The sequence below is a fragment of the Pseudomonas sp. yb_5 genome (assembly GCF_043103865.1).
GTDB lineage: Bacteria > Pseudomonadota > Gammaproteobacteria > Pseudomonadales > Pseudomonadaceae > Aquipseudomonas > Aquipseudomonas putida_Y.
In genome coordinates this window covers 1-56,887 of sequence record NZ_JBICKE010000052.1, presented here as the reverse complement: position 1 = coordinate 56,887, position 56,887 = coordinate 1, and the positions used below count along the sequence as shown (strand labels likewise).

The following is a 56,887-nucleotide window of genomic DNA, read 5'->3' as shown; positions in this document are numbered from 1 at the left end:
GTTGCAGCTGCAAGGCCCGATCCTCGAGCTGGGCCGTACCTGCGTGGCCCCCGACTACCGCAACGGCGGCACCATCGCCGTGCTCTGGGGCGAACTGGCCGAGGTGCTCAACGAGGGCCGCTACAGCTATCTGATGGGCTGCGCCAGTATCCCCATGCAGGACGGCGGCGTGCAGGCCCATGCAGTGATGCAGCGCCTGCGTGAGCGTTACCTGTGCACCGAACACCTGCGTGCCGAGCCGAAAAACCCGCTGCCGAAACTGGCCTTGCCCAATAACGTCATTGCCGAAATGCCACCGCTGCTCAAGGCCTACATGCGCCTGGGGGCGAAAATTTGTGGCGAGCCATGCTGGGATGAAGATTTCCAGGTGGCCGACGTGTTCATCCTGCTCAAACGCGACGAGCTGTGCCCACGCTACGCCCGCCACTTCAAGGCGGCGGTCTGATGCCGAAGTTGCGGGTACTGGCCCGCCTCATCCGACTGCTGCTGGTGCTGGCGCAGGGCATGCTGATGGCCAGCATTATCGCCTTGGGTGAGCGCCTGGGCTTCAAGGCGCCGATCGAACGGCGCCAGCGCTGGACCTGTCTGTTCATGAAACGCCTGGTCGCCGCCCTGCCCTTCGACGTGAAGATAGTTGGCGAACTTCCACAGCGGCCGATGCTGTGGGTCAGCAATCATGTTTCCTGGACCGACATTCCCCTGCTTGGCATGCTCACGCCGCTGTCTTTCCTGTCCAAGGCCGAAGTGCGTCACTGGCCGGTGGCCGGCTGGCTGGCGGAAAAGGCCGGCACGCTGTTCATTCGCCGTGGTGGTGGCGACAGTCAGCGCCTGCGCGAACAGATCGCCGGGCAACTGGGGCTGGCTCGTCCGCTGTTGATCTTCCCCGAAGGCACCACTACCAGCGGCCGCACGTTGCGCACCTTTCATGGCCGCCTGCTGGCAGGTGCCATCGACCGTGGCGTGGCGGTGCAGCCAGTCGCTGTTCAGTACCTGCGTGATGGCCAGATCGACCCGGTAGCGCCGTTCATTGGTGAGGACGACCTGGTGTCCCACCTTATGCGCCTGTTCGCCCTGCCGCGGGGCGAGGTGTGCATCCACCTGCTGCAGCCAATAGGTAGCGTGGGCAAGGAACGTGCAGTGCTGGCGTTGCAGGCACAGCAGGCGATTCACCTGACGCTGTTCGGGGTTGAAGACGTAAAGATGGCGCCACGTCGGCAGGCGCGGGCTGCCTGAATGCTTGCACGGCCTGTTCTGGCCCTTTCGCGGGTGAACCCGCTCCTACACCGATCGCATTCCCCGTAGGAGCGGGTTTACCCGCGAAGAGGCCAGTATCACCCACACACCTCTAACGGTCAGACATCCGCCCTACCGCCGCAAACGCCTGCAACTGCGGGTAAAACTCGCGAAAATCCGCCAGCAGCGGCTCATACAGCCGCTCCAGTTCCACCATCACCCCAACCATCCCCTCTGGCCGCGACAAACGTCGGGCAATACCGTTGAACACCTGCTCCAGAGTGGCAAAATCGCCATACGCCCCGAGCCAGTCATCCGCTGCCATGAACGGCGCAATCCGCGCCAACCGCCCAGGCAGCTCGGGCTCTGCCAGCAGTACCCGATAAAACGCGCCAGTGAACTGCTCCAGCGGCTGCTCGGCGTAATGGCTCCAATGCCGTGCCAGGCAATGGTCGAAAAACACATCCAGGACGATGCCGGCAAAGCGCCGCCGCTCGCGCGGAAAACGTGCCAGAGCCGCCAGCACCAACGGGTGCTGGTCAGTGTAACTGTCGATATGCCGGTGCAGCCGGATGGCCGCCTCCAGCGCGGGCGGAAAGCGCCCTTCCAACGAGCCTTTGACAAAGTCGCCGTAAAGGCTGCCAAGCAATTGTTGCGGCGCCGGGCCGCCCAGGTGCAAGTGTGCGAGGTAGTTCATGAGCGCAGTCTAGCACCGCCGCCCGACATATCGTTATAACGCGATATATCGATTCGTGCTCAGCTCAGAACGCCTTCGTATTTGTATATCGAAATACAGCGAATTATATTTCGTCCTATCGCGATATACCGCTACAGCGAACCTCAAACCATGCCACTCGATCTCGACGAAATCATAAAAGCACTGGCCCACCCGGTCAGGCGAGAAATTCTCAGCTGGCTGAAAGACCCGGCAACCCAGTTCCCAGACCAGTACCACAGCACCGAAAACGGTGTGTGTGCCGGGCAAATCGACCAACGCTGCGGCCTGTCGCAGTCGACCGTCTCTGCCCACCTGGCCACGTTGCAGCGCGCCGGGCTTATCAGCAGCCAGAAGATCGGCCAATGGCACTTCTTCAAACGCGACGAAGCCACCATCCAGGCGTTTCTCGAACAACTGCGCCAAGCACTTTGACAAGGCAGGTAACCGCTATGACCACGCTTTTCGATCCGATCAAACTGGGCGACCTGCAACTGCCCAACCGTATCATCATGGCCCCGCTGACCCGCTGCCGCGCCGATGAAGGCCGCGTGCCCAATGCGCTGATGGCCGAATACTACGTACAACGTGCCAGCGCCGGGCTGATCCTCAGCGAGGCGACTTCGGTCAGCCCCATGGGCGTCGGCTACCCAGATACCCCCGGCATCTGGAACGATGAACAGGTACGTGGCTGGAACAACGTGACAAAGGCCGTGCATGCCGCGGGCGGTCGCATCTTCCTGCAACTGTGGCACGTGGGTCGTATCTCCCACCCCAGCTATCTGAATGGCGAACTGCCTGTGGCCCCCAGCGCGATCCAGCCCAAGGGCCATGTGAGCCTGGTGCGCCCACTGAGTGACTACCCTACCCCGCGGGCGCTGGAAACCGAAGAAATCAACGACATCGTCGAGGCCTACCGCAGTGGTGCCGAAAATGCCAAGGCTGCCGGTTTCGATGGTGTGGAGATCCATGGCGCCAACGGTTACCTGCTCGACCAGTTCCTGCAAAGCAGCACCAACCAGCGCACCGACCGTTACGGTGGCTCGCTGGAAAACCGCGCGCGCCTGTTGCTGGAGGTGACCGATGCGGCCATTGAAGTGTGGGGCGCGCAGCGCGTAGGTGTGCACCTGGCACCGCGTACCGACGCCCACGACATGGGCGACGCCGACCGCGCCGAGACCTTCACCTATGTGGCCCGAGAGCTGGGCAAACGCGGCATCGCCTTCATCTGCTCGCGGGAGCGGGAAGCCGACGACAGCATCGGGCCGCTGATCAAAGAGGCATTCGGTGGCCTGTACATCGTCAACGAGCGGTTCGACAAGGCCAGTGCCAATGCGGCCCTGGCCAGTGGCAAAGCGGATGCCGTGGCGTTTGGAGTGCCGTTCATCGCCAACCCCGACCTGCCGGCACGGCTGGCAGCGGATGCGCCGTTGAACGAGGCACACCCCGAAACCTTCTATGGCAAGGGGCCGGTGGGTTACATCGATTATCCGCGGTTGTGATCGAGGGCCATTCGCGGGCACGCCCGCTCCCACCGGTACAGCGAAAAGCTTGAAAGCTGTTCTTGATCCTGTGGGAGCGATCGTGCCCGCGAACAAGGCTCAGCTGATGTCACGGACGGGCGTTGATCTGTTGCTGCAGGTTCTGAATCTGGCTCTGCAGCGTATTCAGGTTACGCGTCATCTGCGCACGGAAGGCATCGAACTCCTTCACCGAAGCACCACTGGAGGACGCCGCAGCCGGGCGGTTGTCGATCTGGCTCTTGAGCACGACCATGTCCTGCTCCAGGCTCTGGATAGCCGCACTCGGGTTGCCCTGCTTCTTCAACGCTGCCACCTCGCCACCCAAACTCTTGAGCTGGCCGTCCAGCTTGCCGCCATCCACCTGCGCAGCCTTCAGCGCGGCAACCTGCTCGTTCAGGCTCTTCAACTGGGCATCAAGCTTGCCACCATCGACCTGGCCCGAACGCAGCGCCGCCAGCTCACCATTCACCAGCTTCAACTGCGCCTGCAACTGGCTTTGCAGCTCGGTCACGGCCTTCTGCTGTTCTCGGGTATCGGCCAGCACCTGCTCCAGACGCTTGCCCAGGTCGCCGGTCTGTCCGGCAACACCCTTCTGCAACTGGCGCAGCTGCAGCTTCAATGCCTCAGTGCTGGTAGTGGCGCCTGACTCGCTGGCCGCCACTTTGCCACTGATCGCCTGAAGTCGCCCAGCCGCCTCCTCACTGATGCGGGCAAAGCTTTCCTGGGTCGCCACCAGTTGCTGCTCCATCAGCGAGATCTGCTGGAAGCTCCACCAGCCCAGGCCCGCCAACGCGATGAACGAGGCACCGATCAAAGCCCACAACGGCGCCGTGCTGGCCCCGCGGGTGGCTTTCTGGCGGCTGCGCATCACATGCGCCGGTATCAGTTCGTCATCATCAACGGTGCCCGCACGCAAGGCAGGCACGTCATCGAAGTCATCGTGAGCATGGTTACGCATGTAGAGATTCAACCGCGGTAGTCACAAAGAGGCACGAGTATAAACCGCCAACGGGGTGCATTGATGACCATTATCAGCCGGGCGGCAAATGCTTCCACCAGCCACAGAATTCATCCACCGCCGTCCACAGGCTGACCTTGGGCTCATAGCCCAGGTACTGCCGGGCACGGCTGATATCCAGGGTGAAATCACGGCTCATCACCTGCATTCCAAGGCGCGACAAGGTCGGTTGCGGACGCCCTGGCCATAACATGCAGGCCGCCTCGTTCAGCGCGGCCAGGCTGTAGGCAAGGCCATAGGAACGGTAGCGGGTCACCTGGGGAAGCTGCATCTGGCGCATCACGTAGTTGACCACGTCCCACAGCGGCAGTGGCTGGCCGTTGCTTATGTTGTAAGCCTGGCCCAGCGCCCGGTCATCAGCGAACAATGCACTCAGCAGCGCCTCGTTGAGGTTGTGGACACTGGTGAAATCGACCTTGTTCAGGCCATTACCGATGATCGCCACACGCCCTTTGCGCTGCATCTGCATCAGCCGCGGGAAGATACTGGCATCGCCAGCGCCGGTGACGAAGCGCGGACGCAGCGCCAGCACTTCCAGGCCGAACTCCTGGGCACCGAACACTTTCTGCTCGGCCAGGTACTTGGTTTGCCCATAGTGATCGTGGAAGCGACGCGGCACCTGGTCTTCACGGATGTCCAGACGCGAACGGCCATTGAAATAGATCGACGGCGAAGACAGATGCACCAGGCGCCGCACATGCTCCTTCAGGCAGCCCTCGACCACGTTCTCGGTCACCACCACGTTGCCCTGGTAGAAATCCTGATAGCGCCCCCAGTTCCCCACCGCGCCAGCGCAGTGCACCACGGCTTCGACACCCTGGCACAAACGCCGGGCCAGCTCGGCGTCACCCAGGTCGCCCGGGATGAACTGTGCGCCACGCTTGACCAGGTGCTCGACCCCTTCGGCACGGCGGCCGCTGACGCGCACGTCCAGGCCTTGCTCCAGGGCGAAACGCGCAAAGCGCCCGCCAATGAAGCCACTCGCGCCGGTGACCAGAATTCGCATGTAACACTCCGTCTTGCCAGATTTCAGATGCAACTGACGCCAGCCATGGCTACAAGGGCACCAGCCAATGTTGTGCGGTGTGCCGCAGGTGGTCGGTCAATTGCGCGAGCAATTGCCCGCCATTGCGCCAATGATGCCAGTACAGCGGTACATCGATGGGGGTATCGCGACAGATTTCCACCAATTGCCCACTGGCCAGTTGCTCCCGGGCCTGCAGTTCGGGCACCAGGCCCCACCCCAACCCAGCCTCGGTCATGCGCAGGAAGCCTTCGGATGAAGGGCACAGGTGGTGCAGGAAACCACCCTCTATGCCCAGCGATGCCAGGTAGCGATGCTGCAGAAAATCGTCCGGGCCGTACACGATCGCCGGGGTACGGGCCAAGCGGCTGGCGACAAAACCTTGGGGGAAGTGCCGCGCCATGAACACGGGACTGGCCAGCGCCCGGTAGCGCATGGCCCCCAGGGGCAAACTGCGTGCGCCGGCTACCGGCCGCTCACTCCCACACAGGCAGGCTGCCACTTCGCCGGCACGCATGCGTTTAAGGCCCACTTCCTGGTCCTCAACCACCAGGTCGGTCAGCACGTTCTGTTGTGCGCAGAAGTTGCCCACCGCGCCGGCCCACCAGGTGGCCAGGCTATCGGCGTTGAGGGCGATGCGCAGGCGCTCCGGCATGCCCTCTTCGTCCAGCGCCGGTACCTGGCGCTGCAGGTCGCGCTCGAGCAGGCGCACCTGCTGCACATGGTTGAGTAGCTGGCGGCCGACTTCGGTCGTGCCGGGCGGCGTGGCACGCACCAGTACCGGCTGGCCGACCCGCGCCTCAAGCAACTTGATGCGCTGGGAAATGGCCGACTGCGACAAGCCCAGTACCTGCGCTGCACGCTCGAAACCGCCTTGTTCGATCACTGCCGCAAGGGCAGCCAGCAGCTTGTAGTCGAACATCGATTTTCCTAATGGGTGATCAGCTTTATTTGTTTTTCTTATACAGCGCCGAACATCACAATGGCCAGCATCTTCCGTGACCCTTTTTGGAGAGCCCTGCCATGTGGCAAAGCTATCTCAATGGCATGCTGGTGGCCTTCGGCCTGATCATGGCCATCGGCGCCCAGAACGCCTTCGTCCTCGCCCAGAGCCTGCGTCGTGAGCATCATCTGCCGGTGGCAGCACTGTGCATCGTCTGTGATGCCATCCTCGTGGCCGCCGGGGTATTCGGCCTGGCCACCGTGCTGGCACATAATCCGACCTTGCTGGCGATTGCCCGCTGGGGCGGCGCGGTGTTCCTGATCTGGTACGGCGCCAAGGCGCTGCGTAGCGCCTGCTCCAAGCAGAGCCTGCAGCACCAGCAAGGCCAGGGCGTTCGCTCACGTCGCGCCGTGCTGCTCAGCGCCCTGGCGGTGACCCTGCTGAACCCGCACGTGTACCTCGACACGGTGTTGCTGATCGGCTCGCTGGGCGCCCAACAGTCCGCCCCTGGCGCCTACGTGGCCGGGGCGGCCAGCGCTTCGCTGCTGTGGTTCTCGACCCTGGCCATTGGCGCGGCGTGGCTGGCACCGTGGCTGGCGCGGCCGGCGACCTGGCGCATGCTCGACCTGATGGTGGCAGTGATGATGTTTGCGGTGGCTGCGCAACTGATCTTCAACTGACCTCGGGGCTTGGCGCGGCATATTCATCGACTGCAAGATCGAGCGACACTCGGTCTCACAGGCAACACCCGCGCAACGGCGAGCCGCCGGTCGGCTCAGCCCAACCCCTCCGGAACCTCTATTCCCTATGTTTGTTGCGTGGTTATGCGCCGGGCCCGGTGCTATGATCCAGCGCTTGCGTCGCAAAGAGTACAGACTCGCCGACGCTTATCGGGCCGCCCGTGATCGGCCTTGCGCAAACCGCAAACAGACCTGAATCAGGAGATCCACCATGGCTTTTGAATTGCCGCCGCTGCCGTACGCCCATGATGCCCTGCAGCCGCACATCTCCAAGGAAACCCTGGAGTATCACCACGACAAGCACCACAACACCTATGTCGTGAACCTGAACAACCTGGTCCCAGGCACCGAATTCGAAGGCAAGACCCTGGAAGAGATCGTCAAGAGCTCTTCGGGCGGCATCTTCAACAACGCCGCTCAAGTCTGGAACCACACCTTCTACTGGAACTGCCTGTCGCCAAACGGCGGCGGCCAGCCGACCGGTGCCCTGGCTGACGCCATCAACGCCGCTTTCGGTTCCTTCGACAAGTTCAAGGAAGAGTTCACCAAGACTTCGGTTGGCACCTTCGGTTCCGGCTGGGGCTGGCTGGTGAAGAAAGCTGACGGTTCCCTGGCCCTGGCCAGCACCATCGGCGCCGGCTGCCCACTGACCAGCGGCGACACCCCGCTGCTGACCTGCGACGTCTGGGAACACGCCTACTACATCGACTACCGCAACCTGCGTCCGAAGTACGTCGAGGCGTTCTGGAACCTGGTCAACTGGGCCTTCGTTGCCGAGCAGTTCGAAGGCAAGACCTTCAAGGCCTGAGTCCCTCAGCCTGAGCAAGAAACCCGGCCACGTGCCGTAATGCTGTCAGTCCAGCATTGCCGCCCACGCCGGGCTTCCTCAAAAAACCGATGCCAGTCTTCTGGCATCGGTTTTTTTTCAAGGGATCTGGAACGGGCCAGCGCACAGGGCTTTCATGAAGCGTACTGACCAAGCCAGCCAAGGCTATCTGCGGTAGCGCCCTTAGGCCGGTACTCACACCCGACCCACCCCGCATACCCGCGCTGCTCCAGCGTCGCAAACAACCCTGCAATGTCCATCTGCCCCGTCCCCGGCTGATGCCGCCCAGGACAGTCGGCCACTTGCACATGCACCGTACGCTCAAAGAACTGTGCCAGCACATCGGCCGCATTTCCGGTCAACAACTGTGCATGGTAAAGATCAAGGATCAGCCCGAGACTCGCATGCGCCTCCAGCACCTGCTGTGCCTTGCTGAAGTCGGACATGTAGTACCCTGGCATTTCCTGCGTGCAGATCACTTCGATCAATGGCCGCAGCCCCTGGTCCTCGAAAAATTTCACGGCGTAGTCCAGGTTGCTCGCGTACACCTTGCCGGCGCCATCCTCGTGGGTTATCCCGGACATCAGGTGCACATCCGTACATGCCAGTGTGCGGGCATAGCTGGCTGCCTGGCGCAGCCCGTCACGAAACTCAGGCTCCTTGCCCGCCACCGCAGCAATGCCCTTGGAAACGCCAGCCGGTGCGGCAAACTGGATCAATGGCAACGCATACTTCGCCAGTTGATCAGCCAACAAACTCGCATCCAACTCATAGGGCGAGGGGAATTCCACCGCGCGAAATCCGGCGGCAGCAGCGGCTTCGATACGCTGCAGAAAAGGCAGTTCGTTGAACTGGAAGCCAAGGTGAGCATTGAATTTGAGCATGTGTAACGATCCATCCCGGGAAGAAAACATTCGTCGTTCCAAAGCCTGAGCCGCGGCTCCGGCGCTGCGCTGGCGGCAACTGCGCCAGCTCGCTGCGTGCAGATACTCAGGACCTTCGTGTGTGGTATTTTCCTGCCCCAGTCCGACCCAAATCTGCCGGATCGACTGAAGTCAATCATTCGGAATACAGCCTGTGATCAAGAAAGATCTCGCCCTGCAATTGGCCCCTCGCGTCATCGAGATGATCCGCGCCCGGTCGATGAAGGCCGGCGAGCCATTGCGCGAGCAGACCTTCGCCCAAGCCTTCGGTGTCTCCCGCTCCCCCATCCGCAGGGTATTCGCCCTGCTCGCCGAGTGGAACATCGCGGTGCAGGAGCCCAATCGCGGCTATTTTCTGAAACAGGACGCCGGGCAGATCCAGGAAGCCACCGTACCGCCCGCCTGCGACCCCTTCGAAGACTTCTACCTGCGTGTGGTGGACGACATCCTCAACGGGGAAATCCCTGCCGAATTCTTTGAAGCCCAGCTACTGCGACGCTACTCTGTGCCTCGCGGGCAACTGCTCAAGGTCCTCAACCGGCTGGCAAGCGAAGCCATGGTGGAGCGCAAGCCCGGGCAAGGCTGGAGCCTCAACGAATTCGTGCACAACGCCCAGACCCACATCCAGAGCTACCGCTTCCGCATGGCCATCGAGCCGGCCGCACTGCGTGAGCCGGGCTACAACGTGAACCAGGCCGCCTTTGCCAAAGCCAGGGCGCAACAGCAGGCCATGCTCGACGGCGAGATTCACACGCTGTCACGTGCCCAACTGTTTGAAATCGGCGCCCAGTTTCACGAAATGATCGTGCAATGCTCGGGCAACCTCTTCTTCATCGATGCCATACGCCGGCAAAACCAGCTCAGACGCTTCATGAGCTACAAAGCCAACGTCGACCGCAGTCGCCTGATGACGCAATGCCTGGAGCACCTGCACCTGCTCGACCTGATAGAGTCCGGTCGGCGTGAAGAGGCCGCACGGTTTCTCTGGAAACATCTGGACGAAGTCGGCCGCCTCAAAACCGGCCAGGATGCCTTGCAGGAAAGCCAGCAGGCATAACCCTTCTCCTACCTTCCTCCAATCCCGCGCGTGAATCAGGCGTGGCAGCTTAGCCATTGCCTCCTTTTCATACAAGATACAAAATAGCCTGAAAAATCGGCGCCCCGAGTAAATCTTTCGCCGCTTATTGTATTTCGTTGCAATGATGAGCAATATTTACACCGCTCGGACGCACTGTGGCACCGAATCACACAGGAATGGATGCAATGGAACAAGGAACGTTGGCTAAAGGGACGGGGGTCTCGAGCCTTCTGTTCGGGGTGTACACGATTCTGCTGGCCCTGCTTGGCCTGACACTGGCCTATCAGGGAGGCGCGCTGGTCAATGCCGGTGGCTCGCCTTACTACGCGATGATGGGCACCGCATTGTTGCTGGCCGCCGCACTCATGGGCCTGAAGAAGGCGGTCGGAATCTACCTCTATGGCGCAGCATCCCTGGCCACCTACGGTTGGGCGATCTGGGAGTCGGGGTACAACGGCTGGGCCTATATTCCACGCCTCGCCTGGCTGGTACTGCTCAGTGTGATCTTTCTGGCTTTCTGGCCACTGGTCCGCCGCGACTTCACCAAAATCAACAAGGCACTGTATTTCAGCATCATGGGCGTGCTGCCGCTGCTGATGGCGGCCACCATCCTGGCACCGCTGTTTTTCCCGAACACCGTTCATCTGGCCGACTCGCCGGCTATCACCGCGCATTCACAGCAACCGTTCAGCCGCAGCACGGTGGCATCACCAGACGCCAACGTCGCCGCGTCTCACGACAAGACCAACTGGACCGCCTATGCTGGCTCGAACCTCGGCAACCACTATTCCGCTGCAGCGCAGATTACTCCAGCTAACGTTTCCGGCCTGGTCAAGGCGTGGGGTGGTCATCACAGGTGGCCGGGTGCTGGACTCGGATGTGCGCCCGGCACCGTCAGGCGTGTTTCGCGCTTACGATGCAGTCAGCGGCCAACAAAAGTGGGCCTGGGATCTTGGCCGTCCCGATAGCACTGCCCCAGTCGGACATATTCCTGACCGAGCCTTCTGAACCTGAACAATGGCCGGTCAGCAACGCTCATTGCAAATAACCTTCCCCCTGCCTGCAACGGCCCGCTAGCGCGTCCATTCACAGTGTCTGCCTGATGGCGGATGCTGTGCTCGTCTGCTGGCGTAAACCGGTGGTTGCTTACCCTCACAGGAACCCATCCACTTCTTCGGCCGCGTGCACATCCAGGTCCGCTCCACAGGCCCTCTGTTCGAGGAATGTGCCATGCCTGTGGGGGCGGGCTATCCGCGAAGCAGCCAGCACGTTTTCACCTGCGCCCCACCCGCAAAACGCTTGCTCAGGCCGCATACCACGCTAACATCAAACCTCTGGAAGATTGACACAGCGCATTCAAGTTGCGGGGTCAGGCAACCGATACACTGCTAATGGTCGGCGGTAGTGTATCGTCATCGTTGATGGCAAAATGATGCCATGCGCATGGATTAAGGAAACCCCATTGAAGCTGGAATTGCGGAACAGCTTGTCGGTCAAGTTGCTCAGGGTCGTGCTGCTGTCGGCGTTGGCGGTTGGCGTCGTGCTCAGCTGTGCGCAAATCATCTACGACACCTACAAGACCCGCCAAGCCGTGAACAATGATGCCCAGCGCATCCTCGACATGTTCCGTGACCCTTCGACCCAGGCGGTGTACAGCCTCGACCGTGAAATGGGCATGCAGGTCATCGAAGGCCTGTTCCAGGACGAGTCGGTGCGCATGGCCTCCATTGGCCATCCCAACGAAACCATGCTGGCAGAAAAGTCCCGCCCGCTGCAGGACATGTCCATGCGCTGGCTCACCGACCTCATCCTCGGCCAGGAACGCACCTACACCACGCAACTGGTCGGCCGTGGCCCTTACAGCGAATACTACGGCGACCTCAGCATTACCCTCGATACCTCGTCCTACGGTAAAGATTTCCTGATCAACGCGGTGATCATCTTCATTTCCGGGGTGCTGCGGGCCATGGCCATGGGCCTGGTGCTGTACCTGGTCTACCACTGGCTGCTGACCAAACCGCTGTCGAAGATCATCGAGCATCTCACCCAGATCAACCCTGACCGCCCCAGCCAGCACCAGATACCGCTGCTCAAGGGGCACGAGAAAAACGAACTGGGGCTGTGGGTGAACACCGCCAACCAGTTGCTGGCCTCGATCGAACGCAACACCCATCTGCGCCACGAGGCGGAAAACAGCCTGCAGCGCATGGCCCAGTACGACTTCCTCACCGGCCTGCCCAACCGTCAGCAACTGCAGCAGCAACTGGACAAGATCCTCGTCGACGGCGGCCGCCTGCAGCACCGCGTGGCAGTGCTGTGCTTAGGCCTGGACGACTTCAAGGGCATCAACGAACAATTCAGCTACCAGGTCGGTGACCAGTTGCTGCTGGCGCTGGCCGACCGACTACGCGCCCACAGTGGCCGCCTCGGCGCCCTGGCGCGGCTGGGCGGTGACCAGTTCGCCCTGGTACAGGCCAATATCGAGCAGCCTTACGAGGCTGCCGAACTGGCGCAGAGCATCCTCGACGACCTGGAAGTGGCGTTCGACCTCGATCACGAGCAAATCCGCCTGCGCGCGACCATCGGCATCACCCTGTTCCCGGAAGACGGCGACAGCACCGAGAAACTGCTGCAGAAAGCCGAACAGACCATGACCCTGGCCAAGGTCCGTTCGCGCAACCGCTACCAGTTCTATATCGCCAGCGTCGACAGCGAGATGCGTCGCCGTCGCGAACTGGAAAAGGACCTGCGTGAAGCCCTGCCGCGCAACCAGTTGTACCTGGTGTACCAGCCACAGATCAGTTACCGCGACCACCGAGTAGTCGGCGTAGAGGCCCTGCTGCGCTGGCAGCACCCGGAGCTGGGCATGGTGCCACCCGACCAGTTCATCCCCTTGGCCGAGCAGAACGGCAGCATCATCAGCATCGGCGAATGGGTGCTTGACCAGGCCTGCCGACAACTGCGCGAATGGCACGACCAGGGCTTCAGCGACCTGCGCATGGCGGTCAACCTGTCTACCGTGCAACTGCACCACAGCGAGCTGCCTCGGGTGGTCAACAACCTGCTGCAAGCCTATCGCTTACCACCGCGCAGCCTGGAACTGGAAGTCACCGAAACCGGCCTGATGGAAGACATCAGCACCGCCGCCCAGCACCTGTTGAGCCTGCGCCGCTCCGGGGCGCTGATAGCCATCGACGACTTCGGCACCGGCTACTCGTCACTCAGCTATCTGAAGTCGCTGCCCCTGGACAAGATCAAGATCGACAAGAGTTTCGTTCAGGACCTGCTCGACGACGATGACGACGCCACCATCGTTCGCGCCATCATCCAGCTGGGCAAGAGCCTGGGTATGCAGGTAATCGCCGAGGGCGTGGAAACGGCCGAGCAGGAAACCTACATCGTGGCCCAGGGTTGCCACGAGGGCCAGGGCTACCACTACAGCAAACCCCTTTCGGCCCGTGAACTGACCCACTTCCTCAAACAAGCGCAACGCAACCGGGTTTCGGTGTCCTGAGGCCACCTGCCCGGTTACAGGCTGTGCCCCGGATTTACATGAATTGCGCGCCGCCCCTTTACAGCAAATGCAAATCTTTCGCATGATGTTGTAGTTTCGCGTGCCACGGCGCACGGTCCACCCCTTTGGTCCAACCACACGATGCAGGAAAACCAACAATGATTCGAATGCCTCTGGCCTCCGCCAGTCTGCTGGCCATTGCCATCGCCCTCGCCGGTTGCGGTGAAGGCAAGGACGAAAAAGCCGCCGCGGCGCAAGCCCAGGCACCTGCTGCTGCTGCCACCGCTGCTGCGCCAGGCGCTGTCGACGAAGCAGCCGGCAAAGCCGTGGTCAAGCATTACACCGACATGGTATACGCCGTGTACAGCGACTCGCTGAGCACTGCCAAGACGCTGCAGACCGCTGTCGACGCGTTCCTCGCCAAGCCCAACGACGAAACCCTGAAAGCCGCCAAGGAAGCCTGGTTCGCCGCCCGCGTACCGTACCTGCAGAGCGAAACCTTCCGCTTTGGCAACACCATCATCGACGACTGGGAAGGCCAGGTGAACGCCTGGCCCCTGGACGAAGGCCTGATCGACTACGTCGACAAGAGCTACGAGCACGCCTTGGGCAACCCGGCGGCCAGCGCCAACATCGTCGCCAACACCGAGATCCAGGTGGGTGAAGAGAAGGTCGACGTCAAGGACATCACCCCCGAAAAACTGGCTGGCCTGAACGAGCTGGCTGGCTCCGAAGCCAACGTTGCCACGGGCTATCACGCCATCGAATTCCTGCTCTGGGGCCAGGACCTGAACGGCACCGGCCCAGGCGCAGGCAACCGCCCGGCATCCGACTACCTGGAAGGCCAGGGCGCTACCGGCGGCCACAACGACCGCCGCCGCGCCTACCTGAAAGCGGTTACCGACCTGCTGGTCACCGACCTCGAAGAGATGGTCGGCAACTGGGCACCGAACGTCGCCGACAATTACCGCGCCAAGCTGGAAGCCGAGCCTGTCAACGACGGCCTGCGCAAGATGCTGTTCGGCATGGGCAGCCTGTCGCTGGGCGAACTGGCGGGTGAGCGCATGAAAGTTTCGCTGGAGGCCAACTCGCCGGAAGACGAGCAGGACTGCTTCAGCGACAACACCCACTACTCGCACTTCTACGACGCCAAGGGCATCCGCAACGTCTACCTGGGCGAGTACACCCGTGCGGACGGCACCAAGCTGACCGGCCCTAGCCTGTCGTCGCTGGTCGCCAAGGTTGACCCAGCCGCCGATGCAACCCTCAAGGCCGATCTGGAAGCCACCGAGGCCAAACTCCAGGTGATCGTCGACCACGCCCTCAAAGGCGAGCACTACGACCAGCTGATCGCCGCCGACAATGCTGCAGGTAACCAGGTCGTGCGTGACGCCATCGCCGCACTGGTCAAGCAGACCGGGGCAATCGAGCAGGCCGCGGGCAAGCTGGGCATTGCCAACCTGAACCCGGACACTGCGGATCACGAGTTCTGATCCCGCGGTAGTGCTCCATCGCAAACGCCCGGCCTTGTGCCGGGCGTTTTCGTTTGCTGCCGGGTAAAACGCTTCCCGCTGCCTGGCGCGCGCGCAGATGCTCATCCTGTAGGCCTTCGATCAAACCTAACAGGAGGCACAGTGCTGCAGATTCTCGATGTCTGGGGCGAAGGCCGAATCGTCCAGCGCATGAATGGGGGAGACCTCATTACCGGATTCAACGATGCCTACAACCTGAACAAGGCTGGCCAGCTCATCTCCAACGGGCCGTTGGCAGGCGGGCACATTCCCAACCTCATTGTCGTATACGAATACGATGCTCCGGACTTTCCCCTCGACGACCATGCAGTCCCTCACGTGACACTGATGGGCGCCCCGATCACCCGCCATGTGGCCGAGGAAATGTGCCGGGTAGTTGCTCGCCCCGGCAAGATCTACCTGTACGACCCCAACGAAACCGACCGCCGGATGTTCGAAGCGGTCGCCATTGACCAAGGCCTGCAGCTGCTTGGTCGCTTTCATCCCGCCGAGCTCGCCCCCCCGTTCAACGAAATCACCTTGCTCGCGGCCTATGTCTATCGCGCCCCGACTAGCCCGTTACCCCGCCCGAAAACTGAACATTAAAAGGAAACAAAACATGGCCAACGTCACCTACTTGCGCTCCATCGCCAATAACACCCCTTATACCTTGACCCTGATCGACGGTGAAAACCGTAGCAACAGCCTGGCAGTCGGTGCCCAGCACGTCTGGAATGGCTCGCTGGCCATCCCGTGGATCGGCAGATCGACTGAGAACCACAAGGCCTTGCGCCTGATCCTCGGCCCGTCTGCCGACACCAGCATCTGGATATTCCAGGATTACTGGCAACCTGCGCACATGGACGCAGTCAAGTGCATTACCGCCTCCTCCATGGAATACACCAGCGAAGAAGTCATCGAGGTCACCGGCGATAATCGCGGTGGCGGCAACAAGAACCTGATCGTCAACCTGGTCAACCGACACTTCATGCTCTATATGGCCTGAGCAGGAGCGCTCGCAGCGATTTCATCAAGCAAACGCAAATTGCTCTTATTCAATGATCCTGGGCCTGCTAAGCTGCACGCCGGTTTTTTCGCTCACGCCCAGGATTCTCGATGTCCTTGTCGCTGTCCCGACTCCCCCCCCTGCTGCTGGCCTGTGCCCTGGCCGCCTGTGACGACGCCCCGCGTTTTACCCACGCCGAGCCCGGCGAAGCGTTGTCGGGTGGCAAAGCGACCGTGCAGCGCAGCGACCGCAATGCCTATTCCCTGCCCTCGGCCAACCTCTCGCCAGAGCTGCGCCTGGACTTCGCCGTTGGCAACAGCTTCTTTCGCAACCCTTGGGTGATCGCCCCGTCCACCACCACCGCGCGTGATGGTCTGGGCCCGCTGTTCAATACCAACGCCTGTCAGAACTGCCACGTGCGCGATGGCCGTGGCCACCCGCCAGAGCCGGGCGACAGCAACGCGGTAGGTATGCTGGTGCGCCTGTCGATCCCCGACCAACCCTACCTGGCCAAAGTGATCGAGCGCCTCGGCGTGGTGCCAGAGCCGGTCTACGGCACCCAGTTGCAGGACATGGCCATCCCCGGCGTGGCGCCGGAAGGCAAGGTGCGGGTCAGCTACTCCAGCGAAACCGTGTCATTCAAGGACGGCCACCAGGTCGAGCTGCGCAAGCCGGCCCTGCAAATCACCCAGCTCGGCTATGGTGTGATGCACCCCGACACGCGCTTTTCCGCGCGGGTGGCACCACCGATGATCGGCCTGGGCCTGCTTGAGGCTATCCCCGAAACCGACCTGCTGGCCAACGAAGACCCGGACGACCGTAACCGCGATGGCATCCGCGGGCGGGCCAACCGTGTATGGGACGACGCCCAGGGCAAAACAGTGATCGGCCGGTTCGGTTGGAAAGCCGGGCAGCCCAACGTCAACCAGCAGAACGTGCACGCCTTTGCCGGCGACATGGGGCTGACCAGCACCCTGCAGCCCAACGACGATTGCACCCCGGCACAAACCGGCTGCCTGGCTGCGCCCAACGGCGACGGTGCCGATGGCGAAAAAGAAGTCAGCGACAACATCCTGCGCCTGGTCACGTTCTACACCCGCAACCTGGCTGTGCCGGCCCGCCGCGACGTCGGCTCGCCACAGGTACTGGCGGGCAAGAACCTGTTCTACCAGGCGGGTTGCCAAGGTTGCCACACACCGCAGTTCACCACCGCCGCCGACGCCGCCGAACCAGAGTTGGCCAACCAGGTCATCCGCCCCTACAGCGACCTGCTGCTGCATGACATGGGCCCGGGGCTGGCCGACGAGCGCACCGAGTTCGCCGCCAACGGCCAGGACTGGCGCACCGCGCCACTGTGGGGCATCGGTCTGAGCGAAACGGTCAGTGGCCACAGCCAGTTCCTGCATGACGGCCGCGCCCGCAACCTGCTTGAAGCCGTGTTGTGGCACGGTGGCGAAGCCGAGGCGGCACGCAACTTCGTACTCACTTTCAATGCCGAGCAGCGCGCCGCGTTGCTGGCGTTCCTGAACTCACTTTAAACGCGCAAAGGAGCCGGGCATGTTCCGACCCAAACTGTTGTTCACAAGCCTCGCCGCACTCGCCCTCGGTGCCTGCTCGCCACAGGACCCGCAAGCAGTGACCTCCGCCGCCATCGCCAACCAGGTGATCCTGCCTACCTACAGCCGCTGGGTCGAAGCCGACCGTACGCTGGCTGCCAGCGCCCTGGCCTACTGCGAAGGCAAGGAAAGCCTGGACAAAGCCCGCGCCGACTTCCTCAACGCACAAAAAGCCTGGGCTGAGCTGCAGCCGCTGCTGGTCGGCCCGTTGGCCGAAGGCAACCGTGCCTGGCAGGTACAGTTCTGGCCCGACAAGAAAAACCTGGTCGGCCGTCAGGTCGAGCAACTGGTCAACGGCGACAAGCCGGTTGATGCTGAGGTCCTGGGCAAGTCCAGCGTGGTGGTGCGTGGCCTGTCGGCCTATGAGTACATCCTGTTCGACAGCAAGCCGGACATCGCCACTGCCGAACAGAAAGCCCGCTACTGCCCGCTGCTGGTGGCCATCGGCGCGCACCAGAAGGCCTTGGCAGAGGAAATTCTCAAAGGCTGGAACAGCACCGACGGCATGCTCTCGCAGATGACCAAGTTCCCCAACCAGCGCTACGCCGACTCCCACGAGGCTATCGCCGACCTGCTGCGCGCTCAGGTTACCGCCCTGGACACCCTGAAGAAAAAGCTCGGCGCACCGATGGGCCGTCAGAGCAAGGGCATTCCGCAGCCACTGCAGGCCGAGGCCTGGCGCAGCCACAACTCGATGAACAGCCTGCAGGCCAGCCTCAAGGCCGCCGAAGCCGTCTGGGTCGGGGTAGACAACCAGGGCCTGCGCGGCCTGTTGCCCAGCGATCAGAAAGCGCTGGCGGACAAGATCGACGCCGCCTACGCTACCTCGCTCAAGTTACTGGCCGATAACCAGAAAACGCTCGGTGAACTGCTGGCCGACGACGCCGGTCAGCAAACCCTCAACCAGATCTACGACAGCCTAAACGTCGTCCACCGCCTGCACGAAGGCGATCTGGCCAAGGCGCTGAACATCCAGCTGGGCTTCAATGCCAACGACGGTGACTGATCATGCTGCGACGCCAGGCACTCAAACTCGGTAGCGTATTGCTCAGCGCCCTCACCTTGGGCGGCTGGAGCCTGTTCCGCAACAAAGGCAGCGAACCCTTGCTGCTCTCGGCGCGTGACAACGGCGACGGCCAGCACTATGCCGTAGGTTTTCGCCTGGACGGCACACAGGTGTTCAGCACGCAGGTCGCTCAGCGTTGCCATGCCATCATCCACCACCCCGAGCAGCCAATCGCCCTGTTTGTCGCCCGCCGCCCTGGTACTGAAAGTTACCTGATCGACCTCCGTGACGGGCGCCTGCTGCAAACGGTAGCCTCGCAGCCGAACCGGCACTTTTATGGCCACGCCGTCGTGCACAAAGGCGGCGAATGGCTGTATGCCACCGAGAACGACACCACCGACCCGGGGCGCGGCGTGCTTGGCGTGTACCGTTTCGAAGGCGAGCGCCTGGTACACACTGGCGAGATCCCGACCCACGGTATCGGCCCGCACGAGGTTGCCTGGCTACCCGACGGCGAAACGCTGGTCGTGGCCAACGGCGGTATCCGTACCGAAGCCGAAAGCCGTGTCGAGATGAACCTCGACGCCATGCAACCGAGCCTGGTGCTGATGCAGCGCGACGGCACCCTGCTGAGCAAGGAAACCCTGGCCCAGCAGATGAACAGCGTGCGACACCTGGCAGTGGCCAGCGATGGCACCATCGCCGCCTGCCAGCAGTTCATGGGCGATGCCGATGAAACTGCCGAGCTGCTGGCGATCAAGCGCCCGGGCGAGCCATTCAAGGCCTTCCCGGTGCCGGAGCGGCAACTGCAAGCCATGGCCCAATACACTGCAAGCGTTGCCATCCACAGCGAGCTGCGGCTGGTGGCGCTGACTGCGCCGCGGGCCAACCGCCTGTTCGTCTGGGACCTGGACAGCGGCGCGGTGCGGCTGGATGCCCCGATGCCCGACTGCGCAGGCGTTGGCGCGGTGAAGGACGGTTTTGTCGTCACCTCCGGGCAGGGCCGCTGCCGGTTCTACGATTGCCGCAAGGCCGAACTGGTCGGGCAACCGATGAACCTGCCGTCCGGCTTCTGGGACAACCACCTGCATCTCGTCTGATTGTTCTGTTGCACTCACTGGCCTTCTCGCCGCTAAAGCCGATCCCACAAGGTTCTACACAGTCCCTGTAGGAGCGGCTTTAGCCGCGAAAAGGCCGGCACAGGCATTTCACGCCCCTCCTCCCGAAAAACAGTCAATACTTCCCCCATCCACACGTGGGCAGGATCGCCCGTTGTCGTGTTGAAGCGAATAACAACTGCATCCAAGGAACCGGACCTATGCTGCGCCGCCGCATGCTCATCATGTTGGCCGTGGTTCTGCTGATCGTGCTGGCCCTGGGGGGGTACAAAGCCTTCTCGATCTACCAGCAGATCCAGATGTTCACTGCCCCCAAGCCACCCATCACCGTGGCGGCTGCCATGGCCGAACAGCGCCAGTGGCAGGAGCGCCTGCCCGCTGTCGGCAGCCTCAAGGCACTGCAGGGCGTGGACCTGAGCCTGGAGGTGGAAGGCATCGTCAAATCCCTGCACTTCGACTCAGGCCAGCGGGTCAAGGCCGGGCAACTGCTATTGCAGCTCAACGATGATCAGGAAACAGCCCTGCTCGGCACCGCCCAGGCCGACCTGGGCCTGGCCAAGGTCGATTTCGGCCGAGGCAGCCAGCTGGTTGGCGATTCGGCCATCTCCCGCGGCGAGTTCGATCGCCTTTCCTCCCAGTATCGGCGCAACCAGGCAGTGGTCGAGCAACTCAAGGCGCAGAAAATCAAGAAGAGACTCAATGCGCCTTTCAGCGGCACCATCGGCATCCGCCAAGTGGACATTGGCCAATACCTGGCCGCCGGCACGGTGATCGCCACCCTGCAAGACACGTCCAGCCTGTACGTGGACTTCAACGTGCCGGAACAGGCCCTGCCAGACCTGAGCCTGGGCCAGCAGGTGCTGGTGCATGTGGCCGCCTACCCGGGCCAGCGCTTTCCCGCCAGCCTCAGCGCCATCAACCCCAAGGTCGAGGAGACCACGCGCAACCTGCTGGTACGCGCCACCATGGCCAACCCCGACGGCAAACTGCTGCCAGGCATGTTCGCCAGCCTGTTGATCCTGCTGCCCAACCCGCAGCTGCAAGTGGTGGTGCCGGAAAGCGCCATTACCTACACCCTGTACGGCAACTCGGTGTATGTCGCCTCACCGAAAAAAGACGAGAACGGCAAGCCGGAATACGACGACAAGGGCCGACCCCAGCGGGTCGCCGAACAGCGTACGGTGAAGACTGGCGAGCGTCGAGACGGCGTAGTTGTGGTCAGCGAAGGCCTGCAGGCTGGGGAACAGGTGGTCACCGCCGGGCAGCTGAAACTCACCCCCGGTGCCGCGATACGCATTGGCCAGGACAACGCCCTCAAGCCCGAACCGGGCGCAGCGGCCAAGGACTGACAGGAGGCTGGCATGGCGTTCACCGACCCGTTCATCCGCCGCCCGGTGCTGGCCAGCGTGGTCAGCCTGCTGATTCTGCTGCTCGGCTTCCAGGCCTGGAACAAGCTGCAGATCCGCCAGTACCCACAAATGGAAAACGCCCTGATCACGGTCACCACCGCCTACCCCGGGGCCAACGCCGAAACCATTCAGGGCTACATCACCCAGCCATTGCAGCAAAGCCTGGCCAGCGCAGAAGGCATCGACTACATGACGTCGGTGAGCCGGCAGAACTTCTCGATCATTTCCATTTACGCGCGCATTGGCGCCGACAGCGACCGGCTGTTCACCGAGCTGCTGGCCAAGGCCAATGAGGTGCGCAACAAGCTACCCCAGGACTCAGAAGACCCGGTACTGAGCAAGGAAGCTGCCGACGCCTCGGCGCTGATGTACGTCAGTTTCTACAGCAAGGAAATGAGCAACCCGCAGATCACCGACTACCTGTCACGGGTAATTCAGCCCAAGCTGGCCACTTTGCCGGGCATGGCCGAGGCGGAGATCCTCGGCAACCAGGTGTTCGCCATGCGCCTATGGCTGGACCCGGTAAAACTGGCCGGTTTCGGCCTTTCGGCTACCGACGTGACCAATGCCGTGCGCCGCTACAACTTCCTTTCTGCCGCTGGCGAGGTGAAGGGTGAATACGTGGTCACCAGCGTCAACGCCAGTACCGAGCTGAAGTCGGCCGAGGCGTTCGCCGCCCTGCCGCTCAAGACCAGCGGTGACAGCCGCGTGCTGCTGGGCGATGTGGCGCGGGTCGAGATGGGCGCAGAAAACTACGACACGGTCAGCTCGTTCGACGGTACCCCATCGGTCTATATCGGCATCAAGGCCACCCCGGCCGCCAACCCGCTGGATGTCATCAAGGAAGTGCGGCGCATCATGCCAGAGCTGGAAAGCCAGCTGCCCTCGGCACTGAAAGTGTCGATTGCCTACGACGCCACGCGGTTCATCCAGGCCTCGATCGACGAAGTAATCAAGACCTTGGGCGAAGCGGTGCTGATCGTCATCGTCGTGGTGTTCCTGTTCCTCGGTGCCCTGCGCTCGGTACTGATTCCGGTAGTGACCATACCGCTGTCGATGATCGGTGTACTGTTCTTCATGCAGATGATGGGCTATTCGCTCAACCTGCTGACCCTGCTCGCCATGGTGCTGGCCATCGGCCTGGTGGTGGACGATGCCATCGTGGTGGTGGAAAACATCCACCGGCACATGGAAGAAGGCAAGTCGCCGTTCGACGCCGCCCTGGAAGGCGCGCGCGAGATCGCTATGCCTGTGGTGTCGATGACCATCACCCTTGCCGCCGTGTATGCACCGATCGGCTTCCTCACCGGGCTCACTGGCGCGCTGTTCAAGGAGTTTGCCCTGACGCTGGCCGGGGCGGTGATCATTTCAGGTGTCGTTGCCCTTACCCTGTCACCGATGATGTGCGCCCTGCTGCTGCGCCGGGAGCAGAACCCGAGAGGCTTGGCCCACCGCCTCGACCAGCTGTTCGAACGCCTGAAGGAGCGCTACCAGCGCGTGCTGCACGCCACCCTCGACAGCCGGCCGGTGGTGCTGGTGTTTGCCGTGATCATCCTGTGCCTGATTCCGGTGCTGCTCACATTCACCCAGAACGAACTGGCGCCCAACGAGGACCAGGGGGTGATATTCATGATGAGCAGCTCGCCACAGCCGACCAACCTCGACTACCTAAACGCCTACACCGACCAGTTCACACCACTGTTCAAGGCCTTCCCCGAGTATTATTCGTCGTTTCAGATCAACGGCTTCAATGGCGTACAGACCGGCATTGGTGGTTTTTTGCTCAAGCCTTGGGACGAGCGCGAACGCACACAGATGGAGCTACTGCCGCTGGTGCAGGCCAAACTCGAGGAAATCAGCGGACTGCAGATCTTCGGCTTCAACCTGCCGTCGTTGCCCGGCACTGGCGAGGGCTTGCCATTCCAGTTCGTGATCAATACCGCTGGCGACTACCCGGCACTGCTGGAAGTGGCCCAACGCATCAAGACGCGCGCTCAGGAGTCGGGCAAGTTCGCCTTCCTCGATATCGATCTTGCCTTCGACAAGCCCGAAGTGGTTGTGGACATCGACCGGGCAAAGGCGGCGCAGATGGGGGTGTCGATGGACACCATAGGCGGCACTCTGGCGACCCTGCTGGGCGAGGCGGAAATCAACCGTTTCACCCTTGAGGGCCGCAGTTACAAGGTGATCGCTCAGGTTGAGCGGCCGTACCGCGACAACCCCGGCTGGCTGAACAATTACTACGTGAAGAACGACCAGGGCCAGTTGCTGCCGCTGTCGACCCTGATCACCCTCACCGATCGCGCTCGCCCACGCCAGCTCAACCAGTTCCAGCAACTGAACGCTGCGATCATCCAGGGCGTCCCCATGGTCAGCCTGGGCGAGGCGCTGAAGACCGTGGAAGACATCGCTCGCGAAGAGGCACCGGAAGGCTTTTCCTTCGACTACGCCGGCGTGGCCCGTCAGTACGTTCAGGAAGGTAGCGCATTGTGGGTCACCTTCGGCCTGGCGCTGGCGATCATTTTCCTCGTGCTGGCTGCGCAGTTCGAAAGCTTCCGCGACCCGTTGGTGATTCTGGTGACAGTGCCGATGTCGATCTGTGGCGCGCTTTTGCCGCTGTTCCTGGGTGTGTCGAGCATGAACATCTACACCCAGGTCGGGCTGGTGACTTTGATCGGGCTGATCAGCAAGCACGGTATCCTGATCGTCGAGTTCGCCAACCAACTACGCGAGGAGCGTGGCCTGAGTGTGCGCGACGCGATCGAGGAAGCAGCGGCCATTCGCCTGCGGCCGGTGCTGATGACCACGGCGGCGATGGTGTTCGGCATGGTGCCGCTGATTCTGGCGACCGGGGCGGGCGCGGTCAGCCGGTTTGACATCGGTATGGTGATTGCCACCGGGATGTCGATTGGCACGCTGTTTACCTTGTTTGTGTTGCCATGCATCTACACCCTGCTGGCGCACAAGGCGAGCGCCAAGGAACCTGCAATCGCTTGAGCCGACCTGTGGGAGCGGGCATGCCCGCGAAGAGGCCGGCAACGCAGCCGCAAAAAGCCAGAGGCCCCGCAATCGCGAGGCCTCTGGCTTTTCACGCTAACGCAGGGTTCAACCGAATGGTCGCAACCCTTGACGCAAGCCAAACAGGAACAGCAAAAGGTCATGGTCCGGCTCAGTCCGGGCCTGCTGCGGTTTTGCATCCCGCGGCAACGCGCACTGGTCTGCCATCTCTGCCTTGCTGAACACCGTCGGTCTCGGCTCTTCCCAGGCAGCCACCGCCACGGTGGTCACCGCCAGGCCAGCTACCAGGAACAAAGCTCGAGCAATTTCTAGTTTCATTACTCTAACCCTTTGACAGCGCTGCCAAACGCCATCTTGTAAAAGTAGAGCAGCGTCCGCCATTCCGCGTCATTGAGCGACGAATGGCGGCGTAGCTGACGCAAGTCATTGCCGGCCGCCCGCTGGCAACTGATACGCCGCCTGCACTTTTCCAGGTCCAGCAGCGCCACTTCGACGCGGGCCTGCTCGCCCTCGCCGATCACCTTGATAAAAACGTGCTTGCCGTACAGGCAGCCGTGCTGCCAGTGCCCCAGGTGCATCCGCGCCAGGTTGTCCGCCAGGTCCTTGAGCATGCGCTCATGCACCACCTGCGGGTAACGCTCGCGGGCACCTTCGGCATGCCAGGTGTCGAGTTCGACGAAACCGTCCAGCGCTTCGCTGACCAGCAGCGCGCGCCACTGGTGCTCGGCATCGCGCTGCGCGCCACAGAAGACGATGCGCGGTACACGCACGCCCAGTTGCTCGAAACTGTTGAGCGCATCGAGTTCACGCAATACCGTCGGCCGACCGAACGGGTGCAACAGGCTGCGGTAGATATGCCCAACCTGGCGCTTGGCATACAACAACTTGCCATTGGCATCGTTGAGGCGTTGCACGCCACTCTCGCCGCCGCGGCGCTGGTTAGGCTCCTCGACCCACTCGCCTTGCTGGCGCCAGTAAAAATCGAACTGCGATTCCCCTTTATGGGCTACAGCCATCAAACACTACCCCTTACGCAATACGTAGACTCGCCACATGGCATAGAACGGCAGGAAGTCGAGGCGTTCCTGGATTCTGAAGCCGGCGGCCCTGAATTCTTCTTCGACCGTTTCGGCAGGTAACACGAAACGGTTCTGGTACTTATCCTGTTCGGCCTTGGTGCTACGGCGCTGCTCCAGCTTTTTCCGCCGCCAGGCCTTGAAGTTGCCATCCACCCACAGGGAAAGGATCACACTATCACGGCTAACCCGTTGAAATTCCGAAAGAATGGTCTTTCTGTGCGCCGACTCGCCAATGTGATGGAACAGGCGCATGCAGAAAATGCTGTCCACGGCGTTATCTGGCAGGTCGATGGCAAATGCCGAAGTCTGCAAAGGCCGTACCCGTGCCACCACTTCTGGCGGTTGCGCCGCACAGGCTGTCTCGATCATGGCCTCGGAGTTGTCGGCACCGATGATTACCCGATTGGGCTTTTCCGCCAACAGCGGCCAGAAACGGCCCGCGCCGCATGGCAGGTCGAGTACCAGGCCAGGCTCGCCCGCCAATGCCAAGGCGCGGCGCGCCAACTGCTCATCTCGCTTGTGGGAAAGGCGTCGCGCCAGGCCGTCCTGGTGCTTGAGAAAGTACTCGCGCGCATGGTCTTTGTCGTACTTCTCGGAAAATTCAAGCTTGATGGGGCTACGCATTGGGCATCTCCTGACTCCATTGCGCCCACATTAGGTAGGCAAGCGTTGGAATCAGGTCATGCCAATGTGAAAAAAACGTTGAGCACTATTTGACCTGATACAGGAAATTACTCGACCAAGGCGTCCATGTCGCCTTTGACCGTGGTGTTGCTCAGGTCTACCTGGAAGCGGCAGCCATGCGGCAAGGTGGATGTCAGGGTGACACGCCAACCTTGGTCGTCACAGATCCGCTGCACCAGCGAAAGCCCCAGCCCCAGGCCCTCGCCGCGTCGCTCATCGCCCCGCACGAACGGCCTGAACATGGCCTCGCGCTGCTCTTCGGGGATACCCACACCGCTGTCCTCCACGCTGAACCCGTTGGCTTCCAGGCTCAGGCGGATATACCCACTGTCGGTGTAGTGCGCAGCATTGCGCAGCAGGTTGCCCATCACCGACTGCAGGAAGGTGGCGTTGTACAGCACAGGGCTAGCGCTCACGCGGCCATCGAAATACAGGGTGAGGCCTTTCTGTTCGATGGTGTCGCGCCACACCCCGATGAGCTCATCGGCCACTTCGCGCAGGGTCGCCCGTGACGCCACTGCACCCTCATCACGCTGCGCCCGGGCCAACATGAGGAAGGTCTTGACCAGCTCGCGCATTTCTTCGGTGGCCCGCGCCACGCGCTCCACCTGGCTACGCGCGCGGGCATCGAGACCAGGGTTTTCCATCAGAAGCTCACACGAGGTAGCCAACACCATCAACGGCGTGCGCAGCTCGTGGCTGACGTCGCTGGTGAACAGCCGCTCTCGGGTCAGCGCATCGCGCAGGCGCCCAAGGGTGTCGTCGAAAGCCACTGCAAGCTGGCCGACTTCGTCTGCCGCATAATCCGGAGCCAGCGGCGGGGCCAGGCCCAGTAGTTGATCGCGGTGGCGCACCTGACGCGCCAGGCGGATGACCGGTGCCATTACCCGACGTGCAACCAGCCAGCCAAGGATGACCGCCAACACCAGACTGAGCACGAAGCCCACTACAACCACGGCAAACAGTACGCGCTCGCGCTCCTCGAAGTCGCTCTGGTCCTGCAGCAGTACATAGCGGCGACCATCGACGATCTCGACCATGGCGTGGTAGGACAGCTGGTCTCGGAACACCTCGTGGAAACCGCGGTCGAGGTGACGCAGGTCCTTGGGCAGCTCGAAGTCGTCACGCCCGCCACTGAAGTAGAACAGCTGGTCTGGGCGAGGCCGATGACTCCAGTCACTGACGCTGTCCATACGCAGCAGGCGCTGCAGGTCACCACCCAGTACCGAGGAAATCAGTCGCTCCTCGACCAGGTGCACCGTGCCGACGATACCGAATGCGAAGGCCCCGGCCACCAGCGCGCTCATCAGGGCAAAGGCGATGATGATGCGCTGGGCAAGGCTTTGCTTAAACTCCATCGCGGCCCTCGGCGAGGCGATAGCCGACGCCATGGACGGTATGCAGCAACGGTTTCTCAAACGGTTTGTCGATCACCTGGCGCAGTTGATGCACATGGCTGCGCAGGCTGTCGCTATCGGGGCAGTCATCGCCCCACAAGGCTTCTTCCAGCACCTCGCGGCGCAGTACGTGCGGGCTTTTCTGCATCAGTACCGCCAGCAGCTTGAGGCCGACCGGGTTGAGCTTCAGCAGGCGACCCTGGCGGGTAACCTCCAGGGTATCGAGGTCGTAGCTGAGGTCAGCCACCTGCAGGGTACGGCGCCCACCGCCCTGGGCACGGCGCAGCACCGCCTCGATGCGCGCCGCCAGCTCCGACAGGGCAAATGGCTTGAGCAGGTAATCGTCTGCACCCGAGCGGAAGCCTTGCAGGCGGTCGTCCAGCTGGTCACGGGCAGTGAGCATGATCACCGGCGTGTCACGGCGGGCATCTTCGCGCAGGCGCTTGCACAGGGTGTAACCATCAATGCCGGGCAGCATGATGTCGAGTACGATCAGGTCGTAGTGCTCGGTGGCAGCCAGATGCAGCCCGGACAGGCCATCCTGGGCACAGTCGACGGTGTAGCCTTTCATGCCCAGGTAATCGGCCAGGTTGGCCAGGATATCGCGGTTGTCTTCAACCAAAAGAATGCGCATCGGTTTCTCCTGTGCGGCGCTTCTCGCTGTGGTGCGCGGCAGGCGCAGCTTAAGGCCAATGCCTGCACGGTGCCAGCCCTTGGGAAAATTCACCCCACTTGACAGTTTTTTCACTGATCCTTCACGGACACAGGATAGCGGGCGGCCGAAAATACCCGCTCTTTTTCGCGCCCTGGAGCCGTCATGCAGCAACGCACCCGCCCTCGCCCGATCAACGTCTGGCTGTACCTGGGGATTCCCCTGGCGACTGCGCTGGCCCTGATCCTGCTGGAACTGACTTCAGTCGACATGGATGTCGCCAACCTGTTCTTCGACCCCGCTGCCGGGCAGTTCATTGGCCGCCACAGTTACCTGTTGGAAAACATCCTGCATGACCGGGTCAAGCAAGTGGTGATTCTGTTGGGGGTGATATCGCTGCTGACCTTTGCCGCGAGCCTGTTCTGGAAGCGCCTGTTTGGCTGGCGCCGTGAACTGGGCTGCCTGGCGCTGGCGCTGGGCTTGTCCACAGCGTTTGTCACGCCGCTGAAAAAAGTCACCCAGGTGCAGTGCCCTTGGAGCCTGACCCAGTTTGGCGGCACCGAAACCTACAGCAAGCTGCTGGAACCACGGCCGCCTACCGACAAGCCTGGGCTGTGCTGGCCGGGCGGGCATGCAGCGACCGGGTTCTGCCTGTTCGCCTTGTTCTTCATGCTGCGTGATCGCAAGCCGCGCCTGGCGCGGGTGGCCTTTGTAGTGGCCTTGACAGCAGGGTCGGTACTGTCGGTGGGCAGGATGATGCAGGGGGCGCACTTCCTGTCGCACAATGTGTGGACAGCAGTGTTCTGCTGGTTGATCGGGTTGGGGTCGTATTACCTGATTCTCTATCGGCAGGGGCAGGCCGAGGTGCCCGTCGCCGAGCACAGCGCCGCATGAAAGAGGGGCCGCTTTGCGGCCCTTCGCACTTCAAGTGCTACCCTCAGGCATGCTCGACGAACACATCAGCAAACACCTGTCCCCGCGGTACCCCTGCCATGAACATGCGCCGGGCAAACCGTTCGACACTCCCCGGCGCCCCACACAGCAGCGCCACCGTCTGCCGCGACAATAACCGCATCCTGGCCAACGCTTCATCCAGCTGCTCCGCCAGCACCAGCTCGACACTCACCCCTGGCAGCTTCAGCAGCGGCTCCGCCAGGTAGTGCCCAGCCTGATCGCGCGCCACATGCACCACCCGGATTTCGCCCCGATGTCCCCGGCGCAACGCTTCGCGCAAGATACCCCAGAGCGGCGCCAGCCCGGTTCCCGCAGCCAGCAACCACAGCGGCCGCTCCTGCCAATCAGGGTCGTAATGAAGGGCTCCGCCTCTGAACTCCCCCAAACGCATCTCATCGCCGACCCGCAGACCACGCGCCTTGTCGCAAAAGGCACCAGGCCGCTGGCAATCGATATGAAACTCGAGAAAATCATCCTCGCCCGGCAGGCTGGCCAAGGAATAAGGCCGAGCAACCGCGCCTAGCCACAGCACCACGTGCTGCCCCGCCTGGTAACGCACCACCCGATCGGGCCGCAACCGCAGGCGCAAGACATCGCCAAACCATTCCAAAGCGCAGACATGCGCCGGTACGCCACCCTGCTGGGGGTCGTATAGCGCCACACGCAGGTCCTCGACCACCCGGCACTGGCAAGCCAGACGCCAGCCCTGGGCGTGTTTCTCCAATGCCAAAGCCTCGGGCAAAGCGTCTGCCGGTTGCCCGTCCAGGCAGCGCACCAGGCAGGCGTGGCAACTGCCCGCGCGGCAACTGTAAGGCACATTCAGTCCCGCCTCGTTGAGGGCATCGAGCAGGTTGCTGCCAATGGGCACCAGCCAGCGGCGCTCGCCCACGCAAATTTCGGGCATGTTCGGTACATCTCCTGCTGTCCGAGGCTCACTGTAAGCCAAGCAGAGCACACCAGCAAAATAGATGCCTGCGCGCTGCCGACCATGGTCCAGACCGGCCGCAGGTGTGCCGGGCACGGATGCGCGCTATACTGCCGCGCCTTTTTCCGTCGGCCTGACCTGCCGGCGCCTTGCAAGGCGCTTCGACGTGCTGGTCGGCTATGTCGAGCGTCTTTTTGAATGTTCCCGTCTTTAAGAGGAGCGCGCTGCATGACCGTGATCAAGCAAGACGACCTGATTCAGAGCGTCGCCGACGCCCTGCAATTCATCTCGTACTACCACCCCGTCGATTTCATCCAGGCCATGCACGAGGCCTATCTGCGTGAAGAGTCGCCTGCTGCACGCGATTCCATCGCCCAGATCCTGATCAACTCGCGCATGTGCGCCACCGGCCATCGTCCAATCTGCCAGGACACCGGTATCGTCACCGTGTTCATCCGCGTGGGCATGGACGTGCGCTGGGATGGCGCCACCATGAGCGTCGACGACATGATCAACGAAGGTGTGCGTCGCGCCTACAACCTGCCTGAGAACGTCCTGCGCGCTTCGATCCTGGCCGACCCGGCCGGTGCCCGCAAGAACACCAAGGACAACACTCCGGCAGTGATCCACTACTCCATCGTCCCTGGCGACAAGGTCGAAGTGGATGTCGCAGCCAAGGGCGGCGGCTCGGAAAACAAGTCGAAGATGGCCATGCTCAACCCGTCCGACTCGATCGTCGACTGGGTACTGAAGACCGTGCCGACCATGGGTGCTGGCTGGTGCCCGCCCGGCATGCTCGGCATCGGCATCGGCGGTACCGCCGAGAAGGCCGCGGTCATGGCCAAGGAAGTGTTGATGGAGTCCATCGACATTCACGAACTGAAAGCCCGTGGCCCACAGAACCGCCTGGAAGAAATCCGCCTGGAGCTGTTCGACAAGGTCAACCAGCTGGGCATCGGCGCTCAGGGCCTGGGTGGCCTGACCACCGTGCTCGACGTCAAGATCATGGACTACCCGACCCACGCCGCGTCCTTGCCGGTGTGCATGATCCCCAACTGCGCCGCTACCCGCCACGCCCACTTCGTGCTCGATGGCACCGGCCCGGCAGAACTGGAAGCGCCGTCGCTGGACGCCTACCCGGAAATCGTCTGGGAAGCCGGCCCGAGCGCCCGTCGCGTCAACCTCGACGACATCACCCCGGAAGAAGTGGCCAGCTGGAAGCCGGGTGAAACCATCCTGCTCAACGGCAAGATGCTGACCGGCCGCGATGCCGCGCACAAGCGCATGGTTGAAATGCTCAACCGTGGCGAAGAGTTGCCGGTAGACCTGAAAGGCCGCTTCATCTACTACGTAGGCCCGGTCGATCCGGTGGGTGACGAAGTGGTAGGCCCAGCCGGCCCGACCACTGCTACCCGCATGGACAAGTTCACCCGCCAGATCCTCGAGCAGACTGGCCTGCTGGGCATGATCGGCAAGTCCGAGCGTGGCCCGACCGCCATCGAGGCGATCAAGGACAACAAGGCCGTGTACCTGATGGCCGTTGGCGGCGCTGCCTACCTGGTAGCCCAGGCCATCCGCAAATCGAAGGTACTGGCCTTCGCCGAGCTGGGCATGGAAGCGATCTACGAGTTCGAAGTCAAGGACATGCCGGTGACCGTCGCCGTGGACAGCAACGGCGAGTCGGTACACATCACTGGCCCTGCCCTGTGGCAGAGCAAGATTGCCGAAAGCCTGGCCGTCGAAGTGAAGTAACCTGATGTAACTGCGGTGGCTGCTTCGCGGGCAGGCCTGCTCCCACACGTACAGCGCAAGCCAGAAGGCTACGCGTTGACCTGTAGGAGCGGGCTTGCCCGCGAAGAGGCTGCCACAGTCATCACAGGACTCTCTCGAACTGCTCCGGCCAGTCCCGCCAGGTAAACACCTGCCCTTCCCGCCTCACCCGCCGTACTTCCTCCAGATCCACCTCACACACCAGCCACTGGCTGCAGTCCGGGCTCAACTGCTCACTCAACGCCAGCACCCCATCGCCCGGCATCCCGTGATCCGGCGGCACGAACAGGCCTGCCCGGCCGATATTCTCGTCCAATGCCGGTGACCACGGCGCCACCCCCACCGTAGGGCTCTGCAACACGGCAATCTGGTTCTCCAGGGCGCGCGCCTGGGCGCCAATACGCACCCGGTGGTAACCGGCCTCGGTATCGGTACAACTCGGCGCCAGGATCAGGTCGGCACCACACTCGGCCAGGCGGCGGGCCAGCATCGGGAACTCATTGTCGTAGCAGATCAGGATGCCAAGCCGCCCCAGTTCAGTTTCGAATACCTGCAACCCCTGGCCTGCAGCAATATCCCACTGCTCGCGCTCGAAGCGGGTCATCATCAGTTTGTCCTGATAACCCAGCACACCTTGGGGGCCGAACAGCCAGGCACGGTTGCGGTAGCGCCCATCGCTGTCCAGCACCGGCACACTGCCCGGTTGCAGGTAGATCCCCCAGCGCCGGGCAAGGCTCTCGCACAACGCTTTCCAGGGTTCGATCAGCGGCTGGATGCCGGCAATCGAAGCCTTCAGGTCTTCCCGCTGCCCGGCACTCAGCTGGCCGCTCAGCACCAGCCCGGCGTACTCCGGCAACAGCAGCAAGCGTGCCCCCGCCTCCACCGCTTCGGCGCACAGGCCTTGCAGGTGGTCGGCGTACGCGTCCCATGTTTCATGCAGCTCGATGGCGTACTGGCAGGCCGCCAGGCGGATCATATCGGCAGTGCCTTGAGCCAGAACGACATCAGTTTGTCGGAGCTTTCCTGCTCGTCCAGGTCGCGCCAGGCGTAGGTGGTGCGCAGCGACGGGTCGTGCAGGAAGCCGCGGTTGCGCCAGAAGCCGTGCAGGGGTTTGTACTCTGCTGGCCGTCGCGGGTGTGCACCAGGCCGTTCGACCGCGCAGAACGCGCAATAATCGAACTCGGCCAGTTTGTGTGCGTAGGACTCGCGCTCGATGAAGAAGCGAACCCCCAGGCCCTGACCGCGGTATGCCGGCAACACCAGCGACTCACCGAAGTAGTACACACTGGCCGGGTCGCGCCCCTGGGCCAGGAACGGCTGCTGGAATTCGGGCGCGACGTCCACCAGCGGCAGGCCGGTAGAGGCGCCGACCACTTTGCCGTCGTCCAGCGCCAGCACAACCAGGCTGCGCCCGGAGCGGGCATAGTTGGCCAGGTAGTCGGCCTCGTACTCCGGGGTGCCGTCGTAAAGGTAGGGGAACTCGCGGAACACAGTAAGGCGCAGGCGAGCGAGGTCATCGATGTAAGGCGCGATAGCGGCACCGTGCAACAGGCGTATTTCCATGTTTGGCGGTCGTTTTGTCGATGTGGATGACGCGCTCGGCTAAGCCGGGCTTGAGGGGAAACCCTATCATCCGAGTTAGCGACCCGCCTTTTCCCTACACGACAGGAATTGTTCCATGACCGCAACCGAACTGGTAAATGCTTACTACGCCGCCTTCAACGCGGGTGACATGCCAGGCTTTCTGGCGCTGCTCAGCGAAGACGTGATCCACGACATCAACCAGGGCGAACGTCAGATGGGCAAAGCCAGGTTTGCCGCGTTCATGGAAAAGATGAACCGCTGCTACCGCGAGCGCCTGGCCGACATCGTGGTGATGCAGAACGCCGATGGCAGCCGCGCGGCGGCGGAGTTCACCGTACATGGCCAATACCTGGTCGATGACGAAGGCTTGCCGGCGGCAAACGGGCAGACCTATGTGCTGCCGGCGGGGGCGTTCTTCTATATTCACTGTGGCAAGATTGCCCGGGTGACCAACTACTACAACCTCAATGATTGGGTTGAGCAGGTTGCCTGAAGCAACCCGCTGCCAACTCAATCAAGCCTGTCAGACAATACGCGTGCCCAGCACTTGAAGGAACGCCGCCAGCCAGGCCGGGTGCGCTGGCCATGCCGGTGCGGTCACCAGGTTGCCATCCACATGCGCCTGGTCCACCGCGATGTCGATGAACGTGCCACCCGCCAGGCGCACTTCTGGCGCACATGCCGGGTAAGCGCTGCATTCACGCCCATCCAGCACCCCAGCTGCCGCCAGCAACTGGGCACCATGGCATACCGCCGCAATCGGCTTGCCGGCCTGGTCGAACGCCCGCACCAGCTCCAACACCTTTTCATCCAGGCGCAGGTATTCCGGCGCGCGACCACCCGGAATCAGCAGCGCGTCATAACTCTCGGGCCGCACCCGCACGAAGTCATAGTTCAGGGCAAAATTGTGCCCGGGCTTTTCGCTGTAGGTCTGTTCACCCTCGAAGTCATGAATCGCGGTACGCACAGTCTGCCCCGCCAGCTTTTCCGGGCACACCGCATGCACCGTGTGGCCTACCATGCTCAGAGCCTGGAACGGCACCATCGCTTCGTAATCCTCGACGTAGTCGCCCACCAGCATGAGAATTTTCTTCGCCGTCATCTTGCCCACTCCTTCGGTTAACCGTGAATAGTCACTGCACGATAGCCGCTGTCAGTCACGGCGGTCGAGGAAGTTGACCACCAAACGATCCAGCCAGCCCCAGATCCGTTGCTTGACCCTGCGCCACAAAGGGCGCGCATGCCAGTGAGCGAGATCGACTTCTTCGCTCAGGGCGAAGTCGCGCTCGAAGCTGGCCACCACCGCCGCTGTCAACGGCGGGTCCAGCGCCTCGATGTTGGCTTCAAGGTTGAAGCGCAAGTTCCAGTGGTCGAAGTTGCACGAACCGACGCTGACCCAGTCGTCCACCACAGCCATCTTCAGGTGCAGGAAGCACGGCTGGTACTCGAAAATCCGTACGCCCGCGCGTAACAGCCGCGGGTAGTAACGATGCCCGGCGTAGCGTACCGAGGGGTGATCGGTGCGCGGACCGGTCAACAACAGCCGCACGTCCAGGCCCTTGCTGGCGGCCCGACGCAACGAGCGGCGCACGCTCCAGGTCGGCAAGAAGTACGGCGTGGCCAGCCATACCCGTTTCTTGCCGCTGTTCAGTGCCCGTACCAGCGCGTGCAGGATGTCCTGGTGCTGGCGGGCGTCGGCATAAGCGACCCGGCCCATGCCCTGTCCCTGCGCAGGCACCCTGGGCAGACGCGGCAGGCCAAAGCCTTCAGCAGGGCGCCAGGCGGTGCGGCGAGTGTTGGCGTGCCACTGACGGTCGAACAGCAACTGCCAGTCGCTCACCACCGGCCCCTGCATCTGCACCATCACTTCGTGCCATTCGCTGGTCGCCTCACCCGGCTTCCAGAACTCGTCGGTAACGCCCGTCCCCCCCACCACGGCCCAACGTTCGTCCACCAGTAGCAATTTGCGATGATCACGGTACAGGTTACGCAGGCCACGCTTCCAGCGCAGGCGGTTATACCAGCGCAAGTACACGCCAGCGTCCAGCAGGCGCTGACGCAACGCACTGTTGAAGGCCAATGCACCGTAGTCATCGAACAGGCAGCGCACCCGCACGCCACGCCGGGCGGCCTGCTCCAGCGCGTCGACCACCGCCTCGGCACAGGCGCCGGCCTCGACCAGGTACAGTTCCAGGTCAACCTGGAAGTCGGCACGCATGATCGCCAGGAGCATGCGCGGAAAGAACGCGGGGCCGTCGATAAGCAGTTCGAACTGGTTGCCATCCCGCCAGGGGAAGACCGGCCCCGCCATGTCAGCGAGCAGTGAAGATCAGCACCGCGCTAACCGGCACCGACGGGTTGATGGACTTCAACCTGGCAAACTTGCGCAGGCTTTCCAGGCCCGGCATCAAGCCAAAATCTTCGGCGCGCAGCACCAGAGGCTCTAGGGTAACCACCTGGAAGCGCCGCGCATCCAGGCGGGTGGCCAGCAACAAAACATTGTAGCGGTGCGACTGGCCATGCAGGGTGACCGTCAGCGGCAGGCGCAACTCGATCTGTGCACCATCGGCCAGGTCATTGATCGGCTGCAGGTCGATCTGCGTCTTCACTGTGGCCTCGGCGAAGCGCGCGACCTCGAACAGGTTGTCGCGCATTTGCTCGTCACGCAGTGGAATACCGCTGCTCACCGAGTCCATCTCGATCCTCAAACCGGCCACACCCTTGCGGTCGACCGTACCATGCAGCACCAGAAAGCGATGCACTTCGGCGGTATTGCCATTCTTGCCGGTGATGAACGACAGCCGTGAAGATTCGCCATCCAGGTGCCAATTGGCATGAGCGGGTAGGCACAAAGCAAGTAATAAGGCAGGCAGCAGGCGGGGCAACTTGAACATGACAGATCTCGTGAAACCAGGCCGCCAACCTTACCCGCCTGCATTCATGGCAGCAAGCGGCAGCCCTCACGGGCGCCTTGCCAGGCCGCCTGGCTACGCCGCCCCAGGCCTTCAGCGGTGACTTGCCGCTGCTGGCTGTTTTCCTCCAGCAGGCTCAGTGGCAGCCATTGTTTCACATACCCCAGGCAGTACGCCTCGTCGAAGCCCATGACAAAGCGGCAGGAACAGTATTCCTTGGCCGAGTAGGCCGGGAGGATGCCGGGGAAGTCCGCCAGCGCCTGGCGTTCCTGCCAGGCCCAGTACAGGAGCCCTGCCAGTACCAGCAGCCATAACCGCTTCATGCCCCCTCCCCGGCCAGTGCCGCCAGCACCCGTTTGAGCAGTTCGTCGTGTCGATAGCTGCTGTCGCGGTCATCGGCATAGCGCACGATCACCAGCTTTTGCTCAGGCAGCACATATAACGCCTGCCCCCAGTGGCCAAGGGCGGCGAAGGTGTCTGCCGGTGCACTGGGCCAAGGCCGTTCGGCGCCAGCCAGCGGTTGGTTGAGCCACCAGTGGCCACCAGGGTTGGCCTCGCCAGGCAGCGGTTGGTTGAGCCACCAGTGGCCACCAGGGTTGGCCTCGCCAGGCAGCGGCTGGGCCTGGGCAAACGGGGTGCGGTTGAAGGCTACCCAGGCTTTAGGCAGCAATTGTCGGCCCTGCCAGCGCCCGTCGCGCTGCATCAGCAGGCCGATACGGGCCAAATCGCGGGCACTGAGGTACAGATAGGAAGAGCCTACGTAGGTGCCTGCCCGGTCACGCTCCCACACCGCACTGCCGATACCCAACGGGGTGAACAGAGCGTGCCAGGGGTAGTCGGGGTACTGCCCGGCATCGAGCATGCCGCGCAGCGCTGCGGCGAGCAGGTTACTGTCGCCGCTGGAGTAGAGGAATCGCTGACCGGGGCTGGCAGCGATACCCCGCGCTGCCGTATAGGCAGCCATGTCTGCGCGGCCACGGGTATACAGCATGGCCACCACAGAGGATTTCAGCGGTGCATATTCATAGTCTTCCTGCCAGTCGAGGCCACTGGCCCAGTGCAGCAGGTCGGCCACGCGCACGCCGGGGTGGGCGCGCATAGGTGGATAGAAGCGGCTGACCGGGTCTTGCAGCTGGAAGCGGCCTTCGCCCTGGGCCACGCCCATTATCGTGGCCAGTACGCTCTTGCTTACCGACCAGGTCAGGTGCGCGGTGTCGGCACGGGTGGGCGCTGTGTAGCGCTCGTGGAGGATACGACCGTCGCGGATGACCAGCAGAGCGTCGGTGCGGATGCCGTTGCGCTCCGAGGGAGAGCGTGCGGGAAAGGCGTAAGCGTCGACGGCCCGCCAGTCAAGGGAGGCAGGGTCGTTCTGCCACTGCGGGTCAGGCCAGTCCTCAGCCTTGACGCTACCTGCAATCATCGCAAGGAGGACCAACAGTACCTTCATCGTGCTCGCCCTGATTGGGGCTGCCTTGCAGCCCTTCGCGGGCAAGCCCGCTCTCACAGTTGCAGGAGCGGATGCCCCCGCGAACAGGCCAACATCATCAATAGAGCATCAGCGCCGAACCGGCCGCTTCTGCAACTTGCGCTGCAGCGTCCGCCGGTGCATGCCCAGCGCCCGTGCGGTCGCCGAGATGTTGCCTTCATGCTCGTTCAGCACGCGCTGGATGTGCTCCCACTGCAGGCGATCGACCGACATCGGGTTTTCCGGCACCAGGGTATCCAGGTCGGTGTGCTCCGACAGCAGCGCTGCCAACACGTCATCGGCGTCAGCCGGCTTGCACAGGTAGTTGCAGGCACCGCGCTTGACTGCCTCTACTGCGGTGGCAATGCTCGAGTAACCGGTCAGGATCACCACGCGCATTTCCGGGTCCAGTTCCAGCAACTTGGGCAGCAGCACCAGGCCGGAGTCGCCATCCATCTTCAGGTCCAGCGTGGCGTAGTCCGGCAGGTCCTGCTGGGCCAGGATCAAGCCTTCTTCGGCAGAACTGGCAGTGCTCACACGGAAACCGCGACGGCTCATGGCCCGGGCCATGACCCGGGTGAAGGTGGCATCATCATCCACCAGCAGCAGGTGCGGCAGCTCTTCGCTTTCGACCTGGTTTTCTTCGCTCATCATTCATCTCCTCGCTTGCCATAGGGCAGGCGCAGTTCGGTCAGGGTGCCACCCTGTTCATGACTATAGAGTTTCACCGAGCCGCCCGCACGGGTCACGCTGGCCTTGCTCAAGAACAGGCCCAGGCCGAAGCCTTTGCCCTTGGTGGTAATAAAAGGTTTGCCAATGGCTTCGGCAATGGCCGGCGGTACACCAGGGCCATGGTCGTGGATACTGATGACAATGTCCTGGGCGTCCCAGTCCAGGCGAACCTCCAGATCATCGGGGCAGGCATCTGCGGCATTGTTCAACAGGTTCAGTAGCGCCTGGGTCAGGTCTGGCGGCGGTGCCAGGCGCGGCACTTTGCCGTCGCGCAGGCGCTGGAAGCGGTAGCTGGCTTCCGGGCGCATCAGGTGCCAGCGGTTGAGCGCCTCGTCCAGCCACGCAGTCACATCCTGCTCCACGATGGCCAGGCGTCGGTTGGCTTCGGCTGCGCGTACCAACTGTTGCAAGGTCTCTTTGCACAGCTTTACCTGGTCCTGGAGGATCTGCAGGTCCTCCTGCAACAGCGGATCGGTGTGGTCCTGGCGCATTTCGTTGATCAGCACACTCATGGTCGCCAGCGGTGTGCCCAGCTCATGGGCGGCACCGGCGGCCTGGGTAGCCACAGCCAGCAGTTGCTCGTCGCGCAGGCTTTCTTCACGCCGTTCTGAACGCAGTTGCTCCTGGCGGCGCAGCTCTTCGGCCATGCGCGCAGCAAAGAAGGTGATCACTGCGGCAGCCAAGGCAATGCTCAGCCACATGCCGTAGACCTGCATCTTGTCCCGCGCCATTGGCAGCCCTTCGAGCGGGTAGAACTGCACCAGCAGCAGGCTGTAGGCCGTCAGCGCAATACCCGACAGGATCAGCGAATACAGCCACGGCAAGGTCACCGCAGCGATCGCCAGCGGCACCAGGTAATACGACACGAACGGGTTGGTCGAGCCGCCGGAGTAATACAGCAAGGCGCTGTGGATCAGCAGGTCACAGGCCAGCTGCAGGGCGTATTCCATTTCGGTGACGGGCAGCGACAGGCGCAGGCGCAGGGCCGTGAAGGCACACAGCAGCGAAGACAGGGCCAAGGTGCCGGCCAGCGACAGCCAGGGCAACGGCAGCAGTTCGGTCCAGTAGGCAACGCCCACCGAGCCGGCCTGGGCAGCCAGGACCAGGACCCGAATAAGGGTGAGGCGCCAGAGGTTCTGGCGGGTAGCGGACAACGGTTGTACGGCGGCGAGCATGAGCTCTCCTGATGAGTGCTCCAGAAAAATCGGCTGGAGTATACCGAAGCCGGGCGCCTCGCTGCAGCGATGCGGCAAAGCGCCACACTTTGTCACAGGTTCATGATGGCACTTTTGAACCCACTACACTGTTGCCGGTCCGATGGGCCATGCGTGGAATGGAAGTCCAGCCCCCACGCCTTTCAATGCCAAGGAGTATCACATGCAAATCCCACGTCGCGGCGCCGCCCTGATCATGTCTTGCGGCCTGCTCGCCAGCCTGCCGGCACTGGCCGCCGATGAACCACGTTTCAACCAGGTATCGCTGCGGGCCGAAGTCAGCAAGGAAGTGGCGCGCGACCTGATGGTCGTGACCCTGTACAGCGAAGCGCAGAACAGCGACCCGGGCAAGCTCGCCAAGCAGATCACCGAAACCATGAACAAGGCCGTGCAGCAGTCGCGCCAGGTCAAGGACGTGAAGATCAGCCAGGGCAGCCGCAACAGCTACCCGGTGTACGACAGCAAGGGCCAGAAGATCACCGGCTGGCGCGAACGCGCCGAGCTGCGCCTGGAAAGCGCCAACTTCCCGGCCTTGTCCCAGCTTACCGCCGATCTGTTGCAAGAGCTGAAAATGGGCGGCATGGACTTCTCCATCGCCCCGGCCACGCGCAAGGCCAGCGAGGATGCACTGCTCAAGGATGCGGTCGATGCCTTCAAGGCACGCGCGCAACTGGCCACCGAAGCGCTGGGCGGCAAAGGCTACAAAGTGGTCAGCCTGAACCTCAACAGCAGCGGCTACCCGCGTCCGTACTTGCGTAGCGCGCCGATGGCGATGAAGGCCATGGGGGCTGATGAAGCAGCACCGGCGCCAGATATCGAGGCGGGCACCAGTGAAGTGAGCATGAATGCCGATGGCCTGATCGAAGTGCAGATGCCATAAGGCGTCCACGCATCATCTGTGGGAGCGGGCGGGCTCGCGAACAAGACACTGCGGTGGATGGCACGGGCTTCGCCTGTGTTCGCGGGTAAACCCGCTCCTACAGGTGACCGCATCAATTTCACGATTTTCGGAAGTTTCCTACGCACCACATAGGTGCCTTCCTACATTCCTGCCCGTCCGAAACATCGCGCAAAACGCCATCATTCTGCCTACGCAAACGTTTAACTTCGCCAAAAGTTATATCGATGCGACATCCATGTACGGACGTTCCACTTTTCTGGCGCCAACTATCCTCCTACCTGTTGCATTGGGAACAGCCCCTGCATAAGTATCCGCAGGTCGGCTCACGAGGCCACCTCATCCAAAAAATGACAACAATGAGGCCACCATGCTCAAACACGCAGTCATTCCGTTCCTGCTGGGTGCAGGCTTGCTCAGCGGCGCACCGTCGGCCGTTGCCGCATCCAACCTGGTGTTCTGCTCCGAAGGCAGCCCGGCCGGCTTCGATCCGGGGCAGTACACCACCGGGACCGACTTCGACGCCTCGGCAGAGACCGTGTTCAACCGCCTGACCCAGTTCGAGCGCGGCGGCACTGCGGTCATCCCGGGCCTGGCGACCCAATGGGAAGTGTCCGACGACGGCAAGACCTATACCTTCCACCTGCGCGAAGGGGTGAAGTTCCACACCACCGACTACTTCAAGCCCAGCCGCCCGTTCAACGCCGACGACGTGCTGTTCACCTTCAACCGCATGCTCGACAAGGACAACCCGTTCCGCAAGGCGTACCCCACCGAGTTTCCATACTTCACCGACATGGGCATGGACAAGAACATTGCCAAGGTGGAGAAACTTGACGAGCACACGGTGAAGTTCACCCTCAACGAGGTTGACGCCGCGTTCATCCAGAACCTGGCCATGAGTTTTGCCTCGATCCAGTCCGCCGAATACGCCGACCAGCTGCTCAAGAACGGCAAGGCCGCCGACATCAACCAGAAGCCGATCGGCACCGGCCCGTTCGTGTTCAGTAAGTACCAGAAGGACGCGCAGATCCGCTTCAAGGGCAACAAGGACTACTGGAAGCCCGAGGACGTGAAGATCGACAACCTGATCTTTGCCATCACCACCGACGCCTCGGTGCGCATGCAGAAGCTTAAAAAGAACGAGTGCCAGGTCACCCTGTTCCCACGCCCGGCCGACATCGAGCCGCTAAAAGCCGACAAGAACCTGCAAATGCCGCAGCAGGCCGGTTTCAACCTCGGTTATATCGCCTACAACGTGATGGACAAGATCAAGGGCAGCAACGAGGCCAACCCCATGGCCCAGCTGAAAGTCCGGCAGGCGCTGGACATGGCCGTGGACAAGAAAAAGATCATCGAGTCGGTGTACCAGGGCGCCGGCCAGTTGGCGGTCAACGCCATGCCGCCCACGCAGTGGTCCTATGACGACAGCATCAAGGACGCCGCCTTCGACCCCGAGAAAGCCAAGCAACTGCTCAAGGAAGCCGGCATCAAGGAAGGCACCGAAATCACCCTGTGGGCCATGCCCGTGCAACGCCCGTACAACCCCAATGCCAAACTGATGGCCGAAATGCTCCAGTCCGACTGGGCCAAGATCGGTATCAAGGCGAAGATCGTCAGTTATGAATGGGGCGAGTACATCAAGCGCTCCAAAGGTGGCGAACAGGGTGCCATGCTGATTGGCTGGAGCGGTGACAATGGTGACCCGGACAACTGGCTGGGTACCCTCTACGGTTGCGATGCCGTCGATGGCAACAACTTCTCCAAGTGGTGCTACAAGCCCTACGACGACCTGATCAAGCAGGCCAAGGCCACGTCCGACCAGGCCAAGCGCACCGAGCTGTACCAGAAGGCGCAGCATATCCTCAAGGAGCAGGTACCGATCACCCCGATCGCCCACTCCACTGTCTACCAGCCCATGAGCGCCAAGGTGAAGGACTTCAAGATCAGCCCATTTTCGCTGAACGCCTTTTACGGCGTCAGCGTGGACAAGTAGGCTGACTGAGGCACCCGCTGAATCGCGGGTGCCCTTCACCCCCGTCACCTCTTCATGTCGTCCTGCGGCCATACGCTACGGGGTCGGCGAACTGTTGCCGTCATTCGTACCCGGAGGCGGCGCGAACAGATGTAAAAGGATTTGCCATGCGCCACGTTACCTGCCTTTCCGCGCTGCTGGCCCTGGGTCTGGTCAGCCAATCCCCGGTCCTGCTCGCCAACAACCTGGTGTTCTGCTCTGAAGGTAGCCCCGCCGGTTTCGACACCGCCCAGTACACCAGCGCCACCGACAACGACGCCGCCGAACCCATCTACAACCGCCTGGTCGAGTTCGAACGTGGCGGTACCGCCGTGCACCCGGCCCTGGCGACCCGCTGGGAGGTGTCCGACGACGGCCTGCGCTACACCTTCCACCTGCGTGAAGGGGTCAAGTTCCACAGCAACAAGGCCTTCAGCCCGAGCCGCACGTTCAACGCCGACGATGTGCTGTTCACCTTCAACCGCATGCTCGACAAGGGTCATCGGTTCCGTCAGGCCTACCCTACCGAGTTCCCCTATTTCATCGGCATGGGCCTGGACAAGAACATCGCCCGTGTCGAGAAGATCGACCCGATGACCGTGGTGTTCACCCTGAACACGGTCGATGCCGCGTTCATCCAGAACCTGGCCATGAGCTTCGCCTCCATCCTCTCCGCTGAATACGCCGAGCAGTTACTGGCCAGTGGACGCCCCAGCGACATCAATCAGCAGCCTATCGGTACCGGGCCGTTCGTGTTCCAGCGCTACCAGAAGGATTCGCAGATCCGCTACAAGGGCAACAAGGACTATTGGGCAGCGAACGAAGTGAAGATCGACAACCTGGTGTTCTCGATCAATACCGACCCCTCGGTGCGCATCCAGAAGCTGCGCCGCAACGAATGCCAGGTCACCCTGCACCCACGCCCGGCCGACCTGCCGGCGCTCAAGGCCGACAGCACGCTGCAGGTGCTCCAGCAACCAGGCTTCAACCTCGGCTACATCGCCTACAACACCCAGCACCCGCCATTCGACCGCCTGGAAGTGCGCCAGGCAATGGACATGGCGGTTAACAAGAAAGCCATCATCCAGGCGGTGTATCAGGACGCCGGCCAACGTGCGGTCAACGCCATGCCGCCGACCCAGTGGTCTTATGACGACAGCATCAAGGACGCCCCGTACGCGCCGGAAAAGGCCAGACAGCTACTCCAGCAGGCCGGTGTCAAACCGGGTACCGAGATCACCCTGTGGGCCATGCCGGTGCAGCGCCCGTACAACCCCAATGCCAAGCTGATGGCCGAAATGCTCCAGGCCGACTGGAGCAAGCTCGGTTTCAAGGTGCGCATCGTCAGCTACGAATGGGGCGAATACCTCAAACGCATGAAAAACGGTGAGCACGACATCGCCCTGATCGGCTGGACCGGTGACAACGGCGACCCGGACAACTGGCTGGGCACCCTATACAGCTGCGATGCCATCGGCAGCAACAACTACTCGCAGTGGTGCGACCCGCAGTACGACAGCCTGGTCAAGCAGGCCAAGCAGGTGACCGACCGTACCCAGCGCACCGCCCTCTACCAGCAGGCCCAGCAGCGGCTCAAGCAGCAGGTACCGATTACCCCGGTGGCGCATTCCACAGTGAACCAGCCGCTTAGCGTCAAGGTTTCCCAGTTCAAGGTCAGCCCGTTTGGGCGCAATGATTTTTCCGGTGTGAGTGTTGATTAAGCGTTAGCCAGTACCGGCCTCTTCGCGGGCAAGCCCGCTCCTACAGGATCTCAACAGTTTCGGACACTGCGCCCTACCTGTGGGAGCGGGCTTGCCCGCGAAGAGGCCAGTACGGCCAACACAACGCCCCGATTCTGCCCGGTGATCCCGCGGCAACCCTGGCAACACAGCAGCAATCACCCGGCCCACAAGGCCGGCCATAACTAGAAAAGAAAGGGAGCTTTAACCTTGAAAGTATTCACCTTGACCGCACTGGCGTTATCCATCAGTGCCTTTTCCACTGTGGCCCAGGCAGATCCGCAGAGCCAGGACTACCTCCCGCTCACCCTCAAAAGCACCAGCGAGCAAGCGCAAGCCAGCGGCTTCATCGACGGCCAAAGCCTGTCCGGCAGCACCCGCAACTGGTATGCCCGCGAACGCGCCGCACGCGCGCCGCTGTGGAAGTACTACAAGAACGACGGCACCCGCCACGACACCCACAGCCGTGAAAACTGGGTACAGGGCACCATCCTCAACTACAGCTCCGGCTTCACCCAGGGCACCGTGGGCTTCGCCGTCGAGGCCGCCGGCTACAACGCCATCGCCCTGCAGCAGAGCCGCGAGGCCATTGCCGGCCCCAACAACCGCACCCTCACCCACAGCGATGGCGACCCCATCGGCCAGTGGAGCAAACTGGGCCTGGGCAATATCAAGGCGCGTGTGTCCAACACCACCCTTACCCTCGGCCGCCAGTCGGTAGACACGCCGATGATCGCCTACATCGGCAACCGCGCCCTGCCCTCGAGCTTCCAGGGCGCATTCCTGCACAGCGCCGAATTCGACAACCTCAGCATCGACCTGGGTACTTTCGACCGCGTCTCGCCACGTACCGAACAGAGCCTCAGCAAGTTCCGCAGCGAGTACAGCGCCACCGGCGTGGAAACCGACCGTGCCAGCACCGCCGGCATCAACTACCAGCCGTTCAAGAGCCTGAGTACCAGCCTGTACGCCACCAAGGTCGACGACTTCTGGAACCAGTACTACTTCGGCGCCAACCATGTGCTCGGCGACAGCGCAGTGCTCAGCCTGAGCACCGGCCTGAACTACTACAAGACCGTCGACGCCGGCAGCCAGAAAATGGGCAAGATCGACAACGACACCTACAGCCTGTCACTGGGCCTGACCCATCAGGCCCACACCCTCAGCGCCTCCTGGCAGCAGGTCAACGGCAACGAGTACTTTGACTACCTGCACGAAACCAACGGCATCTTCCTGGCCAACTCGCTACTGTCGGATTTCAACGGCCCCAACGAGAAATCGTTGCAGATTTCCTATGTGCTGAACATGGCGCCCTATGGCGTGCCTGGCCTGAAGTTCAACCTGTACAACGCCCGCGGCTGGGGTATCGACGGCACCCACTACCGCGGCACTGCCTACGACGTGAATGGCCTGGATGGCGAAACCCACTATGAGTGGGGTATTGGCACCAGCTACGCGTTGCAGAGCGGGCCGCTGAAAGACACCAGCATCCGCGCCACCTACACCACCCATCGCGCCAGCAAGGCACAGGGCGACGGCAGCCTGGATGAGTTCCGCGTGGTCACCACCATTCCATTCAACATTCTCTGACCGTCGGCGCCCTGGCCCGTTTCGCTGCGGGCCGGGGCGGCTACGCTGGAACCAATGCAAGCAGGGAGTTTTCAACACATGCACAGAGCTTTCATGAAATCGCGGCCGTTGCGCCTAGCCCTGGTCGCGCTGCTTCTGGGCGGCGCCACGCAACTGGCGGCCAAACCGCTGGTGGTGTGTACAGAAGCCAGCCCGGAAGGGTTCGACATCGTCCAGTACACCACCGCAGTCACCGCCGATGCCTCGGCCGAGACAGTGTTCAACCGCCTGGTCGACTTCAAACCCGGCACAACCGAGATCCAGCCAGCCCTGGCCGAGCGCTGGGACATTTCAGCCGACGGCCTGACCTACACCTTCCATCTGCGTCAGGGGGTGAAGTTCCACACCACCGACTACTTCAAGCCAACTCGTGACTTCAACGCCGATGACGTGCTGTGGAGCCTCAATCGCCAGCTCGACCCGAACCACCCCTGGCATGACAAGACCAGCGTCGGCTACCCGTACTTCGAGAGCATGGGGTTCAAGGAACTGCTCAAGTCGGTCAGCAAGGCTGACGAGCACACCGTGGTGATTACCCTCAGCCGACCGGAAGCGCCGTTCCTGCGCGACATGGCCATGGGCTTTACCTCGATCTACTCCGCCGAATACGGCGACCAGTTGCTCAAGTCTGGCAAGACCGCCGAGCTGAACAGCAAGCCGATCGGCACCGGCCCTTTCATTTTCCAGCGTTACAACAAGGACGCCCAGGTCCGCTTCAAGCCCAACCCGGACTATTTCCGTGGCAAGCCGCCGGCCGATGCGCTGGTGTTCGCCATCGCCATCGACAGCAACGTGCGCCTGCAAAAACTGCGCGCCAACGAGTGCCAGGTGGCGCTCTATCCCAAGCCCGATGACGTACCGTCGATCAAGCAAGACCCGAAACTCAAGGTTGAAGAAATCGAGGCCTTGGTCACCGGCTACATCGCCATGAATACCCAGCACAAATACCTCAACGACGTGCGCGTGCGTAAAGCCATCAACATGGCCTTCGACCGCCAGACCCATGTCGACCAACTGTTTGGCAAAGGCAACGCGCTGGTAGGTGTAAACCCTTACCCCCCCACCATGATCGGCTACAACACCCACAACCAGAACCCACCGCGCGACCTCGATAAAGCCCGCGCACTGCTCAGTCAGGCCGGTGTACCCGAGGGCACGGTAATCACCCTGTTCACCCGCAACGGCGGCGGCCCGACCAACCCCAACCCGCGCCTGTCCGCCGAGATGCTGCAAGCCGACCTCAAACAGATCGGCCTCAAGCTGGATATCCGCGTCATGGAATGGGCCGAGATGCTGCGCCGGGCGAAGAACGGCGAAGCCGACCTGGTGTCCACCGGCTGGGCCGGCGACAACGGCGACCCGGACAACTTCCTCAGCCCGCTGCTCAGTTGCGATGCCGTGAAAAGTGGCGAGAACTATGCGCGCTGGTGCAACCCCAAGTTCCAGGAACTGATCAGCCGCGCCCGCGAAGTGATCGACAACGACGAGCGTGCAAGGCTCTATAACGAGGCATTGAAAGTGTACGATGACGACCAACCCTGGATCAGCATGGCTCATCCAAAGATGTTCACCGCCATGCGTGACAACGTGGAGGGCTACGTGATCAGCCCTCTGACCAACAATAACTTCGCCACGACCAAGGTGAAGTAGAACAACAACGACCGCCGGCACCCCACACGGGGACCGGCGGCACTGCCGTAGCGGGCTGATCGCCCCACGGCCTGATGAGGTAACCCCGACAATGTTGAGTTTTATTGCCCGGCGCCTTGGCCTGCTGATACCGACCTTTTTCGGCATCACCTTGCTGACCTTCGCGCTCATACGCCTGATCCCCGGCGACCCGGTGGAAGTGATGATGGGCGAGCGCAGGGTCGACCCCGAAATGCATGCCCAGGCCATGGAACGCCTGGGCCTGAACAAGCCACTGCCGGTCCAGTACCTGGACTACGTCGGCAAACTTGCCCAGGGTGACCTTGGCGAATCGCTGCGCACCCGCGAAAGCGTGTGGCGCGAGTTCCTCACCCTGTTCCCGGCCACCTTGGAACTGGCCTTCGCCGCCCTGCTGTTCGCCGGCGTCGTCGGCCTGCTGGCCGGTGTAATCGCCGCACTCAAGCGCGGTTCGCTGTTCGACCACGGGGTCATGGGCATATCACTGGCCGGCTACTCGATGCCGATTTTCTGGTGGGGCCTGATCCTGATCATGTTCTTCTCGGTAAGCCTGGGCTGGACCCCGGTATCCGGGCGCATCAACCTGCTCTACGACATCGAGCCGAAAACCGGCTTCATGCTCATCGATACCCTGCTCAGCGATGAAGAAGGCGCGTTCAAGGACGCTGTGATGCACCTGATCCTGCCGGCCATCGTGCTCGGTACCATCCCGTTGGCAGTGATCGCCCGCATGACCCGCTCGTCGATGCTCGAAGTGCTGCGTGAGGACTACATCCGCACCGCCCGCGCCAAAGGCCTGTCGCCGGCCCGTGTGGTGTTCGTGCACGGCCTGCGCAATGCGCTGATCCCGGTGCTGACCGTGTTCGGCCTGCAGGTCGGCACGCTGCTGGCCGGTGCGGTGCTGACCGAAACCATCTTTTCCTGGCCGGGCATCGGCAAATGGCTGATCGAAGCCATCGGTGCCCGTGACTACCCCGTGGTCCAGAACGGCATCCTGTTGATCGCCTGCCTGGTGATTCTGGTCAACTTCGTCGTGGACATCCTCTACGGCCTGGCCAACCCACGCATCCGTCATCAGCGCTGAGGCCTTTGCCATGACTAGCCCGATTCCAAAATCCGTGTCGCCGGCCAGCCCGGTGGACCAGAGCCTGCTTTACCCCTCCCCGTACAAAGAATTCTGGCAAGCCTTCGCGCGCAACAAGGGCGCGGTAATGGGCCTGGCCTTCATGTGCCTGGTGGTGTTCTGCGCGCTGTTCGCGCCTTGGGTCGCCCCGCATGACCCCAGCGAGCAGTACCGCGACTTCCTGCTGACCCCGCCGGTGTGGCTGGAAGGCGGCACCTGGCAGTTCATTCTGGGCACCGACGAACTGGGCCGTGATCTGCTTTCGCGGCTGATTCAAGGTGCACGGCTGTCGCTGCTGATCGGCCTGTCGTCAGTGGTGATGTCACTGATCCCGGGCATTCTCCTTGGGCTGCTGGCCGGCTTTTTCCCGCAGTTGCTCGGCCCGTCGATCATGCGCCTGATGGACGTGATGCTGGCCTTGCCGTCGCTGTTGCTGGCCGTGGCCATCGTCGCCATCCTCGGCCCTGGCCTGATCAACACCGTGATCGCCATCGCCATCGTCTCGCTGCCCTCTTATGTGCGCCTGACCCGCGCCGCGGTGATGGGTGAACTCAACCGCGACTACGTCACCGCCGCACGCCTGGCCGGTGCCGGCCTGCCACGGCTGATGTTCGTCACCGTGCTGCCCAACTGCATGGCCCCGCTGATCGTGCAGGCCACCCTCAGCTTCTCCTCGGCCATCCTTGACGCCGCCGCACTGGGTTTCCTTGGCCTCGGCGTACAGCCGCCAACCCCCGAGTGGGGCACCATGCTGGCTTCGGCCCGAGACTACATCGAGCGCGCCTGGTGGGTAGTGAGCCTGCCTGGCCTGACCATTCTGCTCAGTGTGCTGGCAATCAACCTGATGGGCGACGGCCTGCGCGATGCGCTGGACCCGAAACTCAAGAACGCCGCCTGAGGAGAACGCCATGTCACTGTTGCAGATCAACAACCTGAACGTGCGCTTCGGCGACGCCAATGCAGTACCGGTGGTAGACGGCCTGGACCTGAAAGTGGACGCTGGCGAGATCCTGGCCATCGTCGGCGAGTCCGGCTCGGGCAAGTCGGTCACCATGATGGCCCTGATGGGCCTGATCGACGCTCCCGGGCGCATCACCGCCGACTCACTGACCTTCGACGGCACTGATATGCTCAAGCTCAGCGGCCGTCAGCGGCGCAAGGTGGTGGGCAAGGACATCGCCATGGTCTTCCAGGACCCGATGACCGCGCTCAACCCCAGCTACACCGTGGGCTTCCAGATCGAGGAAGTGCTGCGCCAGCACTTGGGCCTTAAGGGCAAGGCTGCCCGCCAGCGTGCTCTGGAGCTCTTGAAGAAGGTCGAGATTCCGGCCGCAGAAAGCCGCCTGGACGCTTACCCGCACCAGCTGTCAGGCGGCATGAGCCAACGTGTGGCGATCGCCATGGCCATTGCCGGCGAGCCCAAGCTGCTGATCGCCGACGAACCGACCACGGCCCTCGACGTGACCATCCAGGCTCAGATCATGGAACTGCTGGTCAACCTGCAGAAGGAGCGCAACATGGCGCTCATCCTGATCACCCACGACCTCGCCGTGGTCGCCGAAACCGCCAGGCGGGTGTGCGTGATGTACGCCGGCCAAGCCGTGGAAGTGGGCCAGGTGCCAGAACTGTTCGATGTGCCCGCCCACCCTTACAGCGAAGCCCTGCTCGCCGCGATCCCCGAGCACAGCATTGGCGCCGAGCGCCTGGCCACACTGCCTGGCATCGTCCCCGGCCGCTACGACCGCCCGGTCGGCTGCCTGCTGTCACCACGCTGCCCCTATGTACAGGACAATTGCCGGCGCCAGCGCCCGCCCCTCGACCCACAGGCCCACAGCCTGGTGCGTTGCTTCTACCCGCTGAATCAGGAGGTGGCGTGATGGCCGTCGTACTTACCGCACGGGAGCTGACCCGGCATTACGAAGTGTCCCGCGGGCTGTTCAAGGGCCACGCGCTGGTACGCGCGCTCAATGGCGTGTCGTTCGAACTGGAGGCCGGCAAGACCCTGGCCGTGGTCGGCGAGTCCGGCTGTGGCAAGTCGACCCTGGCCCGCGCCCTGACCCTGATCGAAGAGCCTTCGTCCGGCTCGCTGCAAATTGCCGGCACCGAGGTGAAGGGCGCCAGCAAGGCAGAGCGCAAACAACTGCGCCGCGATGTGCAGATGGTGTTCCAGAGCCCCTACGCCTCGCTCAACCCACGGCAGAAGATCGGCGACCAACTGGCCGAACCGCTGCTGATCAACACCTCGCTGAGCAAGGCCGAGCGCCGCGACAAAGTGCAGAAGATGATGGAGCAGGTCGGCCTGCGCCCCGAGCACTATCAGCGCTACCCGCACATGTTTTCCGGCGGCCAGCGCCAGCGCATTGCCCTGGCACGGGCGATGATGCTGCAGCCGAAAGTGCTGGTGGCGGACGAGCCAACCTCGGCGCTGGACGTGTCGATTCAGGCGCAGGTGCTGAACTTGTTCATGGATCTGCAGAAGGAGTTCAATACCGCCTACGTGTTCATCTCGCACAACCTGGCGGTGGTACGGCATGTGGCGGATCAGGTACTGGTGATGTACCTGGGGCGGCCGGCGGAGATGGGGCCGAAGGAGGACATCTACGCGAAGCCGCTGCACCCGTATACCCAGGCGTTGCTGTCGGCGACACCGGCGATTCATCCAGACCCGTTGAAGCCGAAGATTCGCATCGCCGGGGAGCTGCCCAACCCGCTGAGCCCGCCGGATGGGTGTGCATTCCACAAACGCTGCCCGCATGCGACCGAGCGGTGTGCCAAGGAGGTGCCGGCGCTGAGGCAGGTGAGTACGCGGCAGGTGGCTTGTCACTATGCCGAGCAGTTTCTTTAACTGTTAGAAAACTGGGCAGCCCTCAATGCGAAAAACAGCAGTTTGCTGCGCTGCCCAGTCACGCTTCCTGACCACCGCTCACTTAGCAGGGCTAATAGTGGAGGACTGAGCATGCGTTTCAGCGCCGAGCATCTGAGGATGCGGCGGGAGGAGCGCAGCTGAAGTGCCAAGGCTTTTTGATTGTGGAGCTGAATCCATTTGTGGGCGAGGTTGCCATTGAGGCTGTAGCCCAAGGCGATGTTTGCGATGGAGGCACCGGGCTCGTCGCACTCTGGGCTTTGAAAGATTTATTGTAGGTACGGCGCTGAGGATGCCTGGAAAATCCGCTTGATGGGCCAGAAATGGTGTCCACTTTTAGGTGGACACCATGGCCTTCGCCGGCTCCGTCAGGAAAATGTGTTGGCCGGACGGATACCGGGATTCGACTATCAGGGGAGTGTAAGTTTTTTTGTGTGCGGGACAAGGCATTTTCAATGCATTTTCAATGCTTTAATACCTGCTTGCTGACTGCAGACGCCGTCAAGCCTAATCGGGCAGATGTACCTACAAAACTTCCAGCTTCAACTACTACCGCAAATGCTGCCATGCAAGGCAACATATCAACATGAATTTTCGCAAGATAGCATTGACAGTCCATTATTATGAGCACTCACATCCACAGGCCCACAGCGAAGAAATACGCCATTGGCACAATCCCCAAAAATCTACAATTTTATAAGTCGAAACAATCTCACCCGTAAAGGTGCAGAAGCAAAGCCCCTGACAGCACTAGGCTAACACCGCCGATCTGGATGACTGACAGCCGCTCGCGAAAAAAGAAGTACCCCAGGATCGCGGCAATACCACCCGACAACGTGCTGATGACGGTGACAACGGAAACCGAGCCATTTAGAGCCCCCCAAGAAAACGCAGAAAACCCTCCCAAGTTGAAAAGACTGGCCCCACACAGTGAGCCATAGGTCTTCAGCATTATCGTCGTATGATCCCGCAGAAACTTGACGGCTTCAGGGATAAGGAACATGACCCCCACCGCATACCCTAGCGCCAGCATGTTCACCGGCCCCAGCGCCGGCAAGGCGAATTTCCCTTGAATCCAGAAGCTGATGCCGTAAAGCATGGCCGCCAACAAAGCAAACCACACAGACATCACACTGGTGACCTTACGATCGAAACCACCACCATTATCGCTGCGGCAGGCCAACAGCACGCCGAAAAAGCAGACAAGGATACCAACCACCTGCCAAGCGGAGAGGGCATCGCCACCCAGCCATGCCAACAGCGTTGTAAAAACACCATACGAAGTGACCAGGGGCGCCACGACTGCTGTTTTGCCAATAGCGAAAGCTTTTGAAAGCGCCAGCGCTCCTACTACGGTGCATAGAGAGGCGACAATTCCTAACCCTATCGTGAGCCAAGGCGCAGATGTAAACTTTTGCCACTGATCGGCTGAAATGGCAATAAAGACTGCCATCAAGAGAAGTCCTAGCAACTGCCCAAAAAGTACCGCCCGTTTCACTCCGACCGCTCTTGCGTTCACGCCGACCAAGAAATCGGTAGCCCCCCAGAACACCGCAGCCAGCAACCCCATGAATACGTCCATAGTAACGGCCTTAATTATGATTTATCCCTGAACCTCCCCAGACAGTAATCGGGAAAACAGCAGAAATCAAACACCTATTTTGGACGAATCTCTACAGACTGAGTATTTCTGCACGCCCACCAGGCTAGCAACCCCAGTAACGGGTTAGTTAGTACCGTAGAGACAACGGCAAGCGCCAAGAGAATACTGTAGGAACTTTCAGACAACACCCCAACCTGTACTCCTACACTAAGTATCACTAATTCAACGAGACCTTTGGTGTTCATCAGCACACCAACTTCTATTGAATTTATTGGTCTCAAGCCCGACATCCAGGCCCCAATGTATGAACCCAGCACCTTGCCGAGAGTCCCCCCAGCAAGAACAACAGCAGCCATAGCCATAGACTTGGCTCACTGAAAGCACTTAGGGAAACCTGGATGCCAGCGGCGGCAAAAAAGATTGGGGTAAGAAAGAGATGACTGAACCTCCCGATCCATCGACGCCATGCCTCCTCCATCGAGCAGACGTCGTAAAACACGTATGCTGCCATGACCGCGCCAATTGCCTGATGGAAACCGAGCATCCCTGTAAGCTGCGCCGAAGCCAGGCAATACATAAAGGCAGCAGCGACACGGGAGCGCTCACCAAGAGACGTGACGACGGCCTGTTTTTTAGCCATGGACGGAGCAACAGGAGCGTCCGTGCGGCATGCGCTGTAAGACCGGCTTTGGTCCCCTTCATGGAAACGCTGATAAGGAATGATGCGTTACTGAGCGAGTACAACCACTCCAACAACTACGACTTTTCTGACAGGCGCCTCTGAAACTCAAAAAAATTCAGACTTCGTGCGCAAAGCCCCTCCCCTCTCTACAACCCAGAAAACTCCCGGGACGTGGCTCTATGACACCACGCTAAACCGCGCATAACCCTTACCATACTTGGCTTTCGCATCGTTGACAGAGCGGCGCACGGGTCTATTTACTTGACACCTTTCACGGAAGATTACACGGCAATTGGATTGAAACGCTCACCGTGCATTTCAGGGAGATGCCCATGATCATGGATCGACTCGACCGGGTCGCACGTTGTCCCGTATCTGGCGAACAGGAGTAACCCCTCATGTTCGAAGCGGCCAGGTTCGGCGACGAGATATCGCACACCAGCGCGCTGGGAGGCTTCCTGATCGGGGCCGCCCTGGGGATTGCGCTGGTGGCCACGGTGGCCATCGCCACGTTCACCTGCGGGTTCGGCGTGGCCTTGCTGGCCGGCCTCGCAGCCGGCATCGGGGGCAGCTTGCTGACCGCCGCCGGAGAGGCGATAGGCAGTATGTTCTCGTCCCCCTCAGGGACGATAACCACTGCCTCACCCAACGTGTTCATCAACAGCCGCAAGGCCGCCCGCGTCGAAAAAAGCATCGGTGCCTGCGACAAGCACCCGGGGCCGGTGCAGATTGCCGAAGGCTCGACCAACGTCTTCATCAACAGCGTCGCCGCCGCGCGCAAGGGCGACAAGCTGACCTGCGGCGCCACCATTTCCGGTGGTTCGGACAACGTCATCATCGGCGGCGGCACCTACCGTTACCTGCCCGTGGACGATGAAGTCCCGGAGTGGCTGCGCACCACCGTGGATGTGCTGATGGCCATCGCCGGTGCCGCAGGCGGTATCGCCCAGCTGATCAAGGCGGGTACCCAGGCCGGCATGAAAGCCGTCATGCCTTGCGCGCTGAAGTTCACGGCCGGCTTCGTCGCCGGTGAGGTGGCCAGCCGTTACGTGGTCGAACCCGTGGCCCGCAAGGCTATCGGCGGCCTGGTCGGCAACCCCGTCGACCTCACGACGGGCCGCAAGCTGATGCCCGATGAAATCGACTTCAGCCTGCCGGGCCTGATGCCGATCGAGTGGTCGCGCTTCTACGCCAGCGACCTGACGGTCGACAGCGTACTCGGCCGCGGCTGGGTGCTGCCCTGGGAGCAGAGCCTGCGCCGCCAGGGGGCATTCATCTACCTCACCGACAACCAGGGCCGCGAAGTCCCGTTCGTGACCCTGCAACCGGGGCAGCGCATCTACAACCCGCACGAGCAGGTGTACCTGGTGTGCACCGAGGGCGGCCACTACATCCTGCAGACCCTCGACAACCTGTTCTTCTACTTCGGCGAAGTGCCAGACACCAACACCGAAGTGCCGCTGCAGCGTATCGAGAACGTCCTCGGCCACTTCCTGCACTTCACCCGCACGCCCGACGGCACACTGACCGACATCAGCGCCACCGGCGGCACCCGCGTGCACCTGCACTACGACAACCCGCTGGGTCGCCTGACCGACATCAAGCGCGTGGTGAACAACGAAGCGGTGGAAACGCTTACCCAATACCGCTACGACGAACACGGCCAGCTGAGCGCGGTGATCAACCGCAACGGCGACACCGTGCGCAGTTTCAGCTACGCCGACGGCCTGATGGTGACCCACAGCAACGCGCTGGGGCTGGGCTGCCACTACCGTTGGCAAACCCTGGGCGACAAGCCACGTGTGGTCGAACACTGGACCAGCGACGGCGAGCATTACCACTTCCGCTACGACCTCGACAGCCGCACCAGCTGGGCCACCGACGTGCTCGGCCGTGAGCTGCAAGTGCAGTACAACGCCGACCACCGCGTGGTCGCCAGCCGCGACTACGGTGGCGAACGTTACGCCATCGAGCTGGACGAGCACGGCAACATGGTCGGCCTGGGCCTGCCAGACGGCAACCGGCTCGCCTTCAAGTACGATGAATACGCCCGCCTGCTGGAAGAAACCGATCCACTGGGGCGCAAGATCCAGTACGAGTACCACCACCTGACCACGCTGGTGACCAAAGTCAGCTACCCGGATGGCAGCACCTGGCAGGCGCGCTACGACGACAAGGGCAACCTGCTCGCCGAACTCGATGCCCTCGGCCAGATGACCGAGTACCTGAACAGCGATGACGGCCTGCCGCACACCATCATCGATGCGACCTACAAGTCCAAGTACCTGTGGTGGAACACCCTGGCCCAGGTCGAGCGCTACCAGGACTGCTCGGGCAAGAGTACGTACTACCGCTATGACGAACGCCAGCACCTGGTCGCGGTAACGGACGCGCTGAACCAGACCACCACACTGGCGCGCAAGCCCGACGGCGAAGTGCTGCGCATCAGCCACCCGGACGGCACCACGGAAAGCTTCACCTACAACGTCTACGGGCAGGTGCTCAGCCACACCGACGGCAAGGGCCAGACCACCCGCCTGATACGCACGGCCCGCGGCCTGCCGAGCAGCCGCCAGGACGCCAAGGGCCAACGGGTTCGGTACGAGTACGACAAGGCCATGCGCCTGACCGCGCTGGTCAACGAGAACAACGCCACGTACAGCTTTGGCTACGACGCTTCGGACCGGCTAAGCGAAGAAGTGCGGGTGGATAACCTGACCCGGCGTTTCAGCTACAACGTCGGTGGCCATCTCACACGACTGGATGAGATTGGCTATGGCGAAAATGCCGAGCGGCCCGAGCGCCATACGCTGTTCGAACGTGATGCCATTGGTCGCCTGATCGCCAAACTGAATAGCGACGCACAACAGCGATTCACCTATGACGACGGTGACCGGCTGCTGAGCATTGAGCGGCAACCGAGCGGGATCGGCAAGCAGCTTGGGATCACGGAAGAAAAGCTTGAGTACGCCTACGATCTGCTCGGTCGGCTGACCAAAGAAATCACCCCTGACGGCACGCTTGGCTACGAGTACGACCCACTCAGCAACCTGACCACGCTGACCCTCCCGGATGGGCG

The 56,887-nt window shown here is 62.0% G+C and carries 53 protein-coding genes (1 of these 53 cut by a window edge); 30 read left to right on the top strand and 23 right to left on the bottom strand.

The window, feature by feature from the left end:
• Both olsB and ACF8GF_RS07275 read left to right on the top strand, forming a co-directional pair.
• On the top strand, nt 1-445 hold the 3' portion of the coding sequence (gene olsB / locus ACF8GF_RS07280) for an L-ornithine N(alpha)-acyltransferase (RefSeq protein ID WP_003255175.1). Its footprint begins 311 nt before the window's first position; only the last 445 of its 756 coding nucleotides appear in the window; its start codon lies off the left edge, out of view; it ends in the stop codon at nt 443-445.
• Entirely contained in the window at nt 445-1,233 is a 789-nt protein-coding gene (locus ACF8GF_RS07275; protein WP_392487879.1) for a lysophospholipid acyltransferase family protein, read from the top strand. The genes olsB and ACF8GF_RS07275 overlap by 1 nt, the downstream gene beginning before the upstream one ends.
• Before the next feature lie 112 nt (nt 1,234-1,345).
• On the opposite strand, the gene ACF8GF_RS07270 is transcribed toward ACF8GF_RS07275, so the two are convergent.
• On the bottom strand, nt 1,346-1,930 hold the full coding sequence (locus ACF8GF_RS07270) for an ACP phosphodiesterase (RefSeq protein ID WP_176683765.1): 585 nt from the start codon (nt 1,928-1,930) through the stop codon (nt 1,346-1,348).
• A 150-nt stretch (nt 1,931-2,080) separates the two neighbouring features.
• Here ACF8GF_RS07270 and ACF8GF_RS07265 point away from each other — a divergent pair, with 150 nt between their 5' ends.
• Nucleotides 2,081-2,383, top strand: a complete 303-nt coding sequence (locus ACF8GF_RS07265; RefSeq protein ID WP_003255178.1) for a helix-turn-helix transcriptional regulator — start codon at nt 2,081-2,083, stop codon at nt 2,381-2,383.
• Nucleotides 2,384-2,400: 17 nt separating this feature from the next.
• Entirely contained in the window at nt 2,401-3,450 is a 1,050-nt protein-coding gene (locus ACF8GF_RS07260) for an alkene reductase (RefSeq protein WP_392487878.1), read from the top strand.
• Nucleotides 3,451-3,559: 109 nt separating this feature from the next.
• Here the strand turns inward: ACF8GF_RS07260 and ACF8GF_RS07255 are convergent, their stop codons facing one another.
• The 3 genes from ACF8GF_RS07255 to ACF8GF_RS07245 form a co-directional block, all read right to left on the bottom strand.
• Complete coding sequence (locus ACF8GF_RS07255; RefSeq protein ID WP_176683767.1) at nt 3,560-4,429, bottom strand: ATPase; 870 nt, start codon at nt 4,427-4,429, stop codon at nt 3,560-3,562.
• A 73-nt stretch (nt 4,430-4,502) separates the two neighbouring features.
• Nucleotides 4,503-5,495: an NAD(P)-dependent oxidoreductase gene (locus ACF8GF_RS07250; RefSeq protein WP_176683768.1), complete on the bottom strand. Its 993-nt coding sequence runs from the start codon at nt 5,493-5,495 to the stop codon at nt 4,503-4,505.
• Between the two features lie 49 nt (nt 5,496-5,544).
• The gene (locus tag ACF8GF_RS07245) at nt 5,545-6,435 is read right to left on the bottom strand and encodes a LysR family transcriptional regulator ArgP (protein WP_176683769.1); all 891 of its coding nucleotides are present in this window, start codon (nt 6,433-6,435) and stop codon (nt 5,545-5,547) included.
• A gap of 101 nt (nt 6,436-6,536) precedes the next feature.
• Here ACF8GF_RS07245 and ACF8GF_RS07240 point away from each other — a divergent pair, with 101 nt between their 5' ends.
• Together ACF8GF_RS07240 and ACF8GF_RS07235 are read left to right on the top strand one after the other, a co-directional pair.
• Nucleotides 6,537-7,136: a LysE/ArgO family amino acid transporter gene (locus tag ACF8GF_RS07240; RefSeq protein ID WP_003255185.1), complete on the top strand. Its 600-nt coding sequence runs from the start codon at nt 6,537-6,539 to the stop codon at nt 7,134-7,136.
• 271 nt (nt 7,137-7,407) lie between these two features.
• Nucleotides 7,408-8,004: a superoxide dismutase gene (locus ACF8GF_RS07235; protein WP_003255187.1), complete on the top strand. Its 597-nt coding sequence runs from the start codon at nt 7,408-7,410 to the stop codon at nt 8,002-8,004.
• 152 nt (nt 8,005-8,156) lie between these two features.
• On the opposite strand, the gene ACF8GF_RS07230 is transcribed toward ACF8GF_RS07235, so the two are convergent.
• Entirely contained in the window at nt 8,157-8,906 is a 750-nt protein-coding gene (locus ACF8GF_RS07230; protein WP_176683770.1) for a hydroxypyruvate isomerase family protein, read from the bottom strand.
• Between the two features lie 193 nt (nt 8,907-9,099).
• On the opposite strand from ACF8GF_RS07230, the gene ACF8GF_RS07225 reads away from it, so the two are divergent.
• From ACF8GF_RS07225 to ACF8GF_RS07175, 11 genes are all read left to right on the top strand, one after another.
• The gene (locus ACF8GF_RS07225; protein WP_176683771.1) at nt 9,100-10,002 is read left to right on the top strand and encodes a GntR family transcriptional regulator; all 903 of its coding nucleotides are present in this window, start codon (nt 9,100-9,102) and stop codon (nt 10,000-10,002) included.
• Between the two features lie 206 nt (nt 10,003-10,208).
• Nucleotides 10,209-10,991: a hypothetical protein gene (locus ACF8GF_RS07220; RefSeq protein WP_256122346.1), complete on the top strand. Its 783-nt coding sequence runs from the start codon at nt 10,209-10,211 to the stop codon at nt 10,989-10,991.
• Nucleotides 10,992-11,485: 494 nt separating this feature from the next.
• The gene (locus ACF8GF_RS07215) at nt 11,486-13,537 is read left to right on the top strand and encodes a bifunctional diguanylate cyclase/phosphodiesterase (protein WP_176683772.1); all 2,052 of its coding nucleotides are present in this window, start codon (nt 11,486-11,488) and stop codon (nt 13,535-13,537) included.
• Nucleotides 13,538-13,695: 158 nt separating this feature from the next.
• Nucleotides 13,696-15,030 carry an imelysin family protein gene (locus tag ACF8GF_RS07210; RefSeq protein ID WP_176683773.1) on the top strand — a complete coding sequence of 445 codons (1,335 nt, stop codon included), beginning with the start codon at nt 13,696-13,698 and terminating at the stop codon, nt 15,028-15,030.
• 141 nt (nt 15,031-15,171) lie between these two features.
• Nucleotides 15,172-15,654 carry a hypothetical protein gene (locus ACF8GF_RS07205; protein ID WP_176683774.1) on the top strand — a complete coding sequence of 161 codons (483 nt, stop codon included), beginning with the start codon at nt 15,172-15,174 and terminating at the stop codon, nt 15,652-15,654.
• 13 nt (nt 15,655-15,667) lie between these two features.
• Nucleotides 15,668-16,054 carry a hypothetical protein gene (locus tag ACF8GF_RS07200; protein ID WP_020192047.1) on the top strand — a complete coding sequence of 129 codons (387 nt, stop codon included), beginning with the start codon at nt 15,668-15,670 and terminating at the stop codon, nt 16,052-16,054.
• Between the two features lie 110 nt (nt 16,055-16,164).
• Nucleotides 16,165-17,592: a di-heme oxidoredictase family protein gene (locus ACF8GF_RS07195; RefSeq protein WP_176683775.1), complete on the top strand. Its 1,428-nt coding sequence runs from the start codon at nt 16,165-16,167 to the stop codon at nt 17,590-17,592.
• 19 nt (nt 17,593-17,611) lie between these two features.
• The gene (locus tag ACF8GF_RS07190; RefSeq protein ID WP_104960841.1) at nt 17,612-18,676 is read left to right on the top strand and encodes an imelysin family protein; all 1,065 of its coding nucleotides are present in this window, start codon (nt 17,612-17,614) and stop codon (nt 18,674-18,676) included.
• 2 nt (nt 18,677-18,678) lie between these two features.
• Nucleotides 18,679-19,776 (top strand): DUF1513 domain-containing protein, encoded by a 1,098-nt coding sequence (locus ACF8GF_RS07185; protein WP_176683776.1) that lies wholly within the window; start codon nt 18,679-18,681, stop codon nt 19,774-19,776.
• Nucleotides 19,777-19,994: 218 nt separating this feature from the next.
• On the top strand, nt 19,995-21,143 hold the full coding sequence (locus ACF8GF_RS07180; protein WP_392461927.1) for an efflux RND transporter periplasmic adaptor subunit: 1,149 nt from the start codon (nt 19,995-19,997) through the stop codon (nt 21,141-21,143).
• Nucleotides 21,144-21,155: 12 nt separating this feature from the next.
• Nucleotides 21,156-24,200: a multidrug efflux RND transporter permease subunit gene (locus ACF8GF_RS07175; protein WP_392461925.1), complete on the top strand. Its 3,045-nt coding sequence runs from the start codon at nt 21,156-21,158 to the stop codon at nt 24,198-24,200.
• A gap of 108 nt (nt 24,201-24,308) precedes the next feature.
• Here the strand turns inward: ACF8GF_RS07175 and ACF8GF_RS07170 are convergent, their stop codons facing one another.
• The 5 genes from ACF8GF_RS07170 to colR form a co-directional block, all read right to left on the bottom strand.
• Complete coding sequence (locus ACF8GF_RS07170; RefSeq protein ID WP_021781819.1) at nt 24,309-24,539, bottom strand: hypothetical protein; 231 nt, start codon at nt 24,537-24,539, stop codon at nt 24,309-24,311.
• A complete protein-coding gene (locus ACF8GF_RS07165) occupies nt 24,539-25,237 on the bottom strand; it encodes a lipopolysaccharide kinase InaA family protein (protein ID WP_176683779.1) in 699 nt (232 codons plus the stop codon). Before ACF8GF_RS07165 ends, ACF8GF_RS07170 begins: the two co-directional genes overlap by 1 nt.
• A gap of 6 nt (nt 25,238-25,243) precedes the next feature.
• On the bottom strand, nt 25,244-25,924 hold the full coding sequence (locus tag ACF8GF_RS07160) for a class I SAM-dependent methyltransferase (RefSeq protein ID WP_176683780.1): 681 nt from the start codon (nt 25,922-25,924) through the stop codon (nt 25,244-25,246).
• A 107-nt stretch (nt 25,925-26,031) separates the two neighbouring features.
• Nucleotides 26,032-27,342: a HAMP domain-containing sensor histidine kinase gene (locus ACF8GF_RS07155; RefSeq protein ID WP_176683781.1), complete on the bottom strand. Its 1,311-nt coding sequence runs from the start codon at nt 27,340-27,342 to the stop codon at nt 26,032-26,034.
• The gene (gene colR, locus ACF8GF_RS07150; RefSeq protein ID WP_003255215.1) at nt 27,332-28,015 is read right to left on the bottom strand and encodes a two-component system response regulator ColR; all 684 of its coding nucleotides are present in this window, start codon (nt 28,013-28,015) and stop codon (nt 27,332-27,334) included. Before colR ends, ACF8GF_RS07155 begins: the two co-directional genes overlap by 11 nt.
• 183 nt (nt 28,016-28,198) lie before the next feature.
• Between colR and ACF8GF_RS07145 the strand changes: the two genes are divergently transcribed.
• Entirely contained in the window at nt 28,199-28,927 is a 729-nt protein-coding gene (locus ACF8GF_RS07145) for a phosphatase PAP2 family protein (RefSeq protein WP_176683782.1), read from the top strand.
• A gap of 43 nt (nt 28,928-28,970) precedes the next feature.
• On the opposite strand, the gene ACF8GF_RS07140 is transcribed toward ACF8GF_RS07145, so the two are convergent.
• Entirely contained in the window at nt 28,971-29,891 is a 921-nt protein-coding gene (locus tag ACF8GF_RS07140) for an iron-sulfur-binding ferredoxin reductase (RefSeq protein ID WP_392461923.1), read from the bottom strand.
• Between the two features lie 249 nt (nt 29,892-30,140).
• Here ACF8GF_RS07140 and ACF8GF_RS07135 point away from each other — a divergent pair, with 249 nt between their 5' ends.
• A complete protein-coding gene (locus ACF8GF_RS07135; RefSeq protein WP_003255232.1) occupies nt 30,141-31,664 on the top strand; it encodes a fumarate hydratase in 1,524 nt (507 codons plus the stop codon).
• A 121-nt stretch (nt 31,665-31,785) separates the two neighbouring features.
• Here ACF8GF_RS07135 and ACF8GF_RS07130 read toward each other — a convergent pair whose 3' ends face one another.
• Together ACF8GF_RS07130 and ACF8GF_RS07125 are read right to left on the bottom strand one after the other, a co-directional pair.
• Complete coding sequence (locus ACF8GF_RS07130) at nt 31,786-32,658, bottom strand: carbon-nitrogen hydrolase family protein (RefSeq protein ID WP_176683784.1); 873 nt, start codon at nt 32,656-32,658, stop codon at nt 31,786-31,788.
• Nucleotides 32,655-33,245 (bottom strand): GNAT family N-acetyltransferase, encoded by a 591-nt coding sequence (locus ACF8GF_RS07125; RefSeq protein ID WP_003255235.1) that lies wholly within the window; start codon nt 33,243-33,245, stop codon nt 32,655-32,657. Before ACF8GF_RS07125 ends, ACF8GF_RS07130 begins: the two co-directional genes overlap by 4 nt.
• A 115-nt stretch (nt 33,246-33,360) precedes the next feature.
• Between ACF8GF_RS07125 and ACF8GF_RS07120 the strand changes: the two genes are divergently transcribed.
• The gene (locus ACF8GF_RS07120) at nt 33,361-33,759 is read left to right on the top strand and encodes a nuclear transport factor 2 family protein (RefSeq protein ID WP_176683785.1); all 399 of its coding nucleotides are present in this window, start codon (nt 33,361-33,363) and stop codon (nt 33,757-33,759) included.
• A 30-nt stretch (nt 33,760-33,789) separates the two neighbouring features.
• Here the strand turns inward: ACF8GF_RS07120 and ACF8GF_RS07115 are convergent, their stop codons facing one another.
• The 7 genes from ACF8GF_RS07115 to ACF8GF_RS07085 all read right to left on the bottom strand — a co-directional run bounded on the left by ACF8GF_RS07115 (nt 33,790) and on the right by ACF8GF_RS07085 (nt 39,550).
• The gene (locus ACF8GF_RS07115; protein WP_021781811.1) at nt 33,790-34,368 is read right to left on the bottom strand and encodes a DJ-1/PfpI family protein; all 579 of its coding nucleotides are present in this window, start codon (nt 34,366-34,368) and stop codon (nt 33,790-33,792) included.
• Between the two features lie 51 nt (nt 34,369-34,419).
• Complete coding sequence (locus ACF8GF_RS07110; protein WP_176683786.1) at nt 34,420-35,577, bottom strand: phosphatidylserine/phosphatidylglycerophosphate/cardiolipin synthase family protein; 1,158 nt, start codon at nt 35,575-35,577, stop codon at nt 34,420-34,422.
• 1 nt (nt 35,578) lies between these two features.
• Complete coding sequence (locus tag ACF8GF_RS07105) at nt 35,579-36,160, bottom strand: YceI family protein (protein ID WP_176683787.1); 582 nt, start codon at nt 36,158-36,160, stop codon at nt 35,579-35,581.
• A gap of 44 nt (nt 36,161-36,204) precedes the next feature.
• On the bottom strand, nt 36,205-36,501 hold the full coding sequence (locus tag ACF8GF_RS07100; protein WP_176683788.1) for an amidase: 297 nt from the start codon (nt 36,499-36,501) through the stop codon (nt 36,205-36,207).
• Nucleotides 36,498-37,625, bottom strand: coding sequence for a serine hydrolase domain-containing protein (locus tag ACF8GF_RS07095; protein WP_392487877.1), 1,128 nt, complete (start codon nt 37,623-37,625; stop codon nt 36,498-36,500). The genes ACF8GF_RS07100 and ACF8GF_RS07095 overlap by 4 nt, the downstream gene beginning before the upstream one ends.
• A gap of 108 nt (nt 37,626-37,733) precedes the next feature.
• Entirely contained in the window at nt 37,734-38,294 is a 561-nt protein-coding gene (locus ACF8GF_RS07090) for a response regulator transcription factor (protein WP_003255244.1), read from the bottom strand.
• Nucleotides 38,294-39,550, bottom strand: coding sequence for an ATP-binding protein (locus ACF8GF_RS07085; RefSeq protein ID WP_176683790.1), 1,257 nt, complete (start codon nt 39,548-39,550; stop codon nt 38,294-38,296). The genes ACF8GF_RS07090 and ACF8GF_RS07085 overlap by 1 nt, the downstream gene beginning before the upstream one ends.
• Nucleotides 39,551-39,752: 202 nt before the next feature.
• On the opposite strand from ACF8GF_RS07085, the gene ACF8GF_RS07080 reads away from it, so the two are divergent.
• From ACF8GF_RS07080 to ACF8GF_RS07040, 9 genes are all read left to right on the top strand, one after another.
• Entirely contained in the window at nt 39,753-40,469 is a 717-nt protein-coding gene (locus ACF8GF_RS07080; protein ID WP_021781805.1) for an SIMPL domain-containing protein, read from the top strand.
• A gap of 388 nt (nt 40,470-40,857) precedes the next feature.
• Nucleotides 40,858-42,483: an ABC transporter substrate-binding protein gene (locus tag ACF8GF_RS07075; protein WP_392487876.1), complete on the top strand. Its 1,626-nt coding sequence runs from the start codon at nt 40,858-40,860 to the stop codon at nt 42,481-42,483.
• A 146-nt stretch (nt 42,484-42,629) separates the two neighbouring features.
• The gene (locus ACF8GF_RS07070) at nt 42,630-44,222 is read left to right on the top strand and encodes an ABC transporter substrate-binding protein (protein WP_392461916.1); all 1,593 of its coding nucleotides are present in this window, start codon (nt 42,630-42,632) and stop codon (nt 44,220-44,222) included.
• Nucleotides 44,223-44,450: 228 nt separating this feature from the next.
• On the top strand, nt 44,451-45,830 hold the full coding sequence (locus ACF8GF_RS07065) for an OprD family porin (protein ID WP_021781802.1): 1,380 nt from the start codon (nt 44,451-44,453) through the stop codon (nt 45,828-45,830).
• 78 nt (nt 45,831-45,908) lie between these two features.
• A complete protein-coding gene (locus ACF8GF_RS07060; RefSeq protein WP_176683793.1) occupies nt 45,909-47,519 on the top strand; it encodes an ABC transporter substrate-binding protein in 1,611 nt (536 codons plus the stop codon).
• Nucleotides 47,520-47,610: 91 nt separating this feature from the next.
• Complete coding sequence (locus ACF8GF_RS07055) at nt 47,611-48,621, top strand: ABC transporter permease subunit (RefSeq protein WP_392461913.1); 1,011 nt, start codon at nt 47,611-47,613, stop codon at nt 48,619-48,621.
• Between the two features lie 10 nt (nt 48,622-48,631).
• Nucleotides 48,632-49,558: an ABC transporter permease subunit gene (locus tag ACF8GF_RS07050; RefSeq protein WP_009685150.1), complete on the top strand. Its 927-nt coding sequence runs from the start codon at nt 48,632-48,634 to the stop codon at nt 49,556-49,558.
• Between the two features lie 10 nt (nt 49,559-49,568).
• Nucleotides 49,569-50,537 carry an ABC transporter ATP-binding protein gene (locus ACF8GF_RS07045; RefSeq protein WP_010952089.1) on the top strand — a complete coding sequence of 323 codons (969 nt, stop codon included), beginning with the start codon at nt 49,569-49,571 and terminating at the stop codon, nt 50,535-50,537.
• Nucleotides 50,537-51,505: a peptide ABC transporter ATP-binding protein gene (locus ACF8GF_RS07040; protein WP_176683796.1), complete on the top strand. Its 969-nt coding sequence runs from the start codon at nt 50,537-50,539 to the stop codon at nt 51,503-51,505. The genes ACF8GF_RS07045 and ACF8GF_RS07040 overlap by 1 nt, the downstream gene beginning before the upstream one ends.
• A 481-nt stretch (nt 51,506-51,986) precedes the next feature.
• Here the strand turns inward: ACF8GF_RS07040 and ACF8GF_RS07035 are convergent, their stop codons facing one another.
• From ACF8GF_RS07035 to ACF8GF_RS07025, 3 genes are all read right to left on the bottom strand, one after another.
• On the bottom strand, nt 51,987-52,091 hold the full coding sequence (locus tag ACF8GF_RS07035) for a LysR family transcriptional regulator (RefSeq protein ID WP_339444394.1): 105 nt from the start codon (nt 52,089-52,091) through the stop codon (nt 51,987-51,989).
• Between the two features lie 144 nt (nt 52,092-52,235).
• Nucleotides 52,236-53,105 carry a DMT family transporter gene (locus tag ACF8GF_RS07030; protein ID WP_339535414.1) on the bottom strand — a complete coding sequence of 290 codons (870 nt, stop codon included), beginning with the start codon at nt 53,103-53,105 and terminating at the stop codon, nt 52,236-52,238.
• Nucleotides 53,106-53,403: 298 nt separating this feature from the next.
• Entirely contained in the window at nt 53,404-53,766 is a 363-nt protein-coding gene (locus tag ACF8GF_RS07025) for a cation:proton antiporter (RefSeq protein WP_392487875.1), read from the bottom strand.
• A gap of 440 nt (nt 53,767-54,206) precedes the next feature.
• Here ACF8GF_RS07025 and ACF8GF_RS07020 point away from each other — a divergent pair.
• A partial coding sequence (locus ACF8GF_RS07020) for a DUF6531 domain-containing protein (RefSeq protein ID WP_392487874.1) occupies nt 54,207-56,887 on the top strand: 2,681 nt, incomplete at its 3' end.

Coding starts and splice junctions, on each gene's coding strand:
- ACF8GF_RS07275 (WP_392487879.1), top strand. CDS start 445: ATGCCGAAGTTGCGGGTACTGGCCCGCCTCATCCGACTGCTGCTGGTG.
- ACF8GF_RS07270 (WP_176683765.1), bottom strand. CDS start 1,930: ATGAACTACCTCGCACACTTGCACCTGGGCGGCCCGGCGCCGCAACAA.
- ACF8GF_RS07265 (WP_003255178.1), top strand. CDS start 2,081: ATGCCACTCGATCTCGACGAAATCATAAAAGCACTGGCCCACCCGGTC.
- ACF8GF_RS07260 (WP_392487878.1), top strand. CDS start 2,401: ATGACCACGCTTTTCGATCCGATCAAACTGGGCGACCTGCAACTGCCC.
- ACF8GF_RS07255 (WP_176683767.1), bottom strand. CDS start 4,429: ATGCGTAACCATGCTCACGATGACTTCGATGACGTGCCTGCCTTGCGT.
- ACF8GF_RS07250 (WP_176683768.1), bottom strand. CDS start 5,495: ATGCGAATTCTGGTCACCGGCGCGAGTGGCTTCATTGGCGGGCGCTTT.
- ACF8GF_RS07245 (WP_176683769.1), bottom strand. CDS start 6,435: ATGTTCGACTACAAGCTGCTGGCTGCCCTTGCGGCAGTGATCGAACAA.
- ACF8GF_RS07240 (WP_003255185.1), top strand. CDS start 6,537: ATGTGGCAAAGCTATCTCAATGGCATGCTGGTGGCCTTCGGCCTGATC.
- ACF8GF_RS07235 (WP_003255187.1), top strand. CDS start 7,408: ATGGCTTTTGAATTGCCGCCGCTGCCGTACGCCCATGATGCCCTGCAG.
- ACF8GF_RS07230 (WP_176683770.1), bottom strand. CDS start 8,906: ATGCTCAAATTCAATGCTCACCTTGGCTTCCAGTTCAACGAACTGCCT.
- ACF8GF_RS07220 (WP_256122346.1), top strand. CDS start 10,209: ATGGAACAAGGAACGTTGGCTAAAGGGACGGGGGTCTCGAGCCTTCTG.
- ACF8GF_RS07210 (WP_176683773.1), top strand. CDS start 13,696: ATGATTCGAATGCCTCTGGCCTCCGCCAGTCTGCTGGCCATTGCCATC.
- ACF8GF_RS07200 (WP_020192047.1), top strand. CDS start 15,668: ATGGCCAACGTCACCTACTTGCGCTCCATCGCCAATAACACCCCTTAT.
- ACF8GF_RS07195 (WP_176683775.1), top strand. CDS start 16,165: ATGTCCTTGTCGCTGTCCCGACTCCCCCCCCTGCTGCTGGCCTGTGCC.
- ACF8GF_RS07190 (WP_104960841.1), top strand. CDS start 17,612: ATGTTCCGACCCAAACTGTTGTTCACAAGCCTCGCCGCACTCGCCCTC.
- ACF8GF_RS07185 (WP_176683776.1), top strand. CDS start 18,679: ATGCTGCGACGCCAGGCACTCAAACTCGGTAGCGTATTGCTCAGCGCC.
- ACF8GF_RS07180 (WP_392461927.1), top strand. CDS start 19,995: ATGCTGCGCCGCCGCATGCTCATCATGTTGGCCGTGGTTCTGCTGATC.
- ACF8GF_RS07175 (WP_392461925.1), top strand. CDS start 21,156: ATGGCGTTCACCGACCCGTTCATCCGCCGCCCGGTGCTGGCCAGCGTG.
- ACF8GF_RS07170 (WP_021781819.1), bottom strand. CDS start 24,539: ATGAAACTAGAAATTGCTCGAGCTTTGTTCCTGGTAGCTGGCCTGGCG.
- ACF8GF_RS07165 (WP_176683779.1), bottom strand. CDS start 25,237: ATGGCTGTAGCCCATAAAGGGGAATCGCAGTTCGATTTTTACTGGCGC.
- ACF8GF_RS07160 (WP_176683780.1), bottom strand. CDS start 25,924: ATGCGTAGCCCCATCAAGCTTGAATTTTCCGAGAAGTACGACAAAGAC.
- ACF8GF_RS07155 (WP_176683781.1), bottom strand. CDS start 27,342: ATGGAGTTTAAGCAAAGCCTTGCCCAGCGCATCATCATCGCCTTTGCC.
- colR (WP_003255215.1), bottom strand. CDS start 28,015: ATGCGCATTCTTTTGGTTGAAGACAACCGCGATATCCTGGCCAACCTG.
- ACF8GF_RS07145 (WP_176683782.1), top strand. CDS start 28,199: ATGCAGCAACGCACCCGCCCTCGCCCGATCAACGTCTGGCTGTACCTG.
- ACF8GF_RS07140 (WP_392461923.1), bottom strand. CDS start 29,891: ATGCCCGAAATTTGCGTGGGCGAGCGCCGCTGGCTGGTGCCCATTGGC.
- ACF8GF_RS07135 (WP_003255232.1), top strand. CDS start 30,141: ATGACCGTGATCAAGCAAGACGACCTGATTCAGAGCGTCGCCGACGCC.
- ACF8GF_RS07130 (WP_176683784.1), bottom strand. CDS start 32,658: ATGATCCGCCTGGCGGCCTGCCAGTACGCCATCGAGCTGCATGAAACA.
- ACF8GF_RS07125 (WP_003255235.1), bottom strand. CDS start 33,245: ATGGAAATACGCCTGTTGCACGGTGCCGCTATCGCGCCTTACATCGAT.
- ACF8GF_RS07120 (WP_176683785.1), top strand. CDS start 33,361: ATGACCGCAACCGAACTGGTAAATGCTTACTACGCCGCCTTCAACGCG.
- ACF8GF_RS07115 (WP_021781811.1), bottom strand. CDS start 34,368: ATGACGGCGAAGAAAATTCTCATGCTGGTGGGCGACTACGTCGAGGAT.
- ACF8GF_RS07110 (WP_176683786.1), bottom strand. CDS start 35,577: ATGGCGGGGCCGGTCTTCCCCTGGCGGGATGGCAACCAGTTCGAACTG.
- ACF8GF_RS07105 (WP_176683787.1), bottom strand. CDS start 36,160: ATGTTCAAGTTGCCCCGCCTGCTGCCTGCCTTATTACTTGCTTTGTGC.
- ACF8GF_RS07100 (WP_176683788.1), bottom strand. CDS start 36,501: ATGAAGCGGTTATGGCTGCTGGTACTGGCAGGGCTCCTGTACTGGGCC.
- ACF8GF_RS07095 (WP_392487877.1), bottom strand. CDS start 37,625: ATGAAGGTACTGTTGGTCCTCCTTGCGATGATTGCAGGTAGCGTCAAG.
- ACF8GF_RS07090 (WP_003255244.1), bottom strand. CDS start 38,294: ATGAGCGAAGAAAACCAGGTCGAAAGCGAAGAGCTGCCGCACCTGCTG.
- ACF8GF_RS07085 (WP_176683790.1), bottom strand. CDS start 39,550: ATGCTCGCCGCCGTACAACCGTTGTCCGCTACCCGCCAGAACCTCTGG.
- ACF8GF_RS07080 (WP_021781805.1), top strand. CDS start 39,753: ATGCAAATCCCACGTCGCGGCGCCGCCCTGATCATGTCTTGCGGCCTG.
- ACF8GF_RS07075 (WP_392487876.1), top strand. CDS start 40,858: ATGCTCAAACACGCAGTCATTCCGTTCCTGCTGGGTGCAGGCTTGCTC.
- ACF8GF_RS07070 (WP_392461916.1), top strand. CDS start 42,630: ATGCGCCACGTTACCTGCCTTTCCGCGCTGCTGGCCCTGGGTCTGGTC.
- ACF8GF_RS07060 (WP_176683793.1), top strand. CDS start 45,909: ATGCACAGAGCTTTCATGAAATCGCGGCCGTTGCGCCTAGCCCTGGTC.
- ACF8GF_RS07055 (WP_392461913.1), top strand. CDS start 47,611: ATGTTGAGTTTTATTGCCCGGCGCCTTGGCCTGCTGATACCGACCTTT.
- ACF8GF_RS07050 (WP_009685150.1), top strand. CDS start 48,632: ATGACTAGCCCGATTCCAAAATCCGTGTCGCCGGCCAGCCCGGTGGAC.
- ACF8GF_RS07045 (WP_010952089.1), top strand. CDS start 49,569: ATGTCACTGTTGCAGATCAACAACCTGAACGTGCGCTTCGGCGACGCC.
- ACF8GF_RS07040 (WP_176683796.1), top strand. CDS start 50,537: ATGGCCGTCGTACTTACCGCACGGGAGCTGACCCGGCATTACGAAGTG.
- ACF8GF_RS07035 (WP_339444394.1), bottom strand. CDS start 52,091: ATGGCAGCATTTGCGGTAGTAGTTGAAGCTGGAAGTTTTGTAGGTACA.
- ACF8GF_RS07030 (WP_339535414.1), bottom strand. CDS start 53,105: ATGGACGTATTCATGGGGTTGCTGGCTGCGGTGTTCTGGGGGGCTACC.
- ACF8GF_RS07025 (WP_392487875.1), bottom strand. CDS start 53,766: ATGGCTAAAAAACAGGCCGTCGTCACGTCTCTTGGTGAGCGCTCCCGT.